61 protein-coding genes and 1 tRNA gene (2 of these 62 only partly in view) are annotated in these 54,541 nt (G+C 64.0%); 20 read left to right on the plus strand and 42 right to left on the minus strand.

Annotation, left to right across the window (positions count from 1 at the left end):
* Positions 1–127, minus strand: the 5' end (the start) of a protein-coding gene (gene sorU, locus ACT89O_RS22090; RefSeq protein WP_487262895.1) for a SorU family sulfite dehydrogenase c-type cytochrome subunit. The gene continues 182 nt to the left of window position 1, outside the view; 127 of the gene's 309 nt are visible here — the first part of the coding sequence; it begins with the start codon at positions 125–127; the stop codon falls past the left edge of the window.
* Positions 128–264: 137 nt separating this feature from the next.
* Entirely contained in the window at positions 265–1,476 is a 1,212-nt protein-coding gene (sorT, locus tag ACT89O_RS22095) for a SorT family sulfite dehydrogenase catalytic subunit (RefSeq protein WP_487261203.1), read from the minus strand.
* 224 nt (positions 1,477–1,700) lie between these two features.
* Here sorT and ACT89O_RS22100 point away from each other — a divergent pair, with 224 nt between their 5' ends.
* Both ACT89O_RS22100 and ACT89O_RS22105 read left to right on the plus strand, forming a co-directional pair.
* Positions 1,701–2,876, plus strand: coding sequence for a PhnD/SsuA/transferrin family substrate-binding protein (locus ACT89O_RS22100; protein WP_487261204.1), 1,176 nt, complete (start codon positions 1,701–1,703; stop codon positions 2,874–2,876).
* Between the two features lie 80 nt (positions 2,877–2,956).
* The gene (locus ACT89O_RS22105; RefSeq protein ID WP_055395363.1) at positions 2,957–4,282 is read left to right on the plus strand and encodes a hemolysin family protein; all 1,326 of its coding nucleotides are present in this window, start codon (positions 2,957–2,959) and stop codon (positions 4,280–4,282) included.
* Positions 4,283–4,357: 75 nt separating this feature from the next.
* Here ACT89O_RS22105 and ACT89O_RS22110 read toward each other — a convergent pair whose 3' ends face one another.
* The 6 genes from ACT89O_RS22110 to ACT89O_RS22135 all read right to left on the minus strand — a co-directional run bounded on the left by ACT89O_RS22110 (position 4,358) and on the right by ACT89O_RS22135 (position 10,663).
* On the minus strand, positions 4,358–5,692 hold the full coding sequence (locus ACT89O_RS22110) for an FIST signal transduction protein (protein WP_228899136.1): 1,335 nt from the start codon (positions 5,690–5,692) through the stop codon (positions 4,358–4,360).
* A 78-nt stretch (positions 5,693–5,770) separates the two neighbouring features.
* Complete coding sequence (locus tag ACT89O_RS22115) at positions 5,771–6,643, minus strand: PhaM family polyhydroxyalkanoate granule multifunctional regulatory protein (RefSeq protein ID WP_487261205.1); 873 nt, start codon at positions 6,641–6,643, stop codon at positions 5,771–5,773.
* A gap of 96 nt (positions 6,644–6,739) precedes the next feature.
* Positions 6,740–7,237, minus strand: coding sequence for a copper chaperone PCu(A)C (locus ACT89O_RS22120; RefSeq protein WP_055395359.1), 498 nt, complete (start codon positions 7,235–7,237; stop codon positions 6,740–6,742).
* 89 nt (positions 7,238–7,326) lie between these two features.
* Complete coding sequence (locus ACT89O_RS22125) at positions 7,327–7,887, minus strand: YcnI family copper-binding membrane protein (RefSeq protein WP_487261206.1); 561 nt, start codon at positions 7,885–7,887, stop codon at positions 7,327–7,329.
* A 14-nt stretch (positions 7,888–7,901) separates the two neighbouring features.
* Positions 7,902–10,217 (minus strand): TonB-dependent receptor, encoded by a 2,316-nt coding sequence (locus tag ACT89O_RS22130; RefSeq protein ID WP_487261207.1) that lies wholly within the window; start codon positions 10,215–10,217, stop codon positions 7,902–7,904.
* Positions 10,218–10,297: 80 nt separating this feature from the next.
* Positions 10,298–10,663, minus strand: a complete 366-nt coding sequence (locus tag ACT89O_RS22135; RefSeq protein ID WP_055395352.1) for a DUF2946 family protein — start codon at positions 10,661–10,663, stop codon at positions 10,298–10,300.
* 122 nt (positions 10,664–10,785) lie between these two features.
* Here ACT89O_RS22135 and ACT89O_RS22140 point away from each other — a divergent pair, with 122 nt between their 5' ends.
* The 5 genes from ACT89O_RS22140 to ACT89O_RS22160 all read left to right on the plus strand — a co-directional run bounded on the left by ACT89O_RS22140 (position 10,786) and on the right by ACT89O_RS22160 (position 13,425).
* A complete protein-coding gene (locus ACT89O_RS22140) occupies positions 10,786–11,433 on the plus strand; it encodes a glutathione S-transferase (RefSeq protein ID WP_055395350.1) in 648 nt (215 codons plus the stop codon).
* A gap of 118 nt (positions 11,434–11,551) precedes the next feature.
* Positions 11,552–11,923 carry a TraR/DksA family transcriptional regulator gene (locus tag ACT89O_RS22145; RefSeq protein WP_055395348.1) on the plus strand — a complete coding sequence of 124 codons (372 nt, stop codon included), beginning with the start codon at positions 11,552–11,554 and terminating at the stop codon, positions 11,921–11,923.
* A 71-nt stretch (positions 11,924–11,994) separates the two neighbouring features.
* Positions 11,995–12,369: a hypothetical protein gene (locus tag ACT89O_RS22150; protein ID WP_121421387.1), complete on the plus strand. Its 375-nt coding sequence runs from the start codon at positions 11,995–11,997 to the stop codon at positions 12,367–12,369.
* A gap of 52 nt (positions 12,370–12,421) precedes the next feature.
* Entirely contained in the window at positions 12,422–12,835 is a 414-nt protein-coding gene (locus tag ACT89O_RS22155) for a VOC family protein (RefSeq protein WP_487261208.1), read from the plus strand.
* On the plus strand, positions 12,832–13,425 hold the full coding sequence (locus ACT89O_RS22160; protein ID WP_055395343.1) for a MarC family protein: 594 nt from the start codon (positions 12,832–12,834) through the stop codon (positions 13,423–13,425). The genes ACT89O_RS22155 and ACT89O_RS22160 overlap by 4 nt, the downstream gene beginning before the upstream one ends.
* Positions 13,426–13,522: 97 nt before the next feature.
* On the opposite strand, the gene ACT89O_RS22165 is transcribed toward ACT89O_RS22160, so the two are convergent.
* Positions 13,523–14,068 (minus strand): Rrf2 family transcriptional regulator, encoded by a 546-nt coding sequence (locus ACT89O_RS22165; protein ID WP_055395341.1) that lies wholly within the window; start codon positions 14,066–14,068, stop codon positions 13,523–13,525.
* A gap of 151 nt (positions 14,069–14,219) precedes the next feature.
* Here ACT89O_RS22165 and nhaR point away from each other — a divergent pair, with 151 nt between their 5' ends.
* Positions 14,220–15,116, plus strand: coding sequence for a transcriptional activator NhaR (gene nhaR / locus ACT89O_RS22170; RefSeq protein ID WP_487261209.1), 897 nt, complete (start codon positions 14,220–14,222; stop codon positions 15,114–15,116).
* A gap of 365 nt (positions 15,117–15,481) precedes the next feature.
* Here the strand turns inward: nhaR and ACT89O_RS22175 are convergent.
* The 25 genes from ACT89O_RS22175 to ACT89O_RS22295 form a co-directional block, all read right to left on the minus strand.
* Positions 15,482–15,558, minus strand: a tRNA-Met gene (locus ACT89O_RS22175).
* A 22-nt stretch (positions 15,559–15,580) separates the two neighbouring features.
* Entirely contained in the window at positions 15,581–15,973 is a 393-nt protein-coding gene (rplQ, locus tag ACT89O_RS22180; protein ID WP_008906513.1) for a 50S ribosomal protein L17, read from the minus strand.
* Between the two features lie 87 nt (positions 15,974–16,060).
* Positions 16,061–17,053 (minus strand): DNA-directed RNA polymerase subunit alpha, encoded by a 993-nt coding sequence (locus ACT89O_RS22185; RefSeq protein ID WP_008906514.1) that lies wholly within the window; start codon positions 17,051–17,053, stop codon positions 16,061–16,063.
* Between the two features lie 112 nt (positions 17,054–17,165).
* Positions 17,166–17,789 (minus strand): 30S ribosomal protein S4, encoded by a 624-nt coding sequence (gene rpsD, locus ACT89O_RS22190; protein WP_055395681.1) that lies wholly within the window; start codon positions 17,787–17,789, stop codon positions 17,166–17,168.
* Between the two features lie 90 nt (positions 17,790–17,879).
* Positions 17,880–18,284, minus strand: coding sequence for a 30S ribosomal protein S11 (gene rpsK / locus ACT89O_RS22195; protein WP_005793662.1), 405 nt, complete (start codon positions 18,282–18,284; stop codon positions 17,880–17,882).
* A 16-nt stretch (positions 18,285–18,300) separates the two neighbouring features.
* Entirely contained in the window at positions 18,301–18,666 is a 366-nt protein-coding gene (gene rpsM, locus ACT89O_RS22200; RefSeq protein ID WP_008906516.1) for a 30S ribosomal protein S13, read from the minus strand.
* A 23-nt stretch (positions 18,667–18,689) separates the two neighbouring features.
* Positions 18,690–18,803: a 50S ribosomal protein L36 gene (rpmJ, locus tag ACT89O_RS22205; protein ID WP_005793651.1), complete on the minus strand. Its 114-nt coding sequence runs from the start codon at positions 18,801–18,803 to the stop codon at positions 18,690–18,692.
* 145 nt (positions 18,804–18,948) lie between these two features.
* Positions 18,949–20,268, minus strand: coding sequence for a preprotein translocase subunit SecY (gene secY, locus ACT89O_RS22210; RefSeq protein ID WP_055395679.1), 1,320 nt, complete (start codon positions 20,266–20,268; stop codon positions 18,949–18,951).
* Between the two features lie 24 nt (positions 20,269–20,292).
* Entirely contained in the window at positions 20,293–20,724 is a 432-nt protein-coding gene (rplO, locus tag ACT89O_RS22215; protein ID WP_055395677.1) for a 50S ribosomal protein L15, read from the minus strand.
* Positions 20,725–20,734: 10 nt separating this feature from the next.
* Positions 20,735–20,917 (minus strand): 50S ribosomal protein L30, encoded by a 183-nt coding sequence (gene rpmD / locus ACT89O_RS22220; RefSeq protein WP_007861725.1) that lies wholly within the window; start codon positions 20,915–20,917, stop codon positions 20,735–20,737.
* 14 nt (positions 20,918–20,931) lie between these two features.
* A complete protein-coding gene (rpsE, locus tag ACT89O_RS22225; RefSeq protein WP_008906520.1) occupies positions 20,932–21,450 on the minus strand; it encodes a 30S ribosomal protein S5 in 519 nt (172 codons plus the stop codon).
* Between the two features lie 17 nt (positions 21,451–21,467).
* Complete coding sequence (gene rplR, locus ACT89O_RS22230) at positions 21,468–21,833, minus strand: 50S ribosomal protein L18 (protein ID WP_005793639.1); 366 nt, start codon at positions 21,831–21,833, stop codon at positions 21,468–21,470.
* Positions 21,834–21,844: 11 nt separating this feature from the next.
* Positions 21,845–22,378 (minus strand): 50S ribosomal protein L6, encoded by a 534-nt coding sequence (rplF, locus tag ACT89O_RS22235; RefSeq protein WP_055395675.1) that lies wholly within the window; start codon positions 22,376–22,378, stop codon positions 21,845–21,847.
* A 25-nt stretch (positions 22,379–22,403) separates the two neighbouring features.
* Positions 22,404–22,799: a 30S ribosomal protein S8 gene (rpsH, locus tag ACT89O_RS22240; RefSeq protein WP_008906523.1), complete on the minus strand. Its 396-nt coding sequence runs from the start codon at positions 22,797–22,799 to the stop codon at positions 22,404–22,406.
* A gap of 20 nt (positions 22,800–22,819) precedes the next feature.
* On the minus strand, positions 22,820–23,125 hold the full coding sequence (rpsN, locus tag ACT89O_RS22245) for a 30S ribosomal protein S14 (protein ID WP_487261210.1): 306 nt from the start codon (positions 23,123–23,125) through the stop codon (positions 22,820–22,822).
* Between the two features lie 8 nt (positions 23,126–23,133).
* Positions 23,134–23,673: a 50S ribosomal protein L5 gene (gene rplE, locus ACT89O_RS22250; RefSeq protein ID WP_055395671.1), complete on the minus strand. Its 540-nt coding sequence runs from the start codon at positions 23,671–23,673 to the stop codon at positions 23,134–23,136.
* A gap of 9 nt (positions 23,674–23,682) precedes the next feature.
* Positions 23,683–24,003 (minus strand): 50S ribosomal protein L24, encoded by a 321-nt coding sequence (gene rplX, locus ACT89O_RS22255; protein ID WP_055395669.1) that lies wholly within the window; start codon positions 24,001–24,003, stop codon positions 23,683–23,685.
* A gap of 9 nt (positions 24,004–24,012) precedes the next feature.
* Positions 24,013–24,381 (minus strand): 50S ribosomal protein L14, encoded by a 369-nt coding sequence (gene rplN, locus ACT89O_RS22260; RefSeq protein WP_007861702.1) that lies wholly within the window; start codon positions 24,379–24,381, stop codon positions 24,013–24,015.
* A gap of 195 nt (positions 24,382–24,576) precedes the next feature.
* On the minus strand, positions 24,577–26,169 hold the full coding sequence (locus ACT89O_RS22265; RefSeq protein WP_431151001.1) for a glycerol-3-phosphate dehydrogenase/oxidase: 1,593 nt from the start codon (positions 26,167–26,169) through the stop codon (positions 24,577–24,579).
* Positions 26,170–26,360: 191 nt separating this feature from the next.
* Positions 26,361–28,094, minus strand: a complete 1,734-nt coding sequence (locus ACT89O_RS22270) for an ABC transporter substrate-binding protein (RefSeq protein ID WP_055395667.1) — start codon at positions 28,092–28,094, stop codon at positions 26,361–26,363.
* Between the two features lie 135 nt (positions 28,095–28,229).
* Complete coding sequence (locus ACT89O_RS22275) at positions 28,230–28,538, minus strand: DUF2160 domain-containing protein (RefSeq protein WP_055395664.1); 309 nt, start codon at positions 28,536–28,538, stop codon at positions 28,230–28,232.
* Between the two features lie 12 nt (positions 28,539–28,550).
* Entirely contained in the window at positions 28,551–29,363 is an 813-nt protein-coding gene (locus tag ACT89O_RS22280; protein ID WP_487261211.1) for a carbohydrate ABC transporter permease, read from the minus strand.
* On the minus strand, positions 29,356–30,252 hold the full coding sequence (locus ACT89O_RS22285; protein ID WP_487261212.1) for a carbohydrate ABC transporter permease: 897 nt from the start codon (positions 30,250–30,252) through the stop codon (positions 29,356–29,358). Before ACT89O_RS22285 ends, ACT89O_RS22280 begins: the two co-directional genes overlap by 8 nt.
* A complete protein-coding gene (locus ACT89O_RS22290; protein WP_487261213.1) occupies positions 30,249–31,325 on the minus strand; it encodes an ABC transporter ATP-binding protein in 1,077 nt (358 codons plus the stop codon). The genes ACT89O_RS22285 and ACT89O_RS22290 overlap by 4 nt, the downstream gene beginning before the upstream one ends.
* Before the next feature lies 1 nt (position 31,326).
* Positions 31,327–32,418: an ABC transporter ATP-binding protein gene (locus ACT89O_RS22295; protein WP_487261214.1), complete on the minus strand. Its 1,092-nt coding sequence runs from the start codon at positions 32,416–32,418 to the stop codon at positions 31,327–31,329.
* Between the two features lie 235 nt (positions 32,419–32,653).
* Between ACT89O_RS22295 and ACT89O_RS22300 the strand changes: the two genes are divergently transcribed.
* From ACT89O_RS22300 to proC, 3 genes are all read left to right on the plus strand, one after another.
* Positions 32,654–33,418, plus strand: coding sequence for a DeoR/GlpR family DNA-binding transcription regulator (locus ACT89O_RS22300; protein ID WP_099729089.1), 765 nt, complete (start codon positions 32,654–32,656; stop codon positions 33,416–33,418).
* 166 nt (positions 33,419–33,584) lie between these two features.
* Entirely contained in the window at positions 33,585–35,078 is a 1,494-nt protein-coding gene (gene glpK, locus ACT89O_RS22305; RefSeq protein WP_487261215.1) for a glycerol kinase GlpK, read from the plus strand.
* Positions 35,079–35,286: 208 nt separating this feature from the next.
* Positions 35,287–36,132: a pyrroline-5-carboxylate reductase gene (proC, locus tag ACT89O_RS22310; protein ID WP_487261216.1), complete on the plus strand. Its 846-nt coding sequence runs from the start codon at positions 35,287–35,289 to the stop codon at positions 36,130–36,132.
* A 43-nt stretch (positions 36,133–36,175) separates the two neighbouring features.
* On the opposite strand, the gene ubiA is transcribed toward proC, so the two are convergent.
* Positions 36,176–37,069 (minus strand): 4-hydroxybenzoate octaprenyltransferase, encoded by an 894-nt coding sequence (gene ubiA / locus ACT89O_RS22315; RefSeq protein WP_487261217.1) that lies wholly within the window; start codon positions 37,067–37,069, stop codon positions 36,176–36,178.
* Positions 37,070–37,264: 195 nt separating this feature from the next.
* Between ubiA and ACT89O_RS22320 the strand changes: the two genes are divergently transcribed.
* The 4 genes from ACT89O_RS22320 to ACT89O_RS22335 are packed head-to-tail and all read left to right on the plus strand — an operon-like array spanning position 37,265 to position 43,350.
* Positions 37,265–40,708 (plus strand): response regulator, encoded by a 3,444-nt coding sequence (locus ACT89O_RS22320; RefSeq protein ID WP_487261218.1) that lies wholly within the window; start codon positions 37,265–37,267, stop codon positions 40,706–40,708.
* 8 nt (positions 40,709–40,716) lie between these two features.
* Complete coding sequence (locus tag ACT89O_RS22325) at positions 40,717–41,553, plus strand: CheR family methyltransferase (protein ID WP_228899157.1); 837 nt, start codon at positions 40,717–40,719, stop codon at positions 41,551–41,553.
* Positions 41,550–42,173 carry a chemotaxis protein CheB gene (locus ACT89O_RS22330; protein ID WP_487261219.1) on the plus strand — a complete coding sequence of 208 codons (624 nt, stop codon included), beginning with the start codon at positions 41,550–41,552 and terminating at the stop codon, positions 42,171–42,173. Before ACT89O_RS22325 ends, ACT89O_RS22330 begins: the two co-directional genes overlap by 4 nt.
* 52 nt (positions 42,174–42,225) lie before the next feature.
* On the plus strand, positions 42,226–43,350 hold the full coding sequence (locus tag ACT89O_RS22335) for a hybrid sensor histidine kinase/response regulator (RefSeq protein ID WP_487261220.1): 1,125 nt from the start codon (positions 42,226–42,228) through the stop codon (positions 43,348–43,350).
* A gap of 97 nt (positions 43,351–43,447) precedes the next feature.
* Here the strand turns inward: ACT89O_RS22335 and ACT89O_RS22340 are convergent, their stop codons facing one another.
* From ACT89O_RS22340 to recG, 4 genes are all read right to left on the minus strand, one after another.
* The gene (locus ACT89O_RS22340) at positions 43,448–43,816 is read right to left on the minus strand and encodes a response regulator (RefSeq protein ID WP_487261221.1); all 369 of its coding nucleotides are present in this window, start codon (positions 43,814–43,816) and stop codon (positions 43,448–43,450) included.
* A 170-nt stretch (positions 43,817–43,986) separates the two neighbouring features.
* Positions 43,987–44,487, minus strand: a complete 501-nt coding sequence (locus ACT89O_RS22345) for a Dps family protein (protein ID WP_055395640.1) — start codon at positions 44,485–44,487, stop codon at positions 43,987–43,989.
* 179 nt (positions 44,488–44,666) lie between these two features.
* Complete coding sequence (locus ACT89O_RS22350) at positions 44,667–45,632, minus strand: LysR substrate-binding domain-containing protein (RefSeq protein WP_121421399.1); 966 nt, start codon at positions 45,630–45,632, stop codon at positions 44,667–44,669.
* 21 nt (positions 45,633–45,653) lie between these two features.
* Entirely contained in the window at positions 45,654–47,810 is a 2,157-nt protein-coding gene (gene recG, locus ACT89O_RS22355; RefSeq protein ID WP_487261222.1) for an ATP-dependent DNA helicase RecG, read from the minus strand.
* 103 nt (positions 47,811–47,913) lie between these two features.
* On the opposite strand from recG, the gene ACT89O_RS22360 reads away from it, so the two are divergent.
* From ACT89O_RS22360 to ACT89O_RS22375, 4 genes are all read left to right on the plus strand, one after another.
* Positions 47,914–49,194: a cyclic di-GMP phosphodiesterase gene (locus ACT89O_RS22360; RefSeq protein ID WP_055395633.1), complete on the plus strand. Its 1,281-nt coding sequence runs from the start codon at positions 47,914–47,916 to the stop codon at positions 49,192–49,194.
* A gap of 4 nt (positions 49,195–49,198) precedes the next feature.
* Positions 49,199–50,155 carry a 1-phosphofructokinase family hexose kinase gene (locus ACT89O_RS22365; protein WP_487261223.1) on the plus strand — a complete coding sequence of 319 codons (957 nt, stop codon included), beginning with the start codon at positions 49,199–49,201 and terminating at the stop codon, positions 50,153–50,155.
* A 90-nt stretch (positions 50,156–50,245) separates the two neighbouring features.
* Positions 50,246–51,391 carry a tRNA preQ1(34) S-adenosylmethionine ribosyltransferase-isomerase QueA gene (gene queA, locus ACT89O_RS22370; RefSeq protein WP_487261224.1) on the plus strand — a complete coding sequence of 382 codons (1,146 nt, stop codon included), beginning with the start codon at positions 50,246–50,248 and terminating at the stop codon, positions 51,389–51,391.
* The gene (locus tag ACT89O_RS22375) at positions 51,388–52,293 is read left to right on the plus strand and encodes a DMT family transporter (protein ID WP_487261225.1); all 906 of its coding nucleotides are present in this window, start codon (positions 51,388–51,390) and stop codon (positions 52,291–52,293) included. The genes queA and ACT89O_RS22375 overlap by 4 nt, the downstream gene beginning before the upstream one ends.
* Positions 52,294–52,320: 27 nt before the next feature.
* Here ACT89O_RS22375 and ACT89O_RS22380 read toward each other — a convergent pair whose 3' ends face one another.
* The 3 genes from ACT89O_RS22380 to ACT89O_RS22390 form a co-directional block, all read right to left on the minus strand.
* The gene (locus tag ACT89O_RS22380) at positions 52,321–52,935 is read right to left on the minus strand and encodes a hypothetical protein (protein ID WP_487261226.1); all 615 of its coding nucleotides are present in this window, start codon (positions 52,933–52,935) and stop codon (positions 52,321–52,323) included.
* 85 nt (positions 52,936–53,020) lie between these two features.
* Complete coding sequence (locus tag ACT89O_RS22385) at positions 53,021–53,290, minus strand: helix-turn-helix domain-containing protein (protein WP_487261227.1); 270 nt, start codon at positions 53,288–53,290, stop codon at positions 53,021–53,023.
* 24 nt (positions 53,291–53,314) lie between these two features.
* On the minus strand, positions 53,315–53,914 hold the full coding sequence (locus ACT89O_RS22390; protein ID WP_082437325.1) for a DUF2975 domain-containing protein: 600 nt from the start codon (positions 53,912–53,914) through the stop codon (positions 53,315–53,317).
* Between the two features lie 59 nt (positions 53,915–53,973).
* Here ACT89O_RS22390 and ACT89O_RS22395 point away from each other — a divergent pair, with 59 nt between their 5' ends.
* Positions 53,974–54,541, plus strand: the 5' portion of a protein-coding gene (locus ACT89O_RS22395) for a hypothetical protein (protein ID WP_487261228.1). 71 nt of this gene lie beyond the right edge of the window; the window shows 568 of its 639 coding nt (coding positions 1–568); the start codon lies at positions 53,974–53,976; its stop codon lies off the right edge, out of view.

Consider the following 54,541-nt stretch of genomic DNA (forward strand, 5'->3'; position numbering starts at 1 on the left):
CCTGCAGCGTATGGCACACCGCGCAGGCGGGCTGGATCTTGGTGAACAGCTCCTTGCCGCGCGCCAGTTCGGCCGGGTCGGCAGCCCAGCTGGCGCCCGCCCACAGTAACGCCAGCCCTACCAGCAAACTGCCTTGCGGCACCCGATACCGTCCGATAGCGGCGCGCACCCACGCCAGTGCCACCGTGGAACTGGCTCTGCCAGGCCACGGGTGGCGTCCCCCCATCGGGGGGAAGGCGCAAAGCGCCTCAGGGGGGAGCGAGGTCATGCCACGGTCACGGTGACGGCGTGGTCACGCCAGCTGGCGTTGTTGTAGCCGCCCAGGTTTTCCTCGCGCTGCTCGGCCTGCACATTGCCTGCCGTGTCGGTGGCGCGGCTGGCCAGCACATGGGTGCCCGCCTCCAGGCGCACGGGCAGCGCAAACTGCCGCCACGCGAACGGGCCCAGGTCCGGGCCGATGAGCTTGGCCGCCTGCCAGGTCTTGCCGCCATCGACCGACACCTCCACACCCTTGATGCCGCGCGTGCCGCCAAAGGCCACGCCATGCACCTGCACCTGGCCGGGCTTGAGCGCGCCCTTGTCGGCCAAGGGGCCGTTGATCCACGACTTCACGCCCATCTCCCACACCGAGGGCTGGTCGGGGCTGGCCTTGCTGCCGGGCGGCGACATGCGGTAGCCGTGCGACATGATGCGCGCCTGCGACTGCGCGGCGGTGAAGGCCACGCGCTTGACGTACTTGATGTTGTTCACGCCCTGGTAGCCGGGCACCACCAGGCGCAGCGGGCCACCGTGCGCCAGCGACAGCGGCTCGCCATTCATCTCCCAGGCCAGCAGCGCGTCGTCGAGTGCCTTCACGGGCACCGAGCGCTCCACCAGCACGGTGAGCGGGTCCACGCCCTCGGGCAGCTTCTCGCCGCCCGTGCCGGTCAGGTAGGCAGCACCGTCGGCCAGCCCGCCCAAGGCGGCCACCACGTTGCGCAGTGGCACGCCGCTCCAGACCACACAACCGGCAGCGCCCACCGACCAGGGCGTGCCGCTGGGCTTGCTGGGGAAAAAGCCCCGGCCATTGCCCGAGCACTGCAGCACGGTGGCCACGGTTTCCACGCCCAGCGTCTTGAGTTCGGCCAGGGTCAGGCTGCGCGGACTCTTGACCCCTTCGATCGCCACGGTCCAGGCATCGCGGTTGTCCAGGATGGCGGCGTCGGGCGCGGGCAGGTTGTTGCGCACATACAGCTGGTTGGACGGCGTGATGACACTGGTGCCAAACGCGGAGCGACGGGTTTCGAGAGTGCTGCTGCTGTGCACGATCAGCGCATCCGGTGACTTCCATCCTGCATACGCGGGCAGCGGCTTGGCAGCGGCTGCGGCCTGCTGGGCACGCGCACCGCCGGCCCATCCAGCCAGGCCCAGCGCGCTCAAGGCGGCGGCACTTCCGGCCAGCATGTGGCGTCGCGGCAGGGTCATGGAATCTTTCATGGAAACGTCTCCAAATAATGGGATGGACAAAAACTCTTTGTTGCCCCCGCCCACCCGGCAGGCACAGGGGATCGGGTCAGCCCGCATTCTGTGCGGGAGCTCTGCGCGCCGCACGCATGGCTTCGTTAGAAGAAGTAACAAAAACAAAAGATCAGAAACATTCGTACGCAGGTGCGGGGGCCCTGGGCATATTCGCGGTTTGTTTTGGGGAGAGGAACCGCGCAATGAACATCGCCAGAAAATCGACCCGCGGCCCGCTGGGACTGCTACTTGGCTTATGGCTGTGTTGCAGCGCCGCCCAGGCCCAGCTGACGGCCATCGTGGCCGTGGAGCCCACGGCCCGCAAGGCGGCGCACTCCATCCTGCGCACCTCCGCCGAATCGGGCCTGTCGAAGGCCGCGGGCCAGCCCGTGGCACTGACCACCAGCGACGACCTGGCCGACGTGATGCGCGCCACGCGCAGCGCGGGATATGACATCTTCATTGGCCCTGCCCAGGTGGCTGCGTCCGCGTTGCAACGCGGCTACGAGCTGGTGGGCGCCACGCACAAATCGGACAGATACCTGCTGGTCGGGCTGCAGCAGATCGCTGCGGTGCCTGCCATGAAAGGCCGACGGCTCTATCTGCCCCAGCAGGATTCGGCCTACACCTACATGGCGCGCGGCATGCTCAATGAGGCGGGGCTGTCGTTCCAGGACCTGCGCGCGGTGCAGTACGAGAAATTTCCCCAGGCCGGCCTGACAGCCCTGACTCTGGGCACGGCGGATGCCACTGTGGTGCGCGAGGACGACTGGGCCGAATGGTCGGCAGCGCACCCCGGCCTTGCGCGGGTGCTGGCTACATCGCAGCCGGTGCCTGGCGGGTTCTCCATCGTGGTGAAAAAAGACCTGCCGGCGGATGCGCGCAACAAGCTGGCCCAGTGGTTCAGCGCGTCGTCCTCCGCCAGCGGCCTGCCGCCAGCCTCCGTGCGCCCGGAGGCCGTTGAGTACCGACGTGTGGCCGAGCTGGGGCTGTTCACCCCCACGAGCCTGCCTGGGGTGACGCGCATCACTGCGCGCGAGGCCCAGACCCTGCTGGTGCAGGGCGCCACGCTGGTGGACACCCGAACCGAGAAGGAATTCAAGACCAAGCGCATCCGGGGCGCCGTGTTTGCAGCGTATGTGGAAAAGAGCCTCAAGGACGTGGCCTTCAATGCCGCACAGGATGATTTCCAGGCGCTGGACAAGCTTCAGGGCGTGGACAAGGCCAAGCCGGTAATTTTTGCGTGCAATGGCGCCGAATGCTGGAAGTCCTACAAAGCGGCCAAGGTGGCCACAGCCAAGGGGTTCCAGTCGGTGTACTGGCTGCGGGGGGGACTGCCCGAGTGGGACGAAACGGGCCTCCCGACCGAAGGTGGCTAGGAGCCAGCGCAGGGTCTCTGGCCCCTGTCCTTACAATTGGTCGCTTCTCAACACCCAAGGGCGCGCAAGGCGCCCTTTGTATGGAAATAGCAATACTGTTCGCCCTCATCCTTCTCAACGGCCTGTTTGCCATGTCCGAGATCGCTCTGGTCACGGCCCGCAAAGCCCGGTTGCAAAAGCTGATTGATGAGGGCGATAGCGGCGCCGCCGCTGCCGTGAAGCTGGGCGAAGACCCCACGCGTTTTCTCTCCACCATCCAGATCGGCATCACGTCGATTGGCGTGCTGAACGGCATCGTGGGTGAGGCCGCCTTGGCTGGGCCCTTGGCGTTGTGGCTTGAAGCACTGGGCGTTCCCATGCCTTTTGGCAGCTACGCGGCCACCGGCCTGGTGGTGGTGCTGATCACGTATTTCTCTATCGTGGTGGGTGAACTGGTGCCCAAGCGCATCGGCCAGTCGTACCCCGAGACCTTTGCCCGCCTGGTGGCGCGGCCCATCAACTTTCTGGCGCTGGCCACCAAGCCGTTTGTGCTGCTGCTGTCCACGTCCACGCGCACGCTGCTGCGCCTGATGGGTGTGAAGGAAACCAGCGGCAGCCCGGTGACCGAAGAAGAGATCCACGCCATGCTGGTGGAGGGCACCACTGCGGGCGTGATCGAATCGCACGAGCACACCATGGTGCGCAATGTGTTCCGGCTGGACGACCGTCAGATCGGCTCGCTGATGGTGCCGCGTGGTGATGTGGTGTGTCTGGACATGGATGCGTCGTTTGAAGACAACCTCAAATGCATCGAGGAATCCGACCACGCACGCTTTCCGGTGGTGCGCGGCGGCATGGACAACATCCTGGGCGTGATCAACGCGCGCCAGTGGCTGTCGCGCACGCTGCGCGACAAGGCGCGCGGCGGCCTGGCCGACCAGCCGCTCCAGACAGCGCTGTATGTGCCCGAAACCATCACGGGCATGGAGCTGCTGGACAACTTCCGCCTGTCGGACGTCCACATGGCGTTTGTCATCGACGAATACGGTGAGGTGCAGGGCATCGTCACGCTGCAGGACCTGATCGAGGCCATCACCGGCGAGTTTCAGCCGCGCGACCCGGAGACCTCCTGGGCGCTGCAGCGCGAGGACGGCAGCTGGCTGCTGGACGGCCACATCCCCGTGCCCGAGCTGAAAGACCGCCTGAACCTGGATGCCGTGCCCGAGGAGGAACGCGGCCGCTACCACACGCTGAGCGGCATGATCATGCTGCTGACTGGCCGCCTGCCCAAGGTGACCGACACCGTGCAGTGGGAGGACTGGAAGCTGGAAGTGGTGGACATGGATGGCAAGACCATCGACAAGATCCTGGCCACGCGCCTGACCCCCGAGGAAAAGGCCGAAGCAGACGACAACGGCGCGGGCTGACCTGGCCCCTCCATGGGGCACCGTCTCCGCCAGGGCCCGCCCTGGCGTTCTCTGCGGGCGAAGCGGCTCAGTCGCTCAGCGGGCGTGCGGGTCGTCGTCAACGAAAACTGTGAGCACCCCGGTGTAACCATACAAGTGGTGGTGCGCAATTTCTCCACCGGCAAAGAACCCGGCCAGCGGCACGTCACCCAGCGCGTGGCGCACGATCTGCAGCTCGGCGCTGGGCCCGCCAAAATGCGGGCCGCCCCGGCCCGAACAGCTCACATAGATAGCCCCACAGATTCGCCGCCCTGCCTGGGGCGCCGCGCTGGCGCCTGAGGCGCTGTTGGCAGCTGCCATCTCGCCATCCGCGCTGGACGACGACACCAGCGACGCGGGCTCCAGCTCTTCGGGCGAGAGTTCTTCGCGGATCTCGGCGCAGATGCGCATGAGGTCGGCACGCGCCGCTGCCACGTTGCGCTGACAGAACGCCAGGTGCATGCCCGGCTCCACATGGTCGGCCAGGGCCACGCCCCGGCGGCTGCCGTCCAGCCCCACGATGTGGCGCACGCGTGTGTCGGTACCAAAGTGGCCCGTGCGGCGCTGGCCCTGGGGCTGCTCGCCCGCGCTGACCAGCCCGGCCAGCGTGGCGCGCACCTTGCGCAGCGCGGGCTGCGGGTCGCCACCATCCAGCGACACCTGCAGCGTATCGAGCAGCACGTCCAGCGCGGGCTCGCCATCGAGCGCTAGCACCACGTTGTCCTGCGCGGCGGTGATCGTGCGCAGCGCGCCCACGGGCTGGCAGCCCTGCGTAACGCGCGACACCAGCGCCACCCCGGCACCAAACGCCACGCCCGACAGGCCACCGTCAAACACCCCGCTGGCACCGCCCTGCCCGGCCATGTTGCCGTCGCCACCCACGGCAAACTGCACACTGCTGGTGCGGCTGGCAGAGAGGCCACCAAACAGGTAGCCCGTGTCGGTGCGTGCAGCCATCTCGGTCAGCAACTCGGCCAGTTCGGGCGTGCGGCCATCGGCATGCACCAGGGCGGTATGGGCCACAAACCCACTGCCCGGGTGTGGCGCATGCGTGGGCAGCGGCGCCACGCCCGAGAACACGCGGTACTGGTCTGCGGGCACATCCAGCAGCATGACCGACAGCGCGGGCTCGTCAAAGTACTCGGCGTTGTTGGCCGACACGCCCACCCCCACGGTGCCGCTCCAGTCGGTGACCTCGGGCAGTTCGCCGCTCAGGTAGTCGAGCAGCGCCTGGGCGTCGTTGCCATAGTGGTCGGTAATGTAGAGCAGGCCCAGGGTGGGCGCAGCAGCGTAGTCGGGCAACGCCATCTGGGCGCGCAGCTGCGCCAGCACCAGCGCGGCGGCCATGCGCCATTGGGGGTGGGTGGCATGGCCAGTGGGAAATAGTTTCATGGTGGTGATCTCCATGCCAGGGCGGTGGCGGGCAGATATTGCACCACCTGCGGGTTGTCACACCCGCCCACGTTGGCGTCAGCCCGCTCGCTTGCGGGCGGCTGGGCTGCGGGTGCTGCCGCTGGCCTTCTTGGCGGCGGGTTTTGCCGGGGTTTTGCGGGCTGCAGGCTTCTTGGCAGCGGCGGTCTTCTTGGCGGTGCCCGATGCAGCGGCGCGCTTGGCACCGCCCTGCATGGTCTGCATGCCCTTGGCGGCAAACTGGCTGGCCATGCCGGTGGCTGTCTTGAGGGCTTCCTTGGCGAGGCCCGTGGCCATGTTCTTGGTGGTGTCGATGGCGGTCTGCTTGGCCGCATCCTTCATGGCGTTGGCGGCGATCTGCTGGAACTGACCGGTGAGTGCGCCCCACCACTGCATGGGGTCCACCACGGTGGGCGCGGCAGCGGCCGATGCCTTGCTGCCTTTTGTTTTGGCCTTGGCAGGCGGGGCAGCGGGTTCGGCGTCGTCACCCTCGTCTTCGGCTTCTTCTTCGGCAGCACTCACACGTCCCGTAGCGCGGGCGGCGGCACCAGCCACAGCCTCGGCGGCGCCCGTCACGGTGTCGGCGGCTTTCTGTACGCCGCTCATCACGGTGTCAGCCGTCTTGAGCTTGAAGGCGTTGGCCACGTCCCCCATGCTGAAGTTCATGCCCTTCAGGGTGGCCAAGGTCATCTTCTGCACTTCCAGCGCCTGGATGGTGGCGGCCAGCGCGCGCGAGTTCTGCTCCAGCCAGAACTGCACGGCCTTGAGTTCGTCGATACGCTTTTCCAGCTCTTCGACGCTGATGGTGGGCGCCACCCAGTTGCTGAGGTTGGGCAACTGCGGAATGCTGCTGGACGCACCCTTGGCCAGGCTCTGCAGAAAGTCAAAACCGGGGACAAGTTTGCCGAAACCGAAATTCGATGTATCGCTCATGGCCGCTCCGCAAGAGGTGGACGAGGGTAGTCTGTGGTGGAGTCACAGCTTACTCCAATGCGTTGCGCAGGCGAAGCGGCCGCCGATGCGGAGATGTCAGTGTTTATGCCCATTCATCATGGTGCCTGCGGTGGCACCACCGGGTGCTGCCGTGCCCACGGGCACCGTGAGGTCGAGCTTGCTTTCCACGCCCTTGGCGTCCTGAAACACCAGGGTGAGTGGCACCGAAGCGCCTTTGGCCAGCGGAGCCTTCAGGTCCAGCAGCATGACGTGGTAGCCACCGGGCTTGAGCTCCACCGTCTTACCCGCAGGCAGGTCAAGCGCAGGCACGGCGCGCATCTTCATGATGTCGCCTTCCATCTTCATCTCGTGCACTTCGGTGATGCCCGCAGCGGGCGACTCGGCGCGCACCAGGCGGGCGCCGTCCTGGGCGGTGAGGCGCATGAACGCACCGGTGGCCTTCTGGCCCTGCACGCTGGCGCGCGCCCAAGCACCTTCGACTTTGACAGCGGCGGTCTGTGCCCATGCGGGGGCGCTGGCGAGTACAGCGGCTAGAGTGGAAACCAGGGCGGCGGTGTGAAGCAGTTTTTTCATGATGGATGCCTTTCGGTGAGTGAGAGAACGAGAAGAAGCGAAGAAGGGAAGAGGGACGGGAAAGGGAGTACAGGCCGTGGGCCGGACTATCAATGATGGTGGGCAGCGGCGCCGCCCGTGGGCAGAATCTCCAGCGCTGCAGCGGGGGACTTCAGGTCCGAGAGTTTTTGGCCCGCCTTGGGCACCTCGGTCCAGTCGTTTTTGCCTTCCGCACACACCTGGCGCACAGGCCAGTACACGGTGCCGGCCTGCTCGGGCGCCTGGGCCACGAGCGCGAACTCATCGTAGTGCGCGCTTTGCAGCATGTCGTCCGGCGTCTTCGCCGTCCAGGTCACACGCACCACGTCTTCGGTGATGCTGCGGCCGTGGCTGGTATAGGGCTGAGCGAGCTTTTCGCGCTGTACATCGAGCGTCCAGCCCGGCTTGGGCATGGGGCGCGCGCCACGCATGCCCGCCGGGATGTCCACCGCGATCTGCCGCGTGGGCGACGCACCGCAGCCGTGGCCCACCTTGAATGTGGCCTTGTAGCCTGCGCCCGCCGGGGCGACCTGGTATTCGAGCACCACATGGGCGGATGCAGAGCCAAAAAGGCCTCCTGCGCCTGACAGCAAAGCGATTAAAGCTATCTTTTTCATAGTATTCAGAGACATGGGATGTATTCCTTTCAGAGACTGACCTTGAGCTCAGCGAGGTAAGTGCGCTGCGGGTAGGGGTGGAAGTTCCAGAACTGGTAGTTGTTCAGGTTGTCGATGCCCACGGCCGCGCTGACCTGCTTGGTGATCTGGTAGCGCACGCGCACGTCAGTGGTGAAGTAGCGGCTGGCGCCCTGGTAGGCAAAACCGTTCACGTCGGTGTTATCCAGCGTGCTGTACTGCCTGCCGCTGTAGCGCGCGCCCAGGGTGTACGACCACTTGTCATCCGGCCGGTACGTGGCCACGGCGCTGGCGCGCCACTCGGGGATGCGCGGCTGCCACTTGCCCACGCTGGCGGGGAACTTGTCGTTGCGAGTGATCTTGGAGTCCGTCCAGGTCAGGCTGCTGCCCAGCTCCAGCCCGCGCATGAAGACATTGGTTGCCTGGTACGACAGTTCCAAGCCCTTGGTGAGGATGGCGTCCACGTTCTGCACGTTGGTCACGTTGGGTGTGACGAGCACATTGGTCTGGGAATACAACGCGTCTTTCGTGCGCTCAAAGAACGCTGTGAGGCGCAGCAAACCGTTGCCCATGTCGCGCTCGGCGGTCAGCTCGGTGGTCCAGCTTTTTTCAGGCTTCAGGTTCGGGTCGTTGTTGATGAGCGTGCCGCTGCCGCTGATGCCGCCCTGGTACAGCTCGGCCACGGTGGGCATGCGCACCGCGCGGCCAGTGGAGGCCTTGAGCACCCACAGGTCGTTGGCCTGGTAAGCCACCGCAGCCTTGGGCGAGAAGTAGGTTTCGTTGCGCTCGGGGTGGCTCACGGTGGTGGTGGCATTGCCGGTCTGGCCGTTGCTGGCGCTCCAGCGCTCGGCGCGGGCGCCCAGAACGGCCTTCCACTTCGGCGCAATCTTCCAGGTGTCTTGCGCCCACAAGCCAATGAGCTGGGTGTCGCCGTTGAAGGCCTGGTTGCGGGCGCCTGCATCACCGCTGATCCAGTTCGTCGTGGCGTTCTCCACGGTGCGCAGCTGGTAGCTGTCGCGCTGCAGGCCAAAGTCCACGATGTGCGCGCCCTGCACCCCATCGGGCCGCCAGGTGCCTTTGGCGGCCAGCGTGTTCCAGCCCGTGCCCTTGTTGTTGACGATGCGCCCTGCCCCGCCGTTGAGCGCTGCAGGCAGCGCGACGGTGGCAGCGCGCAGGGTGTCGGTCTGGTAGTCGTACAGGCTGGCGGCCACTTCCCAGTCAAACACGCCCTGCGTGCGGCTCTTGAGCGACAGGCCGTGCATGAAATGCGTGAGGTCTTCGTTGGACACATTGAAGTCCGTAGGCGCGAGCGCAAACGAGCGGCCATTGATGTTGACCGTGCCGCCGTACACCGCATTGCCGTTGGCGTCGCGCAGGTAGCTGGTGGGCCGCCCCTCGGATGCGTTGTGCCACCAGCCAAAGGTGTAGGCGGCGCGCACGGTGGGCGAGAAGTCGTAGGCGATCTTGGCCTTGATGTGGTCTTGCTGCGTGTGGTACTGGGTGGCAGTGCCCAGCAGGTACCAAGGCTGGTTGCTGCGGTTGTTGCCCAGCACCGCGCCCGTCACCGGCGTGCCTGCATTGCCCACGGCGCCTGCAGACACAAGGCGCGTGGGGAAGGTGAGCGGCTGGCCCTCGCTGTCGGTCTTGTTGAAGTTGAGGAACCAGGACCAGTCGCCGTTCTTGTTGCCGACGGACGCGCTGACCTGCTTGCCCGCGTAAGTGGCATTGGTGTTGTAGAGGTCAAAGGGCTGGTGCTGGTAGCTGACCTGACCGTGGGCTTCAAACTTCGTCGGCATGCGCGTGACGTAATCCACCACCGCGCCCACCGAGTTGCCTGCGTAGGCGGCCGAAAACGGGCCGTAGAGCACGTCCACGCGCTCGATCTCCTCGGGCGTGACCAGCATCCAGCGCGGCGCGTTGGTGGGGCCGTTGCCGAGGTAATTGCTCAGCAGAATGCCGTCGGCAAACACCATGGAGCGTGCCGGGTTGCCCGTGCCCGAGGCGCGCGTGGATAGCACGGCGTGGTTGTAGTCGCCGATGTAGCGCTTGCGCACCAGCAGGCTGGGCAGGTACTTGAGGGCGTCTTCGCTGTCGGTGGCGTTGATCGAATGCTCGATCTGCTCGCGCGTCACGCCCTCGATGGTGGTGGGAATCTGCGTGGGCAGCGAGGTGGGCTGGCCGCCGCTGATGGTGACCACGCCCAGTTCCTTGACGGGGGCATTGCTGTTGCCAGTGCTGTCGGCGGTCTGGGCCAACGCGGAAACGCCCACGCAGAGTGCGAGGGGAAAGGCACTGGCCACGGCCAGCGCCATGCGACTTTTGCGCATGGGAACTCCTGAATTTCGAGCCAAATAGGCTGCCAGCGCTTATCCATCAAGCGCAAACAGCTATTAAAAATATAGCAATTTCAGGAGAAGGCGGGGGGCCCACGCGGCGGCAGCGGCGCGGCGGTGCGCGCAGCAATGTGAGCGGCAGGAATGGGGCGCAGGGCATGCGCCAGGGGGTGGACCACAGGCAGCTGGGCCTGCGACACGGGAGGCGGAGCGCCGACATGCGCGCACAGGGGGCAGTCCAGCGTGTGGCTGGACATCTCCTTGGCGCCGTCATCGGTCTTGACCAGCAGCTTGATGGCGCCCGAGCCCGAACAGATCAGTTCCATCGCCTGCGGATTGACCAGCGGCGACGCTACCGCCACGCCGATGGACAACACAAACCACGCCAGCACAAGGCGGGCGAGCCAGCGAAGGCTGCGAATGGTTTGCAGGGAGGGCATGGGTGCGAATTGTAGGGGGCCTGGGTGCGCACCCCTTGACCGGGGTCATCTGCGCGACGGACTGCGCCCCCGCCCCCACCTAGGATGCGTGCTGCATTCACCACCACAACGGAGACGCCACCATGCTCACACTCTGCGGCTTTTCGGCCAGCAACTACTACAACAAGATCAAACTCGCCTTGCTCGAAAAGGGCCTGCCCTTCACCGAAGAACTGGCCTGGGTGGGCGAGACCGACCGCAGCGCCAGCCCGCTGGGCAAGGTGCCCTACCTGCGCACGCCCGAGGGGCCGCTGTGCGAATCGGCCGTGATGGCGGACTACATCGAGGCAGCCCACCCACAGCCAGCGCTGATCCCCGCCAACCCCTACCAGGCCGCCAAGGTGCGCGAGCTGATCACCTTTCTGGAGTTGCATCTGGAGCTGGTGGCTCGCAACCTGTATCCCCAGGCGTTTTTTGGCGGAACCGTGAGCGACACCGCCAAGGAAAAAGTGGGAGCGCAGCTTGAGAAAAACATTGCCGCCTTCGGTCAGCTTGCGAAGTTCAGCCCCTACGTGGGCGGCGACGCCTTCACCCTGGCCGACTGCGCCGCCATCGTGCACCTGCCGCTGGTCAGCTCGGCCACCAAGATCATCTACGGCCGCGACTACCTGGCCGATCTGCCTGTGCGCGAGTACCTCACGCGCATGGCAGAGCGCCCCCACGTGCAGCGCGTGAACGCCGATCGCAAGACCAACACCGCTGAAATGCTGGCGCGGCCGCCCAAGCGCTAAGACCCTGTTCTAAACCCGCCCCCAGGCGCTGGGTCTTCATCCCTTGACCTTGGTCAACCGAGGTCATCGCGCACAAGCGCACCATGCAGGTATCCGATCACCCTTGAGGAGACACCGCATGGACAAGACCCAGGCCGCCCCATTCCGCCAACAATTGCTGGCCCAGCAATCCGAGCTGCTGGCCCAGTTGGCCGCGCAGCGCGGGGGCGTCATCGGCCGCGCCGAGGCCGCTGCCGACCACTTTGGTCAGCCCGAGGACCCGCGTGCCCAGCTCGCCACCGAGCGTGAACTGGAGTTTGCGCTGGACGAGCGCGAAACCACCCACCTGGCCGCCGTGGAAGCCGCTTTGGCCCGCATTGAAGCGGGTACGTACGGCGAATGCACAGACTGTGGCACCCACATCACCGCCGCACGCCTGCACGCCACCCCCGAGGCCGCACGCTGCGTGCATTGCCAGGAAAAGGCCGAGCAACACCGCCGTGCTGCGTGAGTTCGCTCACGCATTCAGGCCCCTTTTCCCTTCTTTCCCCGTTTTTTTCGTCACTTCAAGAAAGCCGATTCATGAGCACTTTTCACGCAGTAGTCTGGATGGACCAGTCCGAAGCCCACGTGGTGATGTTCGACCGCGAGCATGCCGAGGCCCAGCGCATCAAGTCCCGCAGCCACCACAAGCACCAGGGCAAAGCCGACGACCTCACCGCTTTCTTTGCCGACGTCGCCCAGGCCTTGGCCGACACGCGTGAAGTGCTGCTGGCTGGCCCGGGCCTGGTACGCAACCAGTTCCGCGACTGGGCGGCTAAGCACCATGCTGCGGTGGCCGATGTGGTGGTGGACTCTGTGGCTGCAGACCACCCGACCGACGCCCAACTGGTGGCCATGGCGCGCCAGTATTTCAAGAAATTTGACAACATGGCCGCCGACCCGTCGGTCGCCTGACAGGCCTCCAGGCCGCGCCCGCAGCGCAGCCTTGGCTGCTATCCTTTGCGGGATGCGCAGCCTCTTTCACCTCGCCTTTCACGTCACCGACCTGGATGCCGCGCGCCGCTTTTATGGCGGCGTGCTGGGCTGCCAGGAAGGCCGAAGCACCGATACCTGGGTGGACTTCGATTTTTTTGGCCACCAGATCTCGTTGCACTTGGGCACCCCGTTTGCCAGTGCCCGCACCGGCCATGTGGGCGACCACCTGGTACCCATGCCGCACTTTGGCGCCATCATGGAATTGCCCGACTGGCATGCGCTGGCCGCACGGCTGAAGGCCGCCGGCACCGCCTTCGTGCTGGAGCCGCAGGTGCGCTTTGAAGGCCAGCCCGGCGAACAGTGGACGATGTTCTTCCACGACCCCAGCGGCAATCCGATCGAGATCAAGGGCTTTCGCTCACTGGACGCGGTGTACGCATCGTGAGCTACACCTTCGCGTCCGCCACCATCCTGCTCCTGCTGATCACCGATCCGCTCGGCAACATCCCCATCTTTGCCAACGCCCTGCGCGGCGTGGCGCCCGAGCGCCGGGCGCGGGTGATCCTGCGGGAGGTGCTGATTGCGTTTGCGCTGCTGCTGGTGTTTCTGTTTTTCGGGGCGCAGTTTCTGCAGGTGATGAACCTGAGCGATTTGTCGTTGCAGATTGCGGGTGCGGTGGTGCTGTTTCTGATCGCGCTGCGCATGATTTTTCCGTCGGCTGACGGCCCACAGGCGGAGCTGCCGGGCGAACCCTTGATCGTGCCGCTGGCCATCCCTGCCTTGGCGGGCCCATCAGCGCTCGCCACTGTCATGCTGCTGGTGGCCCAGGCGCCGGAACGCCGCTGGGAATGGGTGGGCGCGCTGTGCGTCACCATGGCCGTGTGCGCCGTGGTGTTGCTGATGGCAGAACGCATCCAGCGCCTGGTGGGCGAACGCGTGGTGATGGCGTTTGAACGCCTGATGGGCCTGATCCTGGTCGCCATCTCGGTAGAGATGCTGATCCGGGGAATCAAGCAGCTCGCGCAGCAGCTGTAGCAGCCCCGCGCACGCAAAACTGATGGAGGGCGGGCCAGAGCCGCCCCCGGAGCACTGGCATGCGCCCGCAACTGCAGAGCGCAACCGGTGTGCGGTCTCAACGGCGTTGCAGCAGCGGGATCGAACCCAGTGCGAACACCGAGTTGGGCACGCCCACCCGCGCCATCAAGGGGCGTGGCTTGGCGCTCAGCTTGGGGCGAGGGGCTGCAGGGGCCATTTCCTCGGCCACCACACCCTTGGCATGCTGCTGCGCCACAAGGTCTTGCAAAGTCACCGACTGCAAGTACTCCATCACCCGTGCGTTGAAGGTGGACCAGAGTTCGCCCGTCATCGACTTGACTTGCGCAGCCTGGCCGGCACCCAGGCTTTGCAGATCGTCGGTCTTGAGGTTCTCGACCGCCAGGATGATCTCGGCCACTGAGATCTGGTCTGTGTTTCGGGCAAGGGTGTAACCGCCACCCGGGCCGCGTGTGCTGTCCACGAGCCCGGCACGGCGCAAGGCGCTGAACAGCTGCTCCAGGTACGACAGCGAGGTACCCTGCCGGGCGCTGATCGTCGAAAGCGCTACCGGCCGCATCTTCTGGCGCAGCGCCAGGTCGGTCATTGCCGATACCGCAAGTTGTCCTCGGGTGGTAATCCGCATCGTTGCTACTCCTTGTGAACGTTGACAGTTCCAGACCGCAGCACCAATGGCTGCGGAAAGGGGCCAAGCGTTCAATGTAGGCGGTTTAATACTTCGCGTATATTCGTTTTATCAACGTTGATTGATCGTTTTTTACGAAGCATTTATCACCATGAACTTCAAGCATCTGCGGTATTTCTGGACGGTTGCAAAGGCCGGAGGGGTGATGCGGGCAGGCGAGCAGCTGCACACCACGCCCCAGACGCTTTCTGGGCAGATCAAACAGCTGGAGGAATGGCTAGGCCACGACCTCTTTCGCAAGCGGGGGCGTGGGCTGGAGCTCACCAGCGAGGGTCGTGTCGCCCTGGGTTACGCGGAGCAGATTTTTACGCTGGGGGACGAGCTGGAAAAATCGATCCGCCTCTCCCGCGGCCACGCCAAACCGCTGGAATTTCGCGTGGGGGTTGCAGACTCGATCGCGAAGTCCGTGGCCTATCACCTTCTGGAACCCGCCTTGGGCATGCCTGAACAGGTGCACATGACCTGCCAGGAAGGAAAATTTCCAGAACTCATCGCCCAACTGAGCCTGCACAAACTCGATCTGGTGCTGGCCGATGAACCCGTTTCCAAAAAAATCGGCGTCAAGGCGTTCAACCACCCGCTAGGAACCAGTGGGATGAGTTTTTTTTGCGCTCCTTGCCTGAAGACGCAGCTACAGGGGTCCTTTCCCCAATGCCTCCAGGGCGCCCCCATGCTCATCCAAGGCCCCATGTCTTCCGTGCGCCAACAGCTCGATCACTGGTTTAACAAATACCAATTGCAGCCACGGCTCGTGGGTGAGTTCGACGACAGTGCGTTGATGAATGCTTTCGGCCGCGAAGGCCGTGGCGTTTTCACGTCCCCGACCGTTCTGGATGAGGAAACCACCGCACAGTTTGGTGTCGAAGTGATCGGCCGCACGACGGAACTGGTCGAGGAGTTTTTTGCGATTTCTGTGGAGCGACGCATCACGCACCCCTGCGTGGCAGCAATCACCAAGGCTGCCAAGGCAGATCTGTTCGGGAAATGAGTTTGCCGGGTGCCACCCCGCGCAGGACTCCACGATCGAAGACCTCCAGGCGGGCTCAGGATCGCCGAGGGGTCAGGTTAAGGCAGCTTTTTGCAGCCTCTCAACAAAACTCGGCCTCAGTCAGCCAACTCATGGAGCTGCTGTGATCAGCCCTGCGGCAAACACCAAGGCTCCCCCGATAGCCCAGGGCCAGGCCCTCGTTTGTGAAAACATGCCATGCCGGATGACGGCGACATGAAAGGCCATTTGCCGGGTTGGAAGAAATCACCTGGCAAGCCAGAGTGCCAATCCCGCACGGTCCGAGAGGCAGAAACAAAAACGCCCACTGTGTAGTGGGCGTTTTGTTCAGCAGAGGCCTGCCATGTTGGTTGCGCGAGAAGGATTTGAACCTCCGACCTTTGGGTTATGAGCCCAACGAGCTACCAGACTGCTCCATCGCGCGGTAAGAAATAAATTATACCCTATTATTCAGCTGCTGCCGAATTATTTTCGGTTTCAGCAGCACGGTCGACCAATTCGACCAGCGCCATGGGAGCGTTATCGCCCACACGGAAGCCCATCTTCAGAATACGGGTATAGCCACCGGGACGCACCTTGAAACGAGGGCCCAGGTCATTGAAGAGCTTGGTCACGCTATCACGGTCGCGCAAGCGGTTGAATGCCAGACGGCGGTTTGCTACGGAGTCTTCCTTGGCCAGGGTGATCATGGGCTCGATCACGCGGCGCAGTTCCTTGGCCTTGGGAACGGTGGTCTTGATGACTTCGTGCTCGATGAGCGAATTCATCATGTTCTGCAGCATCGCGAGGCGGTGCGAGCTGGTACGGTTGAGTTTGCGGAGGCCGTGTCCGTGGCGCATGGTGCTTTCCTTTGAGTAATTAAATCAGGCAGCCGTATCAGGTACTGCCCGAGGCACTGTTCCCGGCGGGGAACCGAAAATTATAACTTAACGCTTGTCCAAGCCAGCTGGTGGCCAGTTTTCCAGTTTCATGCCCAGCGTGAGACCACGCGATGCGAGCACTTCCTTGATCTCGTTGAGCGACTTGCGGCCCAGGTTAGGGGTCTTGAGCAGCTCATTCTCGGTGCGCTGGATCAGGTCACCGATGTAGTAGATGTTCTCGGCCTTCAGGCAGTTGGCGGAACGCACGGTCAGTTCCAGCTCGTCCACAGGGCGCAGCAGGATCGGATCGAACGTGGCATTGCCGCGTGGGCCTGCAGGTGCGTCGAACGCAGCCAGCTCGCCACCTTCCAGCTGTGCAAACACAGCCAGCTGTTCCACCAGGATCTTGGCCGATGCACGCACTGCGTCTTCGGCAGTGATGGCACCATTGGTTTCGATCTCGACCACCAGCTTGTCCAGGTCGGTACGCTGCTCGACGCGAGCGCTTTCCACGGTGTAGCTCACGCGCTTGACGGGCGAGAACGAAGCATCCAGCACGATGCGGCCGATCGACTTGGTCGATTCGTCAGCATAACGGCGCAGGCTGCCAGGCACGTAGCCGCGGCCCTTCTCGACCTTGATCTGCATGTCCAGCTTGCCGCCTGCCGACAGGTTGGCAATCACGTGATCGGGGTTGACGATCTCGACGTCATGGGGCGTCTGGATGTCGCGCGCGGTGACCACGCCTTCGCCATCCTTGCGCAGGCTCAGCGTGACTTCGTCGCGGTTGTGCAGCTTGAACACCACGCCCTTGAGGTTCAAGAGGATGTTGACCACATCTTCCTGAACGCCATCGATGGACGAGTACTCGTGCAGAACGCCTGCAATGGTGACTTCCGTCGCTGCGTAACCCACCATGGACGAGAGCAGGACGCGCCGGATGGCGTTGCCCAGCGTGTGGCCGTACCCACGCTCGAACGGCTCCAGTGCGACCTTGGCACGATTGTGGCCAAGCTGCTCGACATTGATCGCCTTGGGTTTCAGCAAATTGGTTTGCATTCAGACTTCCTCTCAATACCCCCAGCTCGTTACACCGGTAAGGCTGGTGAAGCGCCTAAACCGCGATGCCTCGCGGTTCAGGGACGGTTTTCTCGAAATATGTACCGAGCGATTAGCGCGAATACAACTCAACGATCAGGGATTCGTTGATGTCGGCGCCAAACTCATCACGGTCAGGCACCTTCTTGAAGATGCCTTCAGCCTTGTCGGCATTCACTTCCACCCAGGCGGGCATACCCACTTGTGCGGCCAGTTGCAGGGCTTCCACAACGCGGTTTTGCTTCTTCGACTTTTCGCGCACAGCCACAACGTCACCCGTCTTCACGAGGTAGGAAGCAATGTTCACGGACTTGCCGTTCACGGTAATCGCCTTGTGCGACACCAGCTGACGGGCTTCAGCGCGGGTCGAACCGAAACCCATGCGGTACACGACGTTGTCGAGGCGGGATTCCAGCAGGAACAGCAGGTTGGCGCCGGTATTGCCCTTCTTGCCTTCAGCGGCTTCGAAGTAACGGCGGAATTGCTTTTCCAGCACGCCGTACATGCGCTTGACCTTCTGCTTTTCGCGCAGTTGCAGACCGTAGTCAGAGGTACGGGCACCCGAGGTGCGGCCGTGTTGACCAGGCTTGGAGTCGAACTTGGACTTGTCGGCGATCGAGCGACGGGCGCTCTTCAGGAACAGGTCCGTGCCTTCACGGCGGGAGAGTTTGGCCTTGGGGCCGAGGTAACGTGCCACTTGAGCTTCCTTTGTGTCATCTGCCGCAAACCATTGCGGGAGCCGCCTGAGGCGCTTGCGCGTTCACAGGCGGCGGTGGGCTTAGAGAGATTAGATACGACGACGCTTCTGAGGGCGGCAGCCGTTGTGCGGCACTGGCGTCACGTCAGAAATCGACGTGATGCGGATGCCCAGGGCACCCAGTGCGCGGACCGAAGATTCACGGCCAGGACCGGGACCCTTGATTTCAACGTCAAGGTTCTTGATACCTTGATCGATGGCAGCGCGGCCGGCCACTTCCGAAGCCACTTGGGCTGCGAATGGGGTGGACTTGCGCGAACCCTTGAAACCTTGTCCACCGGACGATGCCCACGACAAGGCATTGCCTTGGCGATCGGTGATCGTGATGATGGTGTTGTTGAACGAGGCGTGCACGTGTGCAATACCGTCCGAAACGTTCTTCCGGACCTTCTTGCGAACGCGCTGAGCTGCGTTATTGGCAGGAGACTTAGCCATGATGATCTTTCAATCTTTATTTCTTCAGTGCAGCTGCACCCTTGCGCGGACCCTTGCGAGTGCGAGCATTGGTACGGGTGCGCTGACCACGCATTGGCAGACCGCGGCGATGGCGGAAGCCACGATAGCAGCCGATGTCCATCAAACGCTTGATGTTCATCGTGGTTTCGCGGCGCAGGTCACCCTCAATGGTGAACTGCTCGATTTGCTCGCGAATTTTTTCCAGATCGCCGTCCGTCAGATCTTTGATCTTCTTGGAGTAAGCGATACCAGTTGCTTCGCAAATCTTGCGAGCGCGGGTGCGACCAATGCCAAAAATGGCGGTCAAACCGATTTCCGCGTGCTTGTGCGGCGGAATGTTAATGCCAGCGATACGTGCCATATGCGTCCTCTAATACTTTCCAATCAACCTTGGCGCTGCTTGTGACGCAGATCCGTGCAGATCACGCGCACCACACCCTTGCGGCGGATGATCTTGCAGTTGCGGCAGATTTTTTTGACCGAAGCCGAAACTCTCATTGCATTCTCCTAAAACTTTTCCATCCGTCCCGGCTGCTTCGCACGGAACACAATTTGTGCCCGCGAAAAATCGTGGGGCGCCAACTCAACCGATATTCAATTCCTTGCAGGCAGTGTCGCAAGTGCGGCACTGCCTTCCTCATCATCAACCGCCTGCGTTGCCCTTGAAATTGGCTTTCTTGAGCAGCGACTCATACTGTTGCGACATCATGTAGTTCTGAACCTGGGCCATGAAGTCCATGGTCACCACCACAATGATCAACAGCGAGGTTCCACCAAAGTAGAACGGAACGTTGTACTTCAAGATCAGGAACTCTGGCAGCAAGCACACAAAGGTGATGTACACAGCGCCTGCCAATGTCAGGCGCACCAGGATCTTGTCGATATAACGGGCCGTCTGTTCACCTGGGCGAATGCCTGGAATGAACGCACCGCTCTTCTTCAGGTTGTCTGCAGTTTCACGGCTGTTGAATACCAGAGCCGTGTAGAAAAAGCAGAAGAAGATGATGGCTGCAGCATAGAACATCACGTAGATGGGCTGACCAGGAGTCAACGCACCCGAGATATCCTTCAACCAGCGCATCGATTCACCTGCACTGAACCAGTTCACCACCGTTGCCGGCAGCAGAATGATCGACGAGGCAAAGATCGGAGGAATCACACCTGCCATGTTCAGCTTCAGGGGCAGGTGAGACGATTGACCACCATAAACCTTGTTGCCTACTTGCCGGCGAGCGTAATTCACCAGTATCTTGCGCTGACCCCGCTCGACAAACACCACGAAGTAAGTCACCAGACCAACGACGAGGACGATGAAGATAGCGGCCAGAATGCTCATGGCACCCGTACGAACCAGCTCCAGAAGGCCACCGATCGAACTAGGCAAACCAGCGGCGATGCCCGCAAAGATCAGGATCGAGATCCCGTTCCCCAAGCCACGCTCTGTGATCTGCTCACCCAGCCACATCAGGAACATCGTGCCAGCCGTCAAGCTGACCACAGCGGTCATGCGGAACCCGAAACCGGGGCTCAGGACCAAACCAGCAGAGCTTTCCAGCGCTACGGCAATTCCCAGCGACTGGAACAGGGCCAAGCCCAACGTGCCATAGCGGGTGTACTGAGTGATCTTCCTGCGACCGGCTTCGCCTTCCTTTTTCAACTGCTCGAATGTGGGAACCACATAGGTCATCAGCTGCATGATGATCGACGCCGAAATGTACGGCATGATCCCCAGAGCGAAAACCGTGAAGCGCGACAGCGCACCACCGGAGAACATGTTGAACAGATTCAGGATGCCGCCTTGCTGGCCACTGAAGAGCTGCTGGAGTTGGGCTGGATCGATGCCTGGCACAGGGATATGAGCCCCAATGCGGTACACGACCAGCGCAAGCAACAGAAAAACCAGACGACGACGGAGGTCGCCGAATTTCCCGGTCTTTGCAATTTGAGCCGCGCTAGTAGCCACAGATGCCTTCCTTCAGAGCCACACTCAGGCGACGCTGCCGCCAGCAGCTTCAATCGCTGCTTTGGCACCAGCCGTAGCACCCACGCCATTGAGCTTGACAGCCTTGGTCAGGGAACCGCTCTTGATGACCTTCACCACCTTGGCCAATTCGCCAACCAGGCCTGCTTGCTTCAGAGCGAGGACATCCACTTCGGCCAGGCCGAGTTGATCCAATGCCGTCAGCGTCACTTCTGCGTTGAACTTGAGCAAGTGCGACTTGAAACCACGCTTGGGCAAGCGGCGTTGCAAAGGCATTTGACCGCCTTCAAAACCAACCTTGTGGTAGCCACCGGCACGAGACTTCTGACCCTTGTGACCACGGCCAGCGGTCTTGCCCAGGCCGGAGCCGATACCACGGCCTACGCGGCGCTTGGCATGCTTGGCGCCGTCTGCGGGCTTGATGCTATTGAGTTCCATGATCTATCTCTCAGAGGACTTTGACCAGATAGCTGATCTTGTTAATCATGCCGCGCACTTCAGGCGAGTCCTGCAGTTCGCTCACGCTATTGAGCTTGCGCAGACCCAGGCCACGAACGGTGGCGCGGTGCGATTCCTTGGTGCCAATCGGGCTGCGCACCAGTTGAATCTTGACGGTTTGTTGCGTTGTCATTTTCAAGCTCCGGTTCAGGCGAAGATGTCTTCGACTGTCTTGCCGCGCTTGGCCGCCACATTCGACGGGGTGGTCGAATTGACGAGCGCGTCAAACGTTGCACGGACCATGTTGTAGGGATTGGACGAACCATGGCTCTTGGCCACGATGTCAGTCACACCCAACACTTCAAAAACTGCACGCATAGGGCCGCCAGCGATGATGCCGGTACCCTTTGGAGCAGGTGCCATCATCACAACAGCAGCGCCATGGTGGCCGGTCACATTGTGGTGGATGGTGCCGTTCTTCAACGAGACCTTGACCATGTTGCGACGAGCTTCTTCCATAGCCTTTTGCACGGCAGCTGGCACTTCTTTCGACTTGCCCTTGCCCATGCCCACGCGGCCATCACCGTCGCCAACCACCGTCAGTGCGGCGAAACCGAGAATACGGCCACCCTTCACGACTTTGGTCACGCGGTTGACCGCGATCATTTTTTCGCGCAGACCGTCGTCTTGACCTTCGTTCTGCACTTTGGGTTGAAATTTAGCCATTTTGTATTCCGCTCCGCTTAGAACTGCAGGCCAGCTTCACGGGCTGCGTCGGCCAAAGCCTTGACGCGACCGTGGTAGGCAAAGCCTGCGCGATCAAATGCAACCTTCTCGACACCTGCAGCCTTCGCCTTTTCAGCGATACGCTTGCCGATGATCTGGGCTGCTGCGGCATTGCCACCCTTGCCCGAACCGCCGAGCGACTTGCGCACGTCGGCTTCTGCAGTGGAAGCGCTGGCCAGCACCTTGCTGCCGTCGCCGGAGATCACACTGGCGTAGATATGGAGGTTCGTACGGTTCACCGTGAGACGTGCCACGCCTTGCTGTGCAATGCGGATGCGGGTCTGGCGCGAACGACGAAGACGCTGCTCTTTCTTGGTCAACATGTTGCAGCTCCTTATTTCTTCTTGGTCTCTTTGATCGTGATCTTTTCGTCCGCGTAGCGGATACCCTTGCCCTTGTAGGGCTCAGGTGGACGAACAGCACGAATCTCAGCAGCGATCTGACCGACACGCTGACGATCTGCACCCTTGATCACCACTTCCGTGGGCGTCGGGGTGGCAACCGTGATGCCTGCGGGCATTTCGATATTGACCGGATGCGAATAGCCAACAGCCAGATTCAGCTTAGAGCCTGAGGCAGCGGCTTTGTAGCCCACACCGACCAGACTCAGCTTCTTTTCAAAGCCTTTGCTGACACCGACCACCATGTTGTTGACCAACTGGCGAATCGTGCCACTCATGGCATTGGCTTCGCGGGATTCGTTAGCAGGCTCAAAGCTGAGCTTGCCGTCATTGCTGGACACTTTCACCAGCGCGTTTTGCGCCAGCGACAGAGCGCCACCAGTACCCTTGACAGAGATCTGGTCATCTTTCACGGACACATCCACGCCTGCGGGGATGGTCACGGGCATTTTTCCTACTCGGGACATTTCAGTTTCTCCTCAATGCCGCGGGTTAGGCCACGTAGCAGAGCACTTCGCCACCGACACCGGTAGCACGCGCCTTGCGATCAGTCATCACGCCCTTGGGCGTCGTGACAATTGCCACACCCAGACCGTTCATGACTTGTGGAATGGAATCACGGCCTTTGTAGACACGCAGGCCAGGGCGGCTGACGCGCTCAATGCGCTCAATCACGGGGCGACCTGCGTAGTACTTCAGGGCAATTTCGAGTTCCGACTTGCCGGCTTCGGTTTTCACCTGGAAGCCGTCGATATAACCTTCGTCCTTCAGCACCTGGGCGATGGCAATCTTCACTTTGGAAGAAGGCACCAGAACCGTGGCCTTGGCGACCATCTGTGCATTACGGATGCGGGTCAGCAAGTCAGCGATGGGATCACTCATGCTCATGTTTAATCTCTCCTGCCTGCTTACCAGCTGGCTTTGGTGACACCGGGGATGTCGCCTGCAAAAGCCAGTTCGCGGATCTTGGCGCGAGCCAGACCGAATTGACGGAAGGTGCCACGTGGACGACCAGTGATTTCGCAACGGTTGCGCTGACGCGTCGGGTTGGCGTTGCGAGGGAGCTTTTGCAGGCCCAGGCGGGCTGCATCGCGCTCTTCGTCGCTGCGCTTGGCATCGCTAGCGATTGCCTTCAGTTCCGCATACTTGGTTGCGTACTTGGCTGCCAGTTTTTCGCGCTTCAGTTCGCGCTGGATCAAAGCTACTTTAGCCATGCTTCGCCTCAGTTCTTGAACGGGAAACGGAAACCAGCGAGAAGCGCCTTGGCTTCTTCGTCGGACTTGGCCGTCGTGGTGATGCTGATGTTGAGACCGCGCAAGGCATCGACCTTGTCGTACTCAATTTCAGGGAAGATGATCTGTTCTTTGACGCCGATGTTGTAGTTGCCACGACCGTCGAACGCGCGACCAGAGATACCACGGAAGTCACGAACGCGAGGCAGAGCCACGGTCACGAAACGGTCCAGGAACTCATACATCTGCACGCCACGCAGCGTGACCATGCAACCAATGGCCTGGCCTTCGCGGATCTTGAAACCAGCGATAGCCTTCTTGGCCTTGGTCACCACAGGCTTTTGACCAGCAATCTTGGTCAGGTCAGCCACAGCGTTGTCCATCACCTTCTTGTCCGAGACTGCCTCGCTCACGCCCATGTTCAGCGTGATCTTGGTCAGACGGGGAACCTGCATCGGCGAGGTGTAGCCGAACTGTTTGGCCAGTTCGGGAGCGATCTTGTCGCGGTAAATTTCTTGGAGTCGTGCCATGTTTACCCCTTAGGCCGCCTTGATTTCAGCACCGCTGGACTTGAACACGCGAATGCGCGAACCGTCAGCCTGCACCTTGATGCCCACGCGATCAGCCTTGCCCGTAGCGGCATTGAAGATGGCCACGTTGGACTGATGAATTGGCATGGACTTTTCAACGATGCCGCCCGTCGTACCCTTCATGGGGTTTGGCTTGGCGTGCTTCTTGACCAGGTTGATGCCATCGATGACCACGTAGGAGTCATCCTTGCGCAGCGACACCGTGCCGCGCTTGCCCTTGTCACGGCCGGTCAGCACGATGACTTCGTCGCCCTTGCGAATCTTGTTCATGGCGCGTCCTTAGAGAACTTCAGGAGCCAGAGACACGATCTTCATGAACTTCTCGGTACGCAGTTCACGCGTCACGGGTCCAAAGATACGGGTGCCGATAGGCTCCAACTTTGCATTCAGCAACACAGCGGCGTTGCCATCGAATTTGACGAGCGAACCATCGCCGCGACGAATACCCTTCGCCGTGCGAACCACCACTGCACTGTAAACCTCGCCTTTTTTGACGCGGCCACGTGGAGCGGCTTCTTTGATGCTCACCTTGATGATGTCGCCAACGCTTGCATAGCGACGCTTCGAGCCACCCAGCACCTTGATGCAAAGGACGGACTTGGCGCCGGTATTGTCGGCAACCTCTAACCGAGATTCTGTCTGGATCATTTCAATATTCCCAACTTGCACCAGAAGACAACAGCCCCAGAGAACTTCTCAAGGGCTGCAAATCAGCCAGTCAGTCTTGGGCCCGTCGTCCGCACCGCAAACCATTTGCAGCACTTCCCGCTGGGCAGAAACTTCACGTAGGAAACGCGAAGCCCTCGATTATTGCAAAAGACTTTTACGAAGTCAAGCGCCCCATCAGGCCGGAACCTGCAAATACTGTTGCGCCAGCTCCAAAAAGGCATCCAGGTGGGGGTCGGCACCCAGCTCCGCACGCAGGATGTCAGCGACCGCTGGGGCTAGCTCGATGGCCTTGCGGGCATCGAGGAACAATAACCGGGAGCGGCGGGCCAACACATCCTCTACCGTGCAGGCGTATTCGTAGCGGGCGGCAAAGCGCACCATGGCTTCTGTCAGCCCCCCACCAAGATCGGTGTGCGCACCGGCAATGTCCCGGACAACCGCCGCCTCGCTCCCGTAGGAGTGCAGCCCCTGGGCATCACTGATGCGATGTTGAACAGCCCCTTCAGGGGTTCCCACCAAGGGCAAACGATTGGTCACACCCGACGGTTTTTCCGGCAGCAGGCCCGTGGTGAAGCATTTTTGCAACACATCTTCGGCCATGGCGCGGTAGGTGGTCCATTTGCCTCCCGTCACGGTGATCAGGCCACTGCGACTGGCGAGCACGGTGTGCTCGCGGCTGATTTTCTTGGTGTTGTCACCATCGTCGTCCTGCGGCTTCACCAGCGGGCGCAGGCCCACCCAGATACTCCGGATGTCTTCCACCTTGGGCGCACGGGTAAGGTAGCGCGCCGATTCGTCCAGGATGAACCGGACCTCTTCGCGGAAAGGCTGCGGCTCACGCACGATGTCCTGGCGCGGACTGTCAGTGGTCCCGAGAATGAGCTTTCCCAGCCACGGCACGGCAAAAAGGACCCGGCCATCGGCCGTCTTGGGAACCATCAGGGCATGGTCGGACGGAAGAAACTCCCGATCCACCACGATATGCACCCCCTGGCTGGGCGCCACAATGGGCTTGACGGGGCGGCCTATGGCCTCTCCGTCCATCTGGCGCAGGGCATCCACCCATACGCCGGTGGCATTCACAACCGTACGCGCGCGCACGGTGAACTGCTGGCCACTGTCTGCGTCTTCACACACAAAGCCTGCAACCTTGCCAGCTTCGTGAATCAACGACCGCGCAGGGCAGTAGTTGACCACCAGGGCGCCCAGGCTGGCAGCCGTTCGCGCCAAGGCCAAGGCCAGACGGGCGTCATCAAACTGTCCGTCCCAGTACTTAACGCCACCCTTGAGGCCTTCGGGACGGGCCGTGGGCAGACACTCCAATGTGCGTGCGCGCCCCATGAATTCGGTGGCGCCCAAGCCCGCCTTCCCTGCCAAAGCGTCGTACATCTTGAGGCCGATACCGTAAAACGGCGTCTCCCAAAAGTGGTATGACGGCATCACAAATGGCAGGGGTTGCGCCAGATGGGGCGCGTTGTGAAGCAAGGTCGTGCGCTCATGCAACGCCTCGCGCACCAGTGCGATGTTGCCTTGCGCCAGGTAACGAACACCGCCGTGTACCAATTTGGTCGCCCGGGACGAGGTTCCCTTGGCGAAGTCATGCGAGTCCACCAAGACCACGCTGAACCCTCGGGCCGCCGCATCCAGCGCCACCCCCAGGCCTGTAGCCCCACCGCCAATCACAGCCAGGTCATAGTGGTGGGGCTGGGCCAAACGCGCCAAAAGGTCGGCACGCCGTGTGGGAAGGGGAGCAGAGGCAGTAGTCATGGGGTGATTGTCCATGGGCGAAGCAAAAAATAAGGGTTTACCCTTGAATTTTTGTCACTTCGGGGGGAGATCCGGCCCCAGGCCTCCAAAGGCACTGGGGACGGTCTTGAATGAAAAGGCAGCCAGAGACCTTGTGAGCCACGGCTGCCTGAAGCATCGTCACAGTAAGCAGGACGGCGGGTTAGACAGGCTTACCGCGCCTTGCCATCCTTCCAGGCCTGCAACAAGGTGCCGTACGCAATCGTCTGGCCCTTTGGCTTCTCGTTGGCCAACTTGGCCCACGGCGCTTGCTTGTCGCTCAGCCACTTGGCGGTGTCGCTCTTGGGGTTGAGCTTGGGAGCGCAATGGGCCATCCCAGCGCGTTCCAGACGGGCCATCACCTGGTCCATCTCGTCGGCCAGCGTGTCCATGGCGCCTTGGGGCGTCTTTTCACCCGTCACGGCCTGGGCTACGTTCTTCCACCAGAGCTGGGCCAGCTTGGGGTAGTCAGGCACATTGGTGCCAGTGGGCGACCACGCCACACGGGCAGGGCTGCGGTAGAACTCCACCAGACCACCCAGCTTGGGCGCCATGTCGGTCATGGCCTTGGACTGGATGTCGGATTCGCGGATCGGGGTCAGGCCGACCATGGTCTTCTTCAGCGACGTGGTCTTGGCCGTCACGAACTGTGCGTAGAGCCAGGCGGCAGCCGTCTTGTTGGCGTCGTGGTCCTTGAAGAAGGTCCAGCTGCCCACGTCCTGGTAGCCGTTTTGCATGCCTTGCTTCCAGTAGGGGCCGTTGGGGCCAGGGGCCATGCGCCACTTGGGCGTGCCGTCGGCATTCACCACGGGCAGGCCGGGCTTGGTCATGTCGGCCGTGAAGGCGGTGTACCAGAAGATCTGCTGCGCGATCTGGCCCTGGGCGGGCACGGGGCCGGCCTCGCCAAAGGTCATGCCCGTGGCTTCCTTGGGCGCGTATTTCTTCATCCAGTCCACGTACTTGGTGAGGGCGTAGACGGCTGCGGGCGAGTTGGTCGCACCGCCACGGGCCACGCTGGCGCCCACGGGCGTGCACTTGTCGTCGGCCACGCGGATGCCCCATTCGTCAATCGGCAGGCCATTGGGCGCGCCGATGTCGGCCGTACCCGCCATGGACAACCAGGCATCGGTGAAGCGCCAGCCCAGCGACGGGTCCTTCTTGCCGTAGTCCATGTGACCATAGATCGGCTTGCCATCGATCTGCTTCACATCGTTGGTGAAGAACTCGGCGATGTCTTCGTAAGCCGACCAGTTCAGCGGCACGCCCAGGTCGTAGCCGTACTTGGCCTTGAACTTGTCCTTGATGTCCTTGCGGTCGAACAAATCGGCACGGAACCAGTACAGGTTGGCAAACTGCTGGTCAGGCAGCTGGTACATCTTTCCATCGGGTCCGGTCGTGAACTTGGTACCGATGTAGTCCTTGAGGTCGATGCCGGGGTTGGTCCATTCCTTGCCCGCAGCGCCCATGTAGTCGGTCAGGTTCAGGATCTTGCCGTAGCGGTAGTGCGTGCCGATCAGGTCCGAGTCCGAGATCCAGCCGTCATAGATGGACTTGCCCGACTGCATGGAGGTCTGCAGCTTCTCGACCACGTCGCCTTCCTGGATCAGGTCGTGCTTGACCTTGATGCCGGTGATTTCCTCGAACGCCTTGGCCAGCGTCTTGGACTCGTATTCGTGGGTGGTGATGGTTTCAGACACCACCGAGATTTCCTTCACCCCCTTGGCCTGGAGTTTTTTGGCTGCGTCGATGAACCACTTCATCTCGGCCATCTGCTGGTCTTTATTCAGCGTGGATGGCTGGAATTCGCTGTCGATCCACTTCTTGGCCTCGGCCTCGCCGGCCCAGGCAGCCTGCCCCATCGCCAGAGCCGCGGCGGCGAAAGCGATCGCCTTGAACTGCATCTTCATTGCTGTCTCCTCTCAGATTGAGACCCCCATTGGTAGACCGGCACCAACCCGGGGGGGAACCAGGCCAGGCCTTCGACACTACAAAAACAATAGCTACAAATGCTTACCCATCAGGCGCAAACGGCCATTTTTTCCTTAACCCTTGCGCATGATCAGCGCCAGCAGCGCCATCGACACCACAAAGCTGATCCAGATCGACGGGTCGCCCTGCAGGCTGAACCACTGGGCCAGCTTGCCGCTGATGCCCACAAAGATCAGGTTCACGTAGGCGGCCGACAGCAGCCCGATAAAAAGCCGGTCGCCGCGCGTGGTCTCCAGGGGCAGGAAACCCTTGCGCATGGTTGTGGGCGACTTGAGCTCCCACACCGTCATGCCCACCAGCATCAGCACGATGCACGTAAAGAACACTGCCACCGGCAGCGTCCAGGCCATCCAGTCAAACATGTCGCTGCCTCCTCAAACCCGGCCCATCGCGAAACCCTTCGCGATGTAGTGCCGCACAAACCAGATCACGATGGCACCCGGCACGATGGTCAGCACACCCGCCGCCGCCAACGTCGCCCAGTCCATGCCCGACGCACTCACGGTGCGTGTCATGGTGGCCACGATGGGCTTGGCGTTCACGCTGGTCAGCGTGCGGGCCAGCAGCAGCTCCACCCAGCTGAACATGAAGCAGAAGAACGCCGCCACGCCCACACCAGCCTTGATCAGCGGCAGGAAGATGGTCATGAAAAAGCGCGGAAAGCTGTAGCCATCGATGTAGGCCGTCTCGTCGATCTCGCGCGGGATGCCGCTCATGAAGCCTTCCAGAATCCACACCGCCAGCGGTACGCTGAACAGCAAGTGCGCCAGTGCCACGGCGATGTGCGTATCCATGAGGCCCACGGTGGTGTAGAGCTGGAAGAACGGCAGCAGGAACACGGCGGGTGGCGTCATGCGGTTGGTCAGCAGCCAGAAGAACACATGCTTGTCGCCCAGGAAGCTGTAGCGCGAGAACGCATACGCTGCGGGCAGTGCCACGGTGAGCGTGATCACCATGTTGATGCTCACGTAGATCAGGCTGTTGATGTAGCCCGAGTACCAGGACGCATCGGTGAAGATGGTCTTGTAGTTGGCCCAGGTGAAGTTCTGCGGGAAGAACGAGAAGCTCGACAGGATCTCCTCGTTCGTCTTGAAGCTCATGTTGACCATCCAGTAGATGGGCAACAGTGCGAACAGCAGGTACGCAATCAGGAACAGAGTGCGCTTCTGGAAACGTTTTTCACTCATGGCCGGCTCCTTCGTCGCTGACGGTGCCCACGCGCTGCATCCAGTTGTAGAGGATGAAACACAGCAGCAGGATGATGAAGAAATAGATCAGCGAGAACGCTGCGGCAGGGCCCAGGTCGAACTGACCGACCGCCTTGGTCGTGAGGTACTGCGAGAGGAAGGTGGTGGCATTGCCCGGCCCGCCGCCCGTGAGCACGAAGGGCTCGGTGTAGATCATGAAACTGTCCATGAAGCGCAGCAGCACCGCAATCATCAGCACGCCGCGCATCTTGGGCAGCTGGATGTAGCGAAACACCGCAAACTTGCTGGCGCCATCGATGCGGGCCGCTTGGTAGTACGCATCGGGAATGGAGCGCAGCCCGGCAAAGGCCAGCAGCGCGACCAGCGGCGTCCAGTGCCACACATCCATCAGCAGCACCGTGAGCCACGCCTGCGTGGCGTTGCCGGTGTAGCTGTATTCAATGCCCATCTCCTGCAACATCCGGCCCATCAGACCAATATCGGCACGGCCATAGATCTGCCAGATGGTGCCCACCACGTTCCAGGGGATCAGCAGCGACAACGCCACCACCACCAGCACGGCGGAAGACTTCCAGCCCTGCGCGGGCATGGACAGTGCCAAAAGGATGCCCAGCGGAATCTCCACCGCCAACACAGCCAGCGAGAAGGTGATCTGCCGCCACAAGGCCGCGTGCAGTTCCTCATCGCGCATCACAGCAGCAAACCACTCGGTGCCGACAAATACGCGGCGCTCGGGGGAGATGATGTCTTGCACCGAATAGTTCACCACTGTCATCAGCGGCAGGATGGCCGAGAAGGCCACGCAGATGATGACCGGCAGGATCAGGAACCAGGCCTTCTGGTTGACCGGTTTGGTGGTTGCGCTCATGCCAGCAACTCCTCATTCTTGTAAAAGCAGGTGTGCTCACCCAGCACCTGCAGCCAGACGGTATCGCCCGCCGAGGGCAAGCGCGTCTCGGGGCTGAAGCGGGCCTTGACCGTGTGCTCGCCCACCTTTGCGGTCAACATCAGGTAGGTACCGATGTCCTGCACTTGCGCCACGCTGCAGGCCAGGGCGCCGGGCTGCTGTGCAGCGGCCAGTGCCAGGTATTCCGGGCGAATGCCCACCTGCAGAGGCCCGGGGGGCAGCGCACGCCCGGCGGGCAGTGCCAAACGGTGACCCGCCACCGCCAACTCCGCACCCTCTGCCTGTGCAGGCAAAAAGTTCATCCCTGGCGAGCCGATGAAATGCCCCACAAACACGTGCTGGGGCCGCTCGAACAGCGCATCGGCCGAGCCCACCTGCACCGCACGGCCCCGCGTCATCACCACCACCTGGTCGGCAAAGGTCAGCGCCTCCACCTGGTCGTGCGTCACGTAGATCAGTGTGAGTTTGAGCTCATGGTGAATCTGCTTGAGCTTGCGGCGCAGCTGCCACTTGAGGTGCGGGTCAATCACCGTGAGCGGCTCGTCGAACAACACTGCTGCTACGTCCGAGCGCACCAGGCCACGGCCCAGCGAGATTTTTTGCTTCTGGTCGGCCGACAGGCCCGCTGCGCGCATGTTGAGCTGGTGGCTCATCTCCAGCATCTCGGCAATGGCGCCCACGCGCTCCTTGATCTGGGCTTCTGGCACCTTGCGGTTCTTGAGCGGAAACGCCAGGTTCTCGGCCACCGTCATGGTGTCGTAGATCACCGGGAACTGGAACACCTGGGCGATGTTGCGCTCCTGCGGGCTCGCACGGGTCACGTCGCGGCCATCAAACAGCACCTTGCCATGCGAGGGTACGAGCAGGCCCGACATGATGTTGAGCATGGTGGTCTTGCCGCAGCCCGAGGGGCCCAGCAACGCATAGGCACCGCCATCCTCGAACTCCATCTTGAGGGGCAGCAGCGCGTAGTCGCTATCCTGCTGCGGGTTCGGCTTGTACGAATGCGCCAAGTCCAGACTGATGCGGGCCATCTCAACGCCCTCCTTGTACAGCGTTCGGGCGCGCGGGCGCCCATGCCAGCCGGCCGTCGGCACCAAACACATAGGCCTGGGCCGGGTCCAGGTGCAGCGTGATGGGCGTGCCCAGTTCAAAGTAATGCACCCCGGTCAGCTGCGCCACCAGATCACCCCAGGGTGTGGCCGCATGCACAAAGGTGTCCGATCCCGAAATTTCGGCCAGCTCGACCACTCCAGCCACACTGATGTCACCCGGGCGGGCATGCACGCGCAGCGCACTGGCACGCACCCCTACCGTGAGTCCTGCCGCCATGGCTACACCCTGCGGCAGAGATACAGCCAGTTCCGTTCCACCCTCCAGGCGCACACCCCGGGGTGCTGCCGACGCCGCCATTAGGTTCATCGGGGGGTCGCTGAAGGCGCGGGCAACGCGCAGTGAATTGGGCGCATGGAACACCTCGGCCGTGGGGCCGTACTGCAGCAATCGGCCTTCGTCGAGCACAGCGGTGTAGCCGCCCAGCAGCAGGGCCTCGCCCGGCTCGGTGGTGGCATACACCACGGTGGACTGGCCCGCGGCAAACAGCTGGGTCAGCTCCTCGCGCAGCTCTTCGCGCAGCTTGTAGTCCAGGTTCACCAGGGGCTCGTCCAACAGCATCAGCGGCGCGCCCTTGGCCAGCGCACGCGCCAGCGCCACACGCTGCTGCTGCCCGCCCGACAGCTCGGCCGGGTACCGGTCCAGAAACATGTCGATGTGCAGGCGGCTCGCGATCTCGCGCACCCGGGCGTCGATGTTCTTTTCGCCGCGCAGCTTCAGGGGCGACGCAATGTTGGCCGCCACCTTCATCGAGGGGTAGTTGATGAACTGCTGGTACACCATGGCCACATTGCGGTCGCGCACGGGCATGCCGGTCACGTCCACGCCATCGACCCGGACCGAGCCCGAGGTGGGCGCATCCAGCCCGGCCATGATGCGCATCAGGCTGGTCTTGCCTGCCTGGGTCGCCCCCAGCAATACCGTCACGGCATTGGGCTGCAGCGACAGGTTCATGTCGTACAGCCAGGTCTGCGCCCCGACTTTTTTGCTGATGCTGTCCAACGCCAGCTGCATGAAGCATCCTCTTCCGGCCCTTGGGCCTGTGTGAAAGGACTGCGCACACGCAGGGCAGCCCTCAAATTTCGATCTTTTTCATTTTTGTTCCTTTTTGTTCGAATCGAATCAAGGTTTACCCTTAATCAATTCGTTTTTGTTCGATTTACAGTCTTTGGCATGTCGCCAGCCACCAAAGCGGATGTTTCAGATTCGTTACGATTCGGTGACATAACACTGCGCACCACACCCCACCGTGAACACCAATCCCCGCCAACTCCAACTCCTCGAAGAAGTGCGCGCGCGCAAGTCCGCCACGGTGGAACAACTCGCCGAAACGCTGGGGGTCACGCTGCAGACAGTGCGCCGCGATGTGCAGCGCCTGGCAGAGTCCGGCCTGCTCACGCGCTTTCATGGCGGCGTGCGCGTGCCCAGCTCCACGGTGGAGAACCTGGCGCACACCCAGCGCGAAAACCTGCATGCCGAAGGCAAGGCGCGCATTGCGCGCGCCGTGGCCGAACAGGTGCCCAACGACTGCTCGCTGATCCTGAACATCGGCACCACCACCGAGGCCATCGCCAAGGCGCTGCTGCACCACCGGGGCCTGCGCGTGATCACCAACAACCTCAATGTGGCCGCTATCCTGAGCGGCAACCCCGAGTGCGAGGTCATCGTGGCCGGTGGCGTGGTGCGCGCCCGTGACCGGGGCATCGTGGGTGAAGCGGCGGTGGACTTCATCCGCCAGTTCAAGGTGGATATTGCGCTCATCGGCATCTCGGGCATCGAACCCGATGGCTCTCTGCGCGACTTCGACTACCGCGAAGTGAAGGTGGCGCAAACCATCATCGAACATGCACGCGAGGTCTGGCTGGCGGCCGACTTCAGCAAGTTCAACCGCCCAGCCATGGTGCAACTGGCCACACTGGCGCAAATCGACCGCCTGTTCACCGATGCGCCGCCGCCAGAGCCGTTTCCAGCGCTGCTGCAGGATGCGGAAGTGATCTGTACCGTGGCTGCCTGAAAACCCTCCACGTTCCAGTGCTCCCAATGTACAAATCCGTTCACGCTGAGCCTGTCGAAGCGCTGCGCAGGGCTTCGACAGGCTCAGCCCGAACGGCCTTGATGGATTGAACGCGAACTCGTCCCACGCACACCGGCATTGCCTTGCCGACTTATCCTTGCCCACCATGACCTACCTGCTCGCCCTCGACCAAGGCACCTCCAGCTCCCGCAGCATCGTTTTTGACGAAGGCGGCCACATCGTGGCGCAGGCGCAGCTGGAGCTGCCGCAGATCTACCCCCAGCCCGGCTGGGTGGAGCACGACCCGCTGGAGATCTGGCGCACGCAGCTCGCCACCGCCCGCGATGCGCTGGCCAAGGCGGGCATTGCGGCCAACGCCGTGCGCGCCGTAGGCATCACCAACCAGCGCGAGACCACGGTGCTATGGAACCGCAAGACAGGCCAGCCCGTGCACCACGCTATCGTCTGGCAGGACCGCCGCGCCGAACCCGCCTGCGCCCAGCTGCGCGAACAAGGCCATGCCGCCACCATTCAGGCCAAGACCGGCCTGCTGGTGGACGCCTACTTCTCCGGCACCAAGCTGCAGTGGATGCTGGACCATGTGCCCGGCGCCCGCGACGCGGCAGAGCGCGGCGAGCTGGCCTTTGGCACGGTGGACAGCTGGCTGATGTGGAAGCTGACCCACGGCAAGGTGCACGTCACGGATGTGAGCAACGCCTCGCGCACCATGCTGTTCAATGTGCACACCAACCAGTGGGACGACGAGCTGCTGGCGCTGCTGCGCATTCCCAAGGCGCTGATGCCCGAGGTGTTGCCGTCCAGCGCCCACTTTGGCGACATCGCGGCCGACCTGCTGGGCCACAGCATCCGCATTGGCGGCGTGGCGGGCGACCAGCAAAGCGCTCTGTTCGGCCAGGCCTGTTTCACCGCCGGCATGGCCAAGAACACCTATGGCACGGGCTGCTTCATGCTCATGCACACGGGCGGCACGTTCCAGACCTCGCAGAACGGCCTGCTCACCACCAGCGCAGCACAGGCAACCGCGCAACCTGAATTTGCGATGGAAGGCAGCGTTTTTGTGGGCGGCGCCGTTGTGCAGTGGCTGCGCGACGGCCTGCGCGCCATCTCCACCAGCAACGAGGTGGAGTCACTGGCCCAAAGCGTGCCCGATTCGGGCGGCGTGATGATGGTGCCCGCATTCACCGGCCTGGGCGCCCCGTACTGGAAGCCTGACGCACGCGGCACCATCACGGGCCTCACGCGTGGGACCACGCTGGGCCACATCGCCCGCGCGGCGCTGGAAAGCATCGCCTACCAGAGCGCCGCCCTGCTGCTGGCCATGAGCCGCGACGCCGTGGCCGCTGGCGGTGCGCCCGTGAGCGAACTGCGTGTGGACGGCGGCGCCTGCATCAACGACCTGCTGATGCAGTTCCAGGCCGACCTGCTGGGCATCCCGGTGGTGCGGCCTGCAGTCATCGAGACCACCGCTTTGGGCGCGGCCTACCTGGCAGGGCTGTCGAGCGGCGTGTACCGCAGCACGGATGAACTCTCGCGGCTGTGGCGCGCCGACCGCCGCTTTGTGCCCACGCTCAGCAGCGCGCGTGCGCAGGAACTGATGGCGAACTGGGAACACGCCGTGCGCCAAACTGTTGCAGAGTAGCCCCCCTGAGTCGCCTTCGGCGCCTTCCCCCCGCTGTCGCATCGCTGCGCGTTGCGGGCGCGGGGACGCTCCCAGCGCCCCTACCTGGGAATGCTGAGGGGCCTTGCGCCGGAGCACTGGCATGGGCCGCGCCAGTTGCGCAGGCCATTCGGACAATCACAGGTCTCCGGCGCTACCATGGCGCCTTCCTTTCTCGCCTGACCGTAGCATGACCTCCTCCGCTTTCGCCGCAGCAAATTCCCAACTCCCCACCATCGCCTTCATCGGCGGCGGCAACATGGCCAGCGCCATCATCGGCGGGCTGATCCGCCAGGGCCATCCGGCCAGCCAAATCGAGGTGGTCGAGCCCTACGCCCCCACGCGCGAGGCGTTGCTCAAGAACTTTGGACTCACGGCGCAGCCCGAGGCGGGCGCGGCACTGCAGCGCGCCAGCATCGTGGTCTGGGCGGTCAAGCCGCAGACCTTCAAGGACGCGGCCGCGCAGGCCAAGGCGCACACCCAGCAGGCCCTGCACCTGAGCGTGGCGGCGGGCATCCGCTCGGACAGCATCGCCCAGTGGCTGGGCACCGAGCGCATCGTGCGCACCATGCCCAACACGCCCGCGCTGGTGGGCAAGGGCATGAGCGCGATCTACGCACGCCCCGCCGTGACCAGCGCCGAGCGCCAGAGCGTGGAGGCCATCGTGGCGTCCACCGGCGAATTCCTGTGGGTGGAGAGCGAGACCCAGCTGGACGCTGTCACCGCCCTCTCAGGCTCGGGCCCGGCCTATGTGTTCTATTTCCTCGAAGCCATGACGCGCGCTGGTGTGGGCATGGGCCTGACCGAAGCGCAGGCGCACCAGCTGGCCGTGGGCACCTTTGTGGGCGCCTCGGAGCTGGCCCGCCGCTCGGACGAGCCCCCGGCCGTGCTGCGCGAACGTGTCACCTCCAAGGGCGGCACGACCTATGCGGCCCTGCAGTCGATGGAAGCCAGCGGCGTGTCGCAGGCGTTCGAGGCCGCCATGCGCGCCGCCGAAAAACGCGCCAACGAACTCGGCAACGAGTTCGGATCTTGATGTTTTGGGGCGGTAGCGCTAGTCGATCAAGCGCTGACCGCTATTAATTTGTGAGTACCGCCCGCACCAGATAGCTGCCCGCAATGCCCGCAAACACCGTGGCGCCCAGCCAGTGGTTGATGCGGAACGCCTTGAAGCAGCCCTCACGGGTGCGGGTGCGGATCAGGGCGAAGTGCCACACTGCCTGGGCCAGCGCCACCGCAATTGCTACATAAAAAATAGCACCTAAGGCATACGGTTGTAGCGCTACCGCCCAAATACCCAAGAAAAGCAGATAAAACACCACGATAGCGGCCACATCCAGCCGTCCCAGGGTGATGGCCGAGGTCTTGATGCCGATCTTGAGGTCGTCATCCCGGTCCACCATGGCGTATTCGGTGTCGTAGGCCAGCACCCAGAACAGGTTGCCCAGCCACATCCACCAGGCCACGGCGGGCACGCTGCCCTGCACGGCGGCAAAGGCGATGACGATGCCGAAATTGAACGCAATGCCCAGCACCGCCTGGGGCATGGAAATGATGCGTTTGGTGAACGGGTAGGCAATGGCCACCAGCACGGCGGGCACCGACCAGGCGATGGCGGCCTGGTTGGTGGTGAGCACCAGGCCAAACGACACCAGCGCCAGCACCGCGCCCAGGCTCAGCGCCTCTTTCACCGACACCGCACCGGTCGTGACGGGCCGCTGCGCCGTGCGTTTGACGTGTTTGTCAAAGTCGCGGTCGGCCACGTCGTTCACGCAGCAGCCTGCGCTGCGCATGAGGAAGGTGCCCAGCACAAACACCACCAGCAGGTGCCAGCCCGGAAAGCCGTCGGCCGCAATCCACAGCGCGCTCAGCGTCGGCCACAGGCACACCAGCCAGCCGGCGGGGCGGTCCCAGCGGATCAGGTCGAGATAGAGCGAAAAACGGCTGCGGGGGGAAACAGGGGACGACGACATGATGGGACCATTACAAGAACAGGCTCAGCAGCAAGACGCTGCGGCGGGTGGCGGGCCACGGGCGCACAGAATGTAGCAGCAGCGCCGCGACCGGGACACGCATCACGAGGCCAGGTAACCGCCCCAGCGCGCGCAAAAAACCCGTTAAAGTCTCCGCTCGTTCCCCCAACGCACCGCCCTCTGGGGCACCAACGCATGCCCCATACATCGACCTCCCAGGCCGCCACGCGTTTTGCTGTCCCCCGCGGAATGCTGGTGGGATTTGTGATTGCTGCCCTCGCCACGGTGCTGATCGCGCTGGTGAACTTCCGCACCGCCCAGGTGCGCTCGCACGCTGTGGAAGCCATGGACGAGACCACGGTAACCATGCGCCACCTCAACCTGTTCGTGTCTTCGCTGAAAGACGCCGAGACCGGGCAACGCGGCTATCTGCTGACGGGGGACGACACCTATCTGCAGCCCTACAACCTGTCCCTGGGCGCCATGGAGCGCAACATGGCGCGCCTCAAGGAGCTGACGGACGACAGCGCCGTGCAGCGCCGCCTGGTGCTGCAGATCGATGACCTGCGCCACGAAAAACTGCGCGAGCTGGGCGAGACCATTGAACTGCGCCGCTCCAAAGGCCAGGAGGCCGCCGTGGCCGTGACCCGCAGTGATGCCGGCCGGGTGCTGATGGACCGCATCCGCGACCTGGCGTCGGACCTGTCCACGCTGCTGAACCAGCAGCTGGAAAACGAACGCAAGCAATGGGTGGAGGCGGCGGCCATGTCCACCTACTACTCCTGGGGCGGATCGTTCGTGCTGCTGGTGCTCATCTGCCTGTCGGCCGCCGCCAATGCGCGGGAGTACCGCCTCAAGGCGCAGCAGTCCTGGGTGGCAGCCGGCCTCAACGGGCTGAGCCAGCGCATCCAGGGAGACCACCGGCTGGAGGACCTGGGCCAGCTCACGCTCGAATACCTGGCGCAATACCTGCGCGCGGCCGTGGGGGCAGGCTATGTGGCCGACTGCAACGGCGCACTCACCCTGTTTGGTGGCTACGCCCTGCCCCGCGAACGGCTGGAGCAGCGTCTGCTGCCCGGCGAAGGCCTGGTGGGCCAGGTCGCGCGCTCGCGCCAGATGCTGCATGTGCGCGATGTGCCCGCCGGGCACCTGATGGTGTCGTCCAGCACGGGCCAATCCGCACCGACCGAACTGCTGCTGGCGCCTGCCATCGAGAACGGCGAAGTCTTTGCCGTGATCGAGCTGGGCTTTCATCGCCCGGTGACCGAGCCCGAGCGCACCCTGATGGAACGCGCCTCGCAGATGCTGGCAGTGGCCGTGCGCGCGGGCATCGACCGCAACCGGCTCGAAGCCTTGCTGGAAGAAACCCAGCGCCAGTCCGAAGAGCTGCAGACCCAGCAAGAAGAGCTGCGCGTGAGCAACGAGGAGCTGGAACAGCAAAGCCGCATCCTGCAAGAGTCGCAGGCCCAGATGGAGGTGCAGCAGACCGAGCTGGAGCAGACCAACGCCCACCTGGAGGCGCAGACCCAGCAGCTGGAATACCAGCGCGAGCAACTGCTGCGCGCCCAAAGCGCCATGACGGACAAGGCGCGCGAACTGGAGCTGGCCAGCCAGTACAAGAGCGAGTTCCTGGCCAACATGAGCCACGAGCTGCGCACACCGCTCAACTCCACGTTGATCCTCGCCAAACTGCTGTCCGACAACAAGCCGGGCAACCTGAGCGCCGAGCAGGTGAAGTACGCGCAGACCATCTACGCGGCGGGCAACGACCTGCTGGCCCTCATCAACGACATCCTCGACCTGTCCAAGATCGAGGCTGGCCAGGCCACCGTGTCGGTGGAAACGGTGACGCTGGCCAAGGCACTGCAAACCCTGATCGACCCGCTGCGCCCGCTGGCGCAAGAAAAGGGCCTGACACTCACGGCCACCGTTGCGCCCGACGCCCCCGCCACGCTGGACACCGACCCGCAGCGCCTGGGGCAGGTGCTCAAGAACTTGCTGTCCAATGCGCTCAAGTTCACCGAGAAAGGCTCGGTGGCGCTGCATGTGTCGCGCAACCCGGACGACACGCTGTCGTTTGCCGTCAAGGACACCGGCATCGGCATTCCGGCGCACCAGCAGGAGTTGATCTTCGAAGCCTTCCGCCAGGCCGATGGAAGCACCCATCGCAAGTACGGCGGCACGGGCCTGGGCCTGTCGATCTCGCGCGACCTGGCGCAGCTGCTGGGCGGGTCCATCCACGTGCACAGCACGCCGGGCGAGGGCAGCGTGTTTACCCTGATCCTGCCCCAGAAGCTGCTGCCTTCGTCGCCTGAAGCTGAACCCGCAATGCCGCTGGCGGCGCCTTCGCCAGCCCACGCGACGGCACCGGTCGTCGCACCGGTTCCTTCGGCCCCCGCGTTGCCACCCGTGGCGGCCCCCACCGCACCCGTAGCCCCGCGCCGCGCGAGCGCGCGCAGCATTCTGGTGATTGAGGACGATGTGCGCTTTGCCCAGATCCTGGGTGATCTGGCGCAGGAGATGGACTTCGACTGCCACCTGGCCCACAACGCGGCAGACGGCCTGGCCTATGCGGTACACAGCCTGCCCAGCGCCATCGTGCTGGACGTGAACCTGCCCGACTTCTCGGGCCTGGGCGTGCTCGACCAGCTCAAGCGCAACCCGGCCACCCGCCACATCCCGGTGCATGTGGTCTCGGTGGCCGACTACTCGCAAGAGGCCTTGGGCCGGGGCGCCGTGGGCTACGCCCTCAAGCCCGTCAAGCGCGACGAACTGGTGCATGCCCTGCAGCGGCTGGAAGCCAAGTTCACCCAGAACCTGCGGCGCGTGCTGGTGGTGGAAGACGACGAACGCCAGCGCGAGAGCGTGCGCCACCTGCTCGCCAACGACGACGTGGAGATCGTGGGCGCCGGCACGGCGGCCGAGGCGCTGGCGCACCTGCGCGGCTCCACCTTCGACTGCATGGTGATGGACCTGAACCTGCCCGACCTGAGCGGCTACGAATTGCTGCAGCAGATGACAGAGCAGGATGGCGTCTCCTTCCCGCCCGTCATCGTGTACACAGGCCGCGCCCTGTCGCGCGACGAGGAGCAGCAACTGCGCCGGTTCTCCAAATCCATCATCATCAAAGACGCGCGCTCCCCCGAGCGGCTGCTCGACGAGGTCACGCTGTTCCTGCACCAGGTGGAGTCGGAGCTGTCGGCAGAGCACCGCCAGATGCTGCAGGTGGCCCGCAACCGCGAGACTGCCCTGGAAGGCCGCAACGTGCTGGTGGTGGAAGACGATGTGCGCAACGTGTTTGCGCTCTCCAGCATTCTGGAGCCCACCGGCATCCGCGTGGAGATCGCGCGCAACGGCCTGGAGGCCCTGCAGGCGCTGGAGCGCGCCGGCAGCGGCGGCCACCCTGCGATTGACCTGGTGCTGATGGACATCATGATGCCGGAGATGGACGGCTACACCGCCATGCGCGAGATCCGCAACCGCCCCGAGTGGCGCCGCCTGCCCATCATCGCGTTGACCGCCAAGGCCATGAAGGACGATCAGGAAAAATGCCTGGCCGCCGGGGCCAATGACTACATCGCCAAACCGCTGGACGTGGAGAAGCTGCTGTCCCTGGTGCGGGTGTGGATGCCCAAGTAGGCCCCGCCATGCCCCATCGCAAGGCCCGCACCGCCGACATCGAGCAGCGCCTGCTGATCGATGCCATCTACCACCGCTACCACTACGACTTCAGGGGCTACGCGCAGGCGTCGCTCAAGCGGCGGCTGGCGTCGGCCTTGGTGCAATTCGACTGCAAGACGCTGTCGCAGCTGCAGGACCGTGTACTGCACGAGCCCGCAGTGTTCCCTGCGCTGCTCGAATACCTCACCGTGCAGGTGAGCGACATGTTCCGCGACCCCAGCTACTTTCAGGCGCTGCGCCAGGAGGTGGTGCCGCTGCTGCGCACCTACCCGTCGCTCAAGGTCTGGGTGGCCGGGTGCAGCGCGGGAGAAGAGGTTTATTCGCTGGCCGTCCTGCTGCAGGAAGAAGGCTTGCTGGACCGCACGCTGATCTACGCCACCGACATCAACCCGCACGCGTTGCGCGCGGCAGAGTCTGGAGTGTTCGACGTGTCGCGGGTGCCTGCCTTCACCGAGAACCATGCGCGCTCCGGCGCCCGCAGCTCTTTGTCGGACTACTACGCTGCCGGCTATGGCCGCGTGGTGTTCGACAAGGGCTTGCGCGAGCACATGGTGTTCTCTGACCACAGCCTGGCCACCGACAGCGTGTTTGCCGAGGTTCATCTGGTGTCCTGCCGCAATGTGCTCATCTACTTCGAGCGCGACCTACAAGACCGCGCCCTGGGGCTGTTCCGCGAGTCGCTGTGCCATCGGGGGTTTCTGGGTCTGGGGTCCAAGGAGTCTCTGCGGTTTTCAGCGCACACCGATGCCTTCGAGGACTTTGTGAAGGAAGACCGCATTTACCGCAAAAAGGCCGGGCTGTGAGCACCACCGACCTCGCGCCCAGACCAGCACCTTCCGGGGGCTACGCAGCCATCGTGGTGGGCGGTTCCTCGGGCGGTATCGACGCCTTGCTGGAACTGCTGCCCGCGCTGCCCGCCACGCTGCAGGCGGCTGTGCTAGTGGTGCTGCACCTGCCCCGGGACCGGCGCAGCCTGCTGGTGGACATCTTCCAGCCCCGCTGCGCAATGCCGATGCGCGAGGCTCAGGACAAGGATGCCATCACTCTGGGCTCGGTGAGCTTTGCGCCGCCGGACTACCACCTGCTGGTCGATGCAGGGCCCCAGGGCCCGCATGTGGGGCTGTCGGTAGACCCTCCCCTGCATTTTTCCCGCCCCTCCATCGACGTGCTGTTCGAATCGGCGGCAGACCACTACGGCCCCCAACTGCTGGGCATTCTGCTGTCGGGCGCCAACGAAGACGGCGTGCACGGCCTGCAGGCCATTCAGGCGGCGGGCGGCCTCACCATCGTGCAAGACCCAGCCAGTGCCAGCATGCCCACCATGCCGCAGGCGGCCATCGCCGGATTGGCGGTCGACCACATCCTGCCCCCTGAAGGCATTGCCAGGCTGCTGGTGGACCTGCACCAGCGCCAGCAGCTTTGATACGGGCATATGCGTCCTTCCTTGAGAACCCCATCCACCCTCCCCACCGCCCATGCCCCAGACCGACCGCACCAAATGCCTGCTCGTTGACGATGTCGAGGAAAACCTGATCGCCCTGGAGGCGCTGCTGCAACGCGACGGGCTGGACATCCTCAAGGCCCAGTCGGGCCCCGAGGCCCTGGAACTGCTGCTGGCGCATGACGACGTGGCCCTGGCCTTGCTGGACGTGCAAATGCCCGATATGAACGGCTTCGAGCTGGCGGAACTGATCCGGGGCAGCGAGCGCACCCGGCACATCCCGCTCATCTTCATGACGGCGGGCTCACGCGAGCAGAACTGGCAGTTCCGGGGGTACGAGAGCGGGGCGGTGGACTTTCTCTACAAACCCATCGACCCGCACATGCTCACCAACAAGGCGAGCGTGTTCTTTGAGCTGCACCGGCGCAAGCAGGCGCTGGCGCACGAGCTGCGCGCGCGCACCGAGGCCTTGCGCATCAACGAAATGTTCATGGCAGTGCTGAGCCACGACCTGCGCACACCACTGCAGTCCATCGTCGCGGCGGCCACCGTGCTCAAGCGCCAGCCGCCCCCCGACAAGGCGGTGCTGATGGCCGACCGGGTGCTGGGCGCCAGCCAGCGCATGGGCCACATGATCGAAGACCTGCTGGACGTGACCCGCATTCGCCAGGCGGGCGGGCTGGCGCTGCAGCTGGGCTCCACCCACATGCAGGCGCTGGTGCAGCGCACGCTGGATGAGATGGCCACCAGCCACCCGGAACGCTACATCGGGTCCACCCTGCAAGGCGACCTGGCCGGCACCTGGGATGCCGAACGTCTATGTCAGGTGATCACCAACCTGGTTGGCAACGCCCTGCACCACGGCAGAGTCGACCACCCTGTGCAGATTGCAGTGGACGGTACCAGCCCTGAGGAGGTGAGCATCACGGTGTCCAACGGCGGCACCATTCCCTCTGCGCTGCTGCCGCATTTGTTCGACCCGTTCCGGGGTGGAGAGCGTGAGCCCGGCCGCCACCAAGGGCTGGGGCTGGGGCTCTTCATTGCGCACCAGATCGTGCGGGCCCACCATGGAACCATCGAGGCCCAGTCACGGGACGATGTCACGACCTTTCGGGTGAGACTGCCGCGCCACTCGCCAGTACGCAACCCGCGCAATTGACTGCGCGCAGCCCAGCACAACAGCGCAGGTCACCACGACCAGGCGGGTGGCGTGATGAAGTAAAGGATGAACAGCGAGCGATCGGCGCTAGCAAGCCTCAGCTGGCGGCTGAAGCCAGCGCTGTATGGATGGACTCGAGCAAATGCTCCAGCTCTTCCAGCTCAAAAGGTTTGAGCAATGCGCGCACGTTGGGCCCCCAACTGCGCGGGTGGCTACCTAGCTCGTAGCCGGAGCACAGCACCACCCACCGCTGCGGATCATCCGCCAGCAGCTGGCGGGCCAGTTCCGTGCCCGAAAGGCCGGGCAGGCTGACATCGGTCACCACCACATCAAAGACGTCCCCAGCATCCAGAGCCAGCGCCTCCTCGGCAGTGGCGCAGGGCGTGACCTTCCGGCCTTCACCTTCCATAAGCATGCCGATGGTCTCGCGCAGCTCCGGGTTGTCTTCAACGTACAGGATTCGCATACATCAGAGAGGATTGATACGCCATGCCGCCCTGCGAAGAAGGGAGCATGACCAAAACCCGCATCATGCGCAGGCGATGGAACTGCGCCATGTAGGACAAGGCGCTCTTCTTCGCTGTGCTGCAGTGTTCTGCGCCCCTCGGGTAATGCGCGTGGAAGCTGCGAACCCTTTTACTCTTCGAGCAGCGAGCGCAGCATCCACGCCGTCTGCTCGTGCACCGTGAGGCGCTGCGTCAGCAGGTCGGCCGTGGGCTCGTCGCTGGCCTTGTCGGCCAGGGGGAACAGGCTGCGCGCGGTGCGGGCCACGGCCTCATGGCCTTCGACCAGCACGCGCACCATCTCCAGTGCCTTGGGCGGCTTGGCGGGCGCATCGGGCACCGTGGCCAGCTTGCCGAACTCGGCATACGAGCCCGGCGCCACATGGCCCAGCGAGCGGATGCGCTCGGCAATCGGGTCCACGGCATTCCACAGCTCGGTGTACTGCGCCATGAACATGGTGTGCAGCGTGTTGAACATGGGGCCCGTCACGTTCCAGTGGAAGTTGTGGGTGGTGAGGTACAGCGTGTAGGTGTCGGCCAGCAGGCGCGACAGGCCCTGGGCAATGGCAGCGCGGTCCTTGTCGCTGATGCCGATGTTGATGGTAGGGGCGGTGGTCTTGGAGGCCTTGGCCATGTCATTGCTCCTGAAGTGAAGATGGATTCGACAGCAGATGCCCGCCGACCCGTCGGGCCTGGAGGCATCGCACCAAAAACACTGTAGCGCAAGGCCATGACCAGCGAGCCTGACCTGCGTCAGAGCCACACCACGGCAGCAGGACATCGCCCGCCAGCGCGGCACAGGCCAGGCCTGCCTTACGACAGCCGCTTGACCCCCGGCAGCTCGCAGGCATACACCGCGTTGCGCAATGACGCAATGGCTTCATACCGGGTAAAGCTGCGCCGCCATGCCAGCACCACGCGGCGCATGGGTGGCGGGCCGCCGTCCTCTTCGCGGATGGGCAGGTAGCGGATATAGCTTTCGTCGCTCTTACGGCGGCGTGACACGGTGAGCAGCGCATCGCGCGGCACCGAAAGGCGCGGCACCAGCGTCACGCCCATGCCTGCGGCCACCATGTGCTTGATGGTTTCGAGCGAAGAGCCTTCAAACGACTTGCGGATGCCCTCGGCATTGCTCGCAAAGCGCGCAAATTCGGGGCAGACCTCCAGCACATGGTCGCGAAAACAATGGCCCGCACCCAGCAGCAGCATGGTCTCGCTCTTGAGTTCGGCCGCCGTCACAGACTTCTTCGCCGCCAGCGGGTGCGTGCTGGGCACGGCCGCCATGAAGGGCTCGTCATACAGCGGCGCCATGGCCAGGCCCGTGTCGGGGAAAGGTTCGGCCAGGATGGCGCAGTCGATCTCGCCGGTGCGCAGCATCTCCAGCAGCTTGACGGTGAAGTTCTCCTGCAGCATCAGCGGCATCTGGGGTGTGCGCGTGATGGACTGGCGCACCAGTTCAGGCAGCAGGTAGGGCCCGATGGTGTAGATGACCCCCAGGGTGAGCGGCCCTGCCAACGGGTCCTTGCCGCGCTTGGCAATCTCCTTGATGGCAGCCGCCTGCTCCAGCACGCTCTGCGCCTGGCGCACGATCTCTTCGCCCAGCGGCGTCACCGAAACCTCACCCGCGCTGCGCTCGAAGAGCTTCACATCCAGCTCTTCTTCCAGCTTCTTGATGGCCACCGACAGTGTGGGCTGCGACACGTAGCAGGCATCGGCCGCATGACCAAAGTGCTTCTCCCGCGCTACGGCAACGATGTACTTGAGTTCGGTGAGGGTCATGGTGTGTTCCAGCAGGCCGTGTCATGCCTTGAGATAGTCGGATTTTCCACCCAACCAGCGCGCGACGTGCTTTGCGGCCAGGTCAGGATACCGGTCCAGCATCTGCGGCGCCAGTTCGCGCGCCCATTCGAGCAAGTGCGTGTCGGTCGCCAGGTCGGCAAAGCGCAACAGCGCATCCCCCGACTGGCGCGCGCCCAGAAACTCGCCGGGGCCGCGAATCTCCAGATCGCGCCGGGCGATCTCGAAGCCGTCGTTGGTTTCGGCCATCGCGCGCAGACGCTCCTTGGCGGTTTCGCCCACGCGGCCGCTGTCGTTGGTGGCATACAGCAGCACACAGGCCGAGGCCGCCGCACCCCGCCCCACCCGGCCGCGCAGCTGGTGCAGTTGGCTCAGGCCAAAGCGCTCGGCGTGCTCGATGACCATGAGGGACGCGTTGGGCACGTCCACGCCCACCTCGATCACCGTGGTGCTGACCAGCACGCCCATCTGGCCGCTGGTGAAGAGCGCCATCACGGCCTTCTTCTCGGCCGTGGGCATGCGCGAGTGCAGCAGACCGACCATGCAGCCCGGCAAGGCCTCGCTCAGATCGGCGTGGGTGGCGGTGGCGTTGGAGAGGTCCAGCGCTTCGCTCTCTTCAATCAGCGGGCACACCCAATACACCTGCCGCCCGGCCTCGACCTGCGCGCCGATGCGTGCAATCACCTCGTCCTTGCGGCTGTCGGCGATGAGTTTGGTGACGATGGGCGTGCGGCCTGGCGGTAGCTCGTCGATGACGGACACGTCCAGGTCGGCGTAGTAGCTCATGGCCAGCGTGCGCGGGATGGGCGTGGCGCTCATCATCAGCATGTGGGGCTCCATGCCATGGGCTGCGAGTTTCTGCCGCAAGGCAAGCCGCTGCGCCACGCCAAAACGGTGCTGCTCGTCGATGATGGCCAGCGCCAGGTTCTTGAACTGCACCTGCTCCTGGATCACGGCGTGGGTGCCCACGACCAGCGCGGCCTCACCGCTGGCCACCATGGCCAGCATGGCCGTGCGGTCCTTCTTTTTCTGCCCGCCCACCAGCCAGGCGACCTTGCGGCCGTGCTGCGCCAGCAGTGGCTCCAGCCAGCCGATCATCTTGGCGAAATGCTGCTCGGCCAGGATTTCGGTGGGGGCCATCAGCGCGCACTGCCAGCCCGCATCCATCGCCAGACAGGCGGCCAGGGCCGAGACCACGGTTTTGCCCGAGCCCACATCACCCTGCAGCAGCCGGTGCATGGGCACCTGGCGGGCCAGGTCGGCGGCAATTTCTTCGCCCACGCGGCGCTGGGCGGAGGTGAGGCTGAAGGGCAGCACGGCCAGCAACTGCTCATGCAGCGGCAAGGCACCGTCGGCGGCTTTTTGGGCGCGCAACACGGGCGCACGCAGCATGTCGCGTGCGCGGCGCGACTGCTGCTGCGATAGCTGCTGGGCCAGCAACTCCTCGGCCTTGAGGCGCTGCCACGCGGGGTGGCTGTGGTCCTCCAGCGTGGACAGCGCCACATCGGGCGTGGGGTGGTGCAAAAAAGTGAGCGCCTCGCGCAGGCTGAATAAGCGCTGGAGGCCATTTTGGCCATAAACCCGAGTCACCGGCGGCTCGGCACCGGGTGGCAGGGTGTCTGACAAGTCCACCCGCGTCAGCGCGCCCACCACCGCACGGCGCAGGTAGGGCTGGGGCAAACCGGCCGTGGTGGGGTAGACGGGCGTCAACGCCGCAGGCAGCTCGCCGCCCGCCACGCGGAACGCCGGGTGCATCATCTGCCGCCCCCAGAAGCCGCCCTTGATCTCACCCCGGATGCGCAAGCGCGCACCCACGGCGAGGGTTTTCTGGTGCGAGGGGTAGAAGCTGAAGAAGCGCAGCTCGCACGAGCCGGTCTCGTCCTCCACCTGCACCAGCAGCTGGCGGCGCGGGCGTAGCTGAATCTCGCTGGCGGTCACCGTGGCTTCGATCTGCACCATCTGCCCGTCGCGCGCATTGGCCAGCGGGGTGATGCGGGTTTCATCCTCGTAGCGCAGGGGCAGGTGCAGGGCGAGGTCGATGTCACGTTGGAGCCCCAGCTTTTGCAGCGCCTTTTGCGCTACCGACGCGCCGCCTTTGGCGGCAGCAGGGGCTGCCGAAGCCTTGGCGCTAAGGGAAACTCTGGGGGCTGCGGCGGGCATGTAGCGGGTTCTGCGAACGACAAGGGTGGGGCAAAAAGGCTACCATGGTTACCGTTGATTACGCCTAAAGACGGGCGTTTATTCAGAGTCCAGGTCCCCTACCATGCTCAAGCGCATTCACATTCAGCATCTCACCCTGGGCATGTATCTGCACGAGTTCTGCGGGTCGTGGATGGACCACCCGTTCTGGCGGGCCAAGTTCTTGCTCAAAGACCCCGGGGACCTGGCCCGGATACAAGCCACTGCCATCCAGGAAATCTGGATTGACACCGACAAGGGGCTGGACGTGGCGGCGGGCACCGCGTCGGTGTCGCGCGAGGAGGCCGACGCGCAGATTGACACCGACTTCAGCCGCCTTGAGGACCTGCCGCCCATCAAAGTCACGCTGCCATCCCCACCGCCACCGCCCAAGCGCAACCGCAATCCTGCGGACATGCACAGCGAACTCAAGATGGCCGCTGCCATCTGCGTGAAATCCAAAGAAGCCGTGGTCTCGATGTTCAACGAGGCCCGCATGGGCCGCGCGGTGGACTCGGCGAGTGCACAGAGCCTGGTGGAAGAAATTTCGGATTCCGTCACCCGCAACCCCGGCGCGCTCATCAGCCTGGCGCGCCTGAAAACGGCCGACGACTACACCTACATGCACTCGGTGGCGGTGTGCGCGCTGATGGTGGCCCTGGCCAAGCAGCTCAAGCTCAAGGACGACCAGCAGCGGCTGGCGGGCATGGCAGGCCTGCTGCACGATCTGGGCAAGGCGGCCATCCCGCTGGCCGTGCTCAACAAGCCCGGCAAGCTCACTGACCAGGAATTCACCGTGGTGCGCAGCCACCCGGTGGAGGGCTACCACATGCTCAAGGAGGGCGGCAACGTGCCCGACGCCGTGCTGGACGCCTGTCTGCACCACCATGAAAAAGTCGATGGCTCCGGCTACCCCGACAAGCTGCAGGGCGAAGGCATCAGCGTGATCGCGCGCATGACGGCCATTTGCGACGTGTACGACGCCATCACCTCCGACCGGCCCTACAAGCGTGGATGGGACCCCGCCGAGTCACTGCGCCGCATGGCCGAGTGGACCAAGGACCATTTCGACGCCCGCATCTTCCAGGCCTTTGTCAAAAGTATCGGCATCTACCCTGTGGGCTCGCTCGTGCGCCTGACCTCGGGCCGCATCGGCGTGGTCACCGAGCAATCGGCCGCCGCACTCACCGCCCCCATGGTCAAGGTGTTCTTCTCGACCAAGTCCGACCTGCGCATCCCCCCCGAAATGGTGGACCTGTCTGCCCCGGGCTGCACCGAGAAGATCGTGGCGCGCGAAGACCCCGACAAGTGGCGCTTTCCGGACCTGAACGAGCTATGGTCAGGCTTTGCCGAAAAGGTCTGGTAGCCCGATGCCCGCACTGATCACCCTCACGCTGAACCCCGCCCTCGACCTGGCCACCACCACCGACCACGTTGCACCCACCCACAAGCTGCGCTGCGGCCCGGTGCAGCGCTTTGCGGGTGGCGGCGGCATCAACGTGGCGCGCGTGTTGCACCGCCTGGGCGCAGACGTGTGCGCCTGGGCGCTGGCGGGCGGTGCGGCGGGCACACAGGTGCGGCAGTTACTGGCCGCGGAGGGCGTGCCCACGCTGCTGCAACCAATTTCGGGCGATACGCGCGAGAACTTCTCGGTGGTCGAGACCACCACAAGCCAGGAGTTTCGTTTTGTGCTGCCCGGCCCCACGCTGCAACCCGCCGAGTGGCAGGCCTGCCTGGATGCGCTGGCTACCCACACACCGCCACCCCGCTGGCTGATTGCCAGCGGCAGCCTGCCGCCTGGCACGCCGGACGACTTCTACGCCCAGCTGGCGCGCGCCGCATCCGGCCGGGGCGTGCGGGTAGCCGTCGACACCTCGGGGCCGCCGCTGGCGGCGGCATTGCAGGCCGGGGTGGCGCTGGTCAAGCCCAGCCTGCGCGAGCTGCGCGACGTGATGCAACAGCCGCTGGAACATGCGGCCGACTGGTGCACCGCCGCCCAGTCGCTTGTGCACAGCGGCGCTGCCGACATCGTGGCGTTGTCAGTGGGCGAACAAGGCGCCGTGCTGGCCACGCACGAGGGCGTTTGGCAGGCCCCGGCCCTCAATGTACCCGCGACCACCGGCACCACGGGCGCGGGCGACTGTTTTCTGGCGACCCTGGTCTGGGCGCTGGACCGGGGCGATGCGCCGGCCGAGGCCCTGCGCTGGGGCGTGGCGGCCGGAGCGGCCGCGCTGCTGCACCCTGGCACCACGCTCGCACAGGCGGATGACGTGCGGCGGCTGGTGCGCAGTGTGCCCGCGCCGATGGCGTTCACCCCCCAGCCATAGCACCGCGCCTGCAGCGCCCGCACCCGCGTGTGACAATCGCGCCTTCCGCAATTTTTACCTTGGCACGGGCCCGTTCGGCCCTCAAGCACGATGACTGATCTCTCCAGCGGCGCAGCCAGCGCCCCCACAACACCCCGCGTGTTCACCCTCAGCGACTTCGACTTCTCGCTGCCCCCCGAACTCATTGCCCAGCACCCCGCGCCCGAACGCAGCGCCTCGCGCCTGCTGGACGGCCGCGCCATGCAGCCGGTGGACCGCATCTTTCGCGAGCTGCCCGGCCTGCTGCGCGAGGGCGACCTGCTCGTCTTCAACGACACGCGCGTGGTCAAGGCGCGCATCTTTGGCGAGAAGGCCAGCGGCGGCAAGCTGGAGCTGCTGATCGAACGCGTGTTGCCCGCAGATGCTGGCAACCCGGGTAATGAAGTCGTGGCCCACATGAAGGTCAGCAAGAAGCCCCTGCCCGGCAGCGTGGTGCACATGGCTGGTGGCCGCAAGGCGGGCGGCTTTGACGCGCAGCTGCTGGGCCGCTGGCCCACCGAGGACGGCCCGCTGTTCCGCTTTGCCTTGCACGGCCCGGCGGGCGAATCGCCCTGGGAGCTGATGGACCGCCACGGCCACCTGCCGCTGCCGCCCTACATCGAGCGCCAGCAAAACACCGACCACGACCCGGACGAGGCCGAGGACAGCCAGCGCTACCAGACCGTGTTTGCGCGCAACCCCGGCGCCGTGGCCGCGCCCACGGCCGCGCTGCACTTTGACGAAGGCGTGCTGGCCGACCTGGCTGCACGCGGCATCGAGCGCGCCAGCGTCACGTTGCACGTTGGCGCGGGTACCTTCCAGCCCTGCAAGACCGAGAACCTGGCCGAGCACCAGATGCACAGCGAGTGGTACGAGATTCCCCTGGCCACGCTGGCCGCGCTGGAGCGCTGCCGCCAGCGCGGCGGCAGCGTGGTGGCCGTGGGCACCACCACCGTGCGCACACTCGAATCCTGGGCGAAGACGGGCCAGGCCTCTGGCGACACCAACATTTTCATCACACCGGGCTTTGCATTCCAGGTGGTGGATGTGCTGGTCACCAACTTCCACCTGCCCAAGAGCACGCTGATGATGCTGGTGAGCGCGTTTGCGGGCTACGCCCACATCATGGGCCTGTACCGGCACGCCATTGCGCAGCAGTACCGCTTCTTCAGCTATGGCGACGCGATGCTGCTGGAGCGTGCACGCAGCACGCCGTGAGTTCCTCAGGCCCTGCGACGTCGACCAGCCCCGCAGCCCGCCGGCGTGCGGCGCTGGCGGGCATCGCGCTTGCCGTCACGGCCTGCGCGTTCTTTGCGCTGCTGGACACCGCAAGCAAGTTGGTCAGCGCGGGCGTACCCATCGTCATGGCGCTGTGGATGCGCTATGTGTTCCAGTCGCTGCTGACCACGGCCTTCGTGCTGCAACGGGCGGGGCGCCCTGCCCTGCGCACCACACAGCCCCGCTTCCAGGCCTTGCGCGGTGCGCTGTTTGCCATGACCAGCCTGTTCGGCTTCATCAGCCTCACGGCCCTGCCACTGGCGGAGTTCACGGCCATCGTGGCCACGGTGCCGCTGTGTGTGACGGTGGTGGCGGCCCTGTGGCTGCACCAGCCCGTGAGCGCGGTGCGCTGGCTGCTGGTGGTCACCGGCCTGGCGGGTACGCTGGCCATCATCCGGCCCGGTGGCGAGGCCTTCACCTGGGCGCTGCTGTGGCCGCTGTGCATGCTGGCTGCGGGCACGGGCTACCAGGTGTTGAGCAGCAAGATGGCAGGCCAGGAGAGCCCCGCCACCACGCAGCTCTACACCAGCTGGATCGCCACCGCGCTGGTGTCGCTGGGCGTGCCGTTCTTCTGGCAGCCGGTGAGCGACCCGTGGCTATGGGCGGGCATGTTCACCATGGGCCTTTCGAGCGCGGTGGGCCACATGCTGCTGCTCCATGCCTATGCGCGCACCACGCCGGTGACGATCGCGCCGTTCCTGTATTCGCAGATCGGGTTTGCCATGCTGGCGGGCTGGCTGGTGTACCGCCATGTGCCCGATAGCTGGTCGATGGCCGGGATCGCCGCGATCGTGCTCAGCGGCGCGGCCAGCACCTGGCTGACCGTGCGGGAAACGCGCTGACGGCACTGCCCAGCGCCGCCCCAGCATTCAGCGGCAGGTGCTGGTTGGCGCAACGCGGGGCGCGGCCCCCATGGCCGGAGGCTGGTTGGCCGAAGGCAACTCCACACAGTAGGTGCCCCAGGGACCCGCAGCCTGAACCATGCGCCGACCCTCTGCGCCGCGCAGGTCGCGCTCGGCAATGCCAGATCCCAAGGCACCCGCTGGAGCGACTTCCCAGCGCTGATGCGGCGGCTGTGGTTGCTGTGCGCCTTGCCGGCGTTGCCAGGCCCGCTCGCGCTGGAGCGCCCGTGCCACATCGTCCATGCTGGGAGCAGCCCGTGGGGCATCACCCGGCCCGGATGCCGGCGCCTGCGGCGCGGGCGCAACCGGCAGGGCGGCGGTCAAGCCCTCTACGCCGCCATCGGGCGCAGCAGACTCCACAGCAATCGGCCGCCCGCTGCGGGTAACGGCCTGCTTTGGGCCCTGCCCGCTGGCAACGGGTGTGGCGCTCCGGGTTGGAGCGGCAGGCTGGGGAACGGCAGCTGGCAACGGCTCGCTGGGTGCCGTAGACGCGGGCAGCGGCGCCAGCGTCACCCATACCATGGCAGGTGCATCGCTGCGCTCGGGCGAAGTTCGCAGAGCACCATCGCTTCTGCTCAGCATCGCCAGAACCAATCCATGCAGCAACAGCGCCCCACCTACTGCCCAGGCCAGTCGCGGGCCGAAGCCGCGCGTGCCTCGCACTGCCCTAGTCGCCCTGGGCCAAGCCACCAGCCTCGCGACGCGAAGGCGCCTCGCTATCCTTCGTGTCCGCATCGGGCACCCAGGCCAGCAGGTCTGCCGGCTGGCACTGCAGATAACTGCAGATGGCGGACAGGGTCTCGAAACGCACGCCCTTGACCTTTCCGCTCTTGAGCAGGGACAGGTTGGCCTCGGTGATGCCCACATGGGCCGCCAGATCGCGCGACTTCACCTTGCGGCGCGCGAGCATTTCATCCAGGGTCACGACAATCGCCATGGGAATTCCTTCGCTGGCGAGTTGCTAAACAAACGCATCCGCTTCGGCTTGCAGGCGGTGGCCCTCGGCCAGCACGTGCCCCAGGAGCAACATCATCAGCCCCACGACCAATACGCTCATTTCAAACGGTCCCACGCCCAGCGCCACCAGGCCGTTCTGCTGGCCGGAAGCCAGCCAGGACAGCAGCGCCGTCACCCCCGCCTGGTAGACGAGTGAAGTCACGAACATCGCCAAAAAACCCCAGCCCACGCCACGGAACCCGTGCACCACCGCCGGCCCGAACACGGCCCCGGCCAGAAAGGACCGGCAGATGCGATGCACGCACAGCACCGCATACAGCATGGCCGCAGCGGGAATGCACTCCAGCGCCACGCCCACCCAGCGCCAATGGGTCTCCATGGAGGGCGGCGGTGTGAGGCCGACCAACAAGGCCTGCGAGGGCACCACCGAAAGCGGCATCCAGCCACCCCAACCCGTTTCATGCCCGATGGCCGCCCAGCGCGCCATCGACAACACCAGCGATACCAGGGCACACGCCCAGCTGGCCGCGAGAAGGCCCCAGGCCAGGCGGCGAAACGAGGGGCTGTGAACAGAAGATACCGATGGGGGTAAATGTTGCGTCATGGTTGGTGAATTTTTCTGTAAAACAATAATAATATACCGTCAAACAGAAATTTGCTACCATGCTTTTTTTCCTAACGCCCCTGCGCCCTTTGGCTTTTCTCCGTGCTTTCTCGTGTTTTTTGGCCCTGGTGCTGCTGTCGGCCTGTGGCAGTGTGCCGGTGTCATCACTATGGACGCTGCGGCAGCTCCAGCTGGAGACGCTGGACCCCGCCGCGCTGCGCGCCGCCGTGGTACACAGCCCGGGCCTGCAGCTTCATGGCAACGCACTGGAGCTCACGGTGAGCGTTTCGCGCACGCTGCGCAAGCCCGGGGGAGCCATCGCCCCCGAGCGCCTGGAAGAAAAATTGCCCCTGCAGGAGCTGCGCAGCACGGCCGATCGCAGCGTGCTCGCGGAATATGAAACGTCCCGGACCCATGTGCAGGTCTGGCGGATCGACCCCGCCGCCCTGCCGCGCCTGCAGGCTCTGCGAGAGCGGGCCATGGGCTGGAAAGGCACGGACGATGGTTCCCGTCAGTTGGGCCTGGGGCTGGAACTGTCGGGCTGTCAACAAGGCGGCTCCGGCAGCCGCGTCGTGACCACCCTCTTGCGATTCACCGAAACGGGGGAATACATCCCGCTGGTGCGCA

This window comes from Acidovorax sp. NN32 (genome assembly GCF_057597245.1).

Bases quoted from the DNA above. Each gene is read 5' to 3' on its own strand.
- rpsN (WP_487261210.1), bottom strand. From the start codon at position 23,125: ATGGCTAAAGTAGCTTTGATCCAGCGCGAACTGAAGCGCGAAAAACTG.
- ACT89O_RS22110 (WP_228899136.1), bottom strand. From the start codon at position 5,692: ATGAAACTATTTCCCACTGGCCATGCCACCCACCCCCAATGGCGCATG.
- nhaR (WP_487261209.1), top strand. From the start codon at position 14,220: ATGAACTTCAAGCATCTGCGGTATTTCTGGACGGTTGCAAAGGCCGGA.
- ACT89O_RS22125 (WP_487261206.1), bottom strand. From the start codon at position 7,887: ATGTCTCTGAATACTATGAAAAAGATAGCTTTAATCGCTTTGCTGTCA.
- ACT89O_RS22120 (WP_055395359.1), bottom strand. From the start codon at position 7,237: ATGAAAAAACTGCTTCACACCGCCGCCCTGGTTTCCACTCTAGCCGCT.
- rplF (WP_055395675.1), bottom strand. From the start codon at position 22,378: ATGTCCCGAGTAGGAAAAATGCCCGTGACCATCCCCGCAGGCGTGGAT.
- ACT89O_RS22135 (WP_055395352.1), bottom strand. From the start codon at position 10,663: ATGCCCTCCCTGCAAACCATTCGCAGCCTTCGCTGGCTCGCCCGCCTT.
- ACT89O_RS22140 (WP_055395350.1), top strand. From the start codon at position 10,786: ATGCTCACACTCTGCGGCTTTTCGGCCAGCAACTACTACAACAAGATC.
- rplO (WP_055395677.1), bottom strand. From the start codon at position 20,724: ATGGAACTCAATAGCATCAAGCCCGCAGACGGCGCCAAGCATGCCAAG.
- rpsM (WP_008906516.1), bottom strand. From the start codon at position 18,666: ATGGCACGTATCGCTGGCATTAACATTCCGCCGCACAAGCACGCGGAA.
- ACT89O_RS22100 (WP_487261204.1), top strand. From the start codon at position 1,701: ATGAACATCGCCAGAAAATCGACCCGCGGCCCGCTGGGACTGCTACTT.
- ACT89O_RS22145 (WP_055395348.1), top strand. From the start codon at position 11,552: ATGGACAAGACCCAGGCCGCCCCATTCCGCCAACAATTGCTGGCCCAG.
- ACT89O_RS22185 (WP_008906514.1), bottom strand. From the start codon at position 17,053: ATGCAAACCAATTTGCTGAAACCCAAGGCGATCAATGTCGAGCAGCTT.
- rpmD (WP_007861725.1), bottom strand. From the start codon at position 20,917: ATGACAACGCAACAAACCGTCAAGATTCAACTGGTGCGCAGCCCGATT.
- ACT89O_RS22165 (WP_055395341.1), bottom strand. From the start codon at position 14,068: ATGCGGATTACCACCCGAGGACAACTTGCGGTATCGGCAATGACCGAC.
- glpK (WP_487261215.1), top strand. From the start codon at position 33,585: ATGACCTACCTGCTCGCCCTCGACCAAGGCACCTCCAGCTCCCGCAGC.
- ACT89O_RS22105 (WP_055395363.1), top strand. From the start codon at position 2,957: ATGGAAATAGCAATACTGTTCGCCCTCATCCTTCTCAACGGCCTGTTT.
- ACT89O_RS22280 (WP_487261211.1), bottom strand. From the start codon at position 29,363: ATGAGTGAAAAACGTTTCCAGAAGCGCACTCTGTTCCTGATTGCGTAC.
- rpmJ (WP_005793651.1), bottom strand. From the start codon at position 18,803: ATGAGAGTTTCGGCTTCGGTCAAAAAAATCTGCCGCAACTGCAAGATC.
- ACT89O_RS22285 (WP_487261212.1), bottom strand. From the start codon at position 30,252: ATGAGCGCAACCACCAAACCGGTCAACCAGAAGGCCTGGTTCCTGATC.
- ACT89O_RS22290 (WP_487261213.1), bottom strand. From the start codon at position 31,325: ATGGCCCGCATCAGTCTGGACTTGGCGCATTCGTACAAGCCGAACCCG.
- ACT89O_RS22340 (WP_487261221.1), bottom strand. From the start codon at position 43,816: ATGCGAATCCTGTACGTTGAAGACAACCCGGAGCTGCGCGAGACCATC.
- queA (WP_487261224.1), top strand. From the start codon at position 50,246: ATGACTGATCTCTCCAGCGGCGCAGCCAGCGCCCCCACAACACCCCGC.
- rplR (WP_005793639.1), bottom strand. From the start codon at position 21,833: ATGTTGACCAAGAAAGAGCAGCGTCTTCGTCGTTCGCGCCAGACCCGC.
- ACT89O_RS22350 (WP_121421399.1), bottom strand. From the start codon at position 45,632: ATGACCCTCACCGAACTCAAGTACATCGTTGCCGTAGCGCGGGAGAAG.
- rplX (WP_055395669.1), bottom strand. From the start codon at position 24,003: ATGAACAAGATTCGCAAGGGCGACGAAGTCATCGTGCTGACCGGCCGT.
- rplQ (WP_008906513.1), bottom strand. From the start codon at position 15,973: ATGCGCCACGGACACGGCCTCCGCAAACTCAACCGTACCAGCTCGCAC.
- proC (WP_487261216.1), top strand. From the start codon at position 35,287: ATGACCTCCTCCGCTTTCGCCGCAGCAAATTCCCAACTCCCCACCATC.
- ACT89O_RS22275 (WP_055395664.1), bottom strand. From the start codon at position 28,538: ATGTTTGACTGGATGGCCTGGACGCTGCCGGTGGCAGTGTTCTTTACG.
- rplE (WP_055395671.1), bottom strand. From the start codon at position 23,673: ATGGCACGACTCCAAGAAATTTACCGCGACAAGATCGCTCCCGAACTG.
- ACT89O_RS22295 (WP_487261214.1), bottom strand. From the start codon at position 32,418: ATGCAGCTGGCGTTGGACAGCATCAGCAAAAAAGTCGGGGCGCAGACC.
- ubiA (WP_487261217.1), bottom strand. From the start codon at position 37,069: ATGTCGTCGTCCCCTGTTTCCCCCCGCAGCCGTTTTTCGCTCTATCTC.
- recG (WP_487261222.1), bottom strand. From the start codon at position 47,810: ATGCCCGCCGCAGCCCCCAGAGTTTCCCTTAGCGCCAAGGCTTCGGCA.
- ACT89O_RS22345 (WP_055395640.1), bottom strand. From the start codon at position 44,487: ATGGCCAAGGCCTCCAAGACCACCGCCCCTACCATCAACATCGGCATC.
- ACT89O_RS22320 (WP_487261218.1), top strand. From the start codon at position 37,265: ATGCCCCATACATCGACCTCCCAGGCCGCCACGCGTTTTGCTGTCCCC.
- ACT89O_RS22270 (WP_055395667.1), bottom strand. From the start codon at position 28,094: ATGAAGATGCAGTTCAAGGCGATCGCTTTCGCCGCCGCGGCTCTGGCG.
- ACT89O_RS22325 (WP_228899157.1), top strand. From the start codon at position 40,717: ATGCCCCATCGCAAGGCCCGCACCGCCGACATCGAGCAGCGCCTGCTG.
- ACT89O_RS22360 (WP_055395633.1), top strand. From the start codon at position 47,914: ATGCTCAAGCGCATTCACATTCAGCATCTCACCCTGGGCATGTATCTG.
- ACT89O_RS22385 (WP_487261227.1), bottom strand. From the start codon at position 53,290: ATGGCGATTGTCGTGACCCTGGATGAAATGCTCGCGCGCCGCAAGGTG.
- ACT89O_RS22365 (WP_487261223.1), top strand. From the start codon at position 49,199: ATGCCCGCACTGATCACCCTCACGCTGAACCCCGCCCTCGACCTGGCC.
- rplN (WP_007861702.1), bottom strand. From the start codon at position 24,381: ATGATCCAGACAGAATCTCGGTTAGAGGTTGCCGACAATACCGGCGCC.
- ACT89O_RS22130 (WP_487261207.1), bottom strand. From the start codon at position 10,217: ATGCGCAAAAGTCGCATGGCGCTGGCCGTGGCCAGTGCCTTTCCCCTC.
- rpsH (WP_008906523.1), bottom strand. From the start codon at position 22,799: ATGAGCATGAGTGATCCCATCGCTGACTTGCTGACCCGCATCCGTAAT.
- rpsE (WP_008906520.1), bottom strand. From the start codon at position 21,450: ATGGCTAAATTTCAACCCAAAGTGCAGAACGAAGGTCAAGACGACGGT.
- ACT89O_RS22115 (WP_487261205.1), bottom strand. From the start codon at position 6,643: ATGAGCGATACATCGAATTTCGGTTTCGGCAAACTTGTCCCCGGTTTT.
- ACT89O_RS22265 (WP_431151001.1), bottom strand. From the start codon at position 26,169: ATGACTACTGCCTCTGCTCCCCTTCCCACACGGCGTGCCGACCTTTTG.
- ACT89O_RS22150 (WP_121421387.1), top strand. From the start codon at position 11,995: ATGAGCACTTTTCACGCAGTAGTCTGGATGGACCAGTCCGAAGCCCAC.
- ACT89O_RS22390 (WP_082437325.1), bottom strand. From the start codon at position 53,914: ATGACGCAACATTTACCCCCATCGGTATCTTCTGTTCACAGCCCCTCG.
- rpsK (WP_005793662.1), bottom strand. From the start codon at position 18,284: ATGGCTAAGTCTCCTGCCAATAACGCAGCTCAGCGCGTTCGCAAGAAG.
- ACT89O_RS22155 (WP_487261208.1), top strand. From the start codon at position 12,422: ATGCGCAGCCTCTTTCACCTCGCCTTTCACGTCACCGACCTGGATGCC.
- sorT (WP_487261203.1), bottom strand. From the start codon at position 1,476: ATGAAAGATTCCATGACCCTGCCGCGACGCCACATGCTGGCCGGAAGT.
- ACT89O_RS22380 (WP_487261226.1), bottom strand. From the start codon at position 52,935: ATGCTGAGCAGAAGCGATGGTGCTCTGCGAACTTCGCCCGAGCGCAGC.
- ACT89O_RS22335 (WP_487261220.1), top strand. From the start codon at position 42,226: ATGCCCCAGACCGACCGCACCAAATGCCTGCTCGTTGACGATGTCGAG.